At 72.3% G+C, this 55,453-nt stretch carries 51 protein-coding genes and 1 riboswitch (1 of these 52 cut by a window edge); of the genes, 16 read left to right on the plus strand and 35 right to left on the minus strand.

The features are described from left to right. Window positions 1–887: DEAD/DEAH box helicase (locus tag ACZ7G1_RS36970; RefSeq protein WP_470881334.1), on the minus strand; the 887-nt coding region annotated here is incomplete at its 3' end. Window positions 888–1,141: 254 nt separating this feature from the next. Further along, complete coding sequence (locus tag ACZ7G1_RS36975) at window positions 1,142–1,345, minus strand: cold-shock protein (protein WP_470881336.1); 204 nt, start codon at window positions 1,343–1,345, stop codon at window positions 1,142–1,144. Between the two features lie 480 nt (window positions 1,346–1,825). Here ACZ7G1_RS36975 and ACZ7G1_RS36980 point away from each other — a divergent pair, with 480 nt between their 5' ends. After that, window positions 1,826–2,089 (plus strand): hypothetical protein, encoded by a 264-nt coding sequence (locus ACZ7G1_RS36980; RefSeq protein ID WP_470881338.1) that lies wholly within the window; start codon window positions 1,826–1,828, stop codon window positions 2,087–2,089. Window positions 2,090–2,328: 239 nt separating this feature from the next. Here ACZ7G1_RS36980 and ACZ7G1_RS36985 read toward each other — a convergent pair whose 3' ends face one another. After that, a complete protein-coding gene (locus ACZ7G1_RS36985) occupies window positions 2,329–3,657 on the minus strand; it encodes a class I SAM-dependent RNA methyltransferase (protein ID WP_470881340.1) in 1,329 nt (442 codons plus the stop codon). Between the two features lie 60 nt (window positions 3,658–3,717). Beyond that, window positions 3,718–5,769 (minus strand): APC family permease, encoded by a 2,052-nt coding sequence (locus ACZ7G1_RS36990; protein WP_470881342.1) that lies wholly within the window; start codon window positions 5,767–5,769, stop codon window positions 3,718–3,720. Window positions 5,770–6,003: 234 nt separating this feature from the next. Between ACZ7G1_RS36990 and ACZ7G1_RS36995 the strand changes: the two genes are divergently transcribed. Together ACZ7G1_RS36995 and ACZ7G1_RS37000 are read left to right on the plus strand one after the other, a co-directional pair. Beyond that, the gene (locus ACZ7G1_RS36995) at window positions 6,004–6,672 is read left to right on the plus strand and encodes a potassium channel family protein (RefSeq protein WP_041131658.1); all 669 of its coding nucleotides are present in this window, start codon (window positions 6,004–6,006) and stop codon (window positions 6,670–6,672) included. Next, entirely contained in the window at window positions 6,672–7,349 is a 678-nt protein-coding gene (locus tag ACZ7G1_RS37000; protein WP_030321521.1) for a potassium channel family protein, read from the plus strand. The genes ACZ7G1_RS36995 and ACZ7G1_RS37000 overlap by 1 nt, the downstream gene beginning before the upstream one ends. Window positions 7,350–7,412: 63 nt before the next feature. Here ACZ7G1_RS37000 and ACZ7G1_RS37005 read toward each other — a convergent pair whose 3' ends face one another. From ACZ7G1_RS37005 to ACZ7G1_RS37020, 4 genes are all read right to left on the minus strand, one after another. Next, window positions 7,413–8,171 (minus strand): DUF3159 domain-containing protein, encoded by a 759-nt coding sequence (locus tag ACZ7G1_RS37005; protein WP_470881344.1) that lies wholly within the window; start codon window positions 8,169–8,171, stop codon window positions 7,413–7,415. A 3-nt stretch (window positions 8,172–8,174) separates the two neighbouring features. Continuing rightward, window positions 8,175–8,573: an OB-fold nucleic acid binding domain-containing protein gene (locus tag ACZ7G1_RS37010; RefSeq protein ID WP_015036728.1), complete on the minus strand. Its 399-nt coding sequence runs from the start codon at window positions 8,571–8,573 to the stop codon at window positions 8,175–8,177. Between the two features lie 57 nt (window positions 8,574–8,630). Next, window positions 8,631–9,317: a response regulator gene (locus ACZ7G1_RS37015; protein ID WP_384901448.1), complete on the minus strand. Its 687-nt coding sequence runs from the start codon at window positions 9,315–9,317 to the stop codon at window positions 8,631–8,633. 142 nt (window positions 9,318–9,459) lie between these two features. After that, on the minus strand, window positions 9,460–12,006 hold the full coding sequence (locus ACZ7G1_RS37020; RefSeq protein WP_470881346.1) for a DUF4118 domain-containing protein: 2,547 nt from the start codon (window positions 12,004–12,006) through the stop codon (window positions 9,460–9,462). Between the two features lie 175 nt (window positions 12,007–12,181). On the opposite strand from ACZ7G1_RS37020, the gene ACZ7G1_RS37025 reads away from it, so the two are divergent. Beyond that, complete coding sequence (locus ACZ7G1_RS37025) at window positions 12,182–12,586, plus strand: YciI family protein (protein ID WP_470881419.1); 405 nt, start codon at window positions 12,182–12,184, stop codon at window positions 12,584–12,586. A gap of 715 nt (window positions 12,587–13,301) precedes the next feature. Here ACZ7G1_RS37025 and ACZ7G1_RS37030 read toward each other — a convergent pair. The 4 genes from ACZ7G1_RS37030 to ACZ7G1_RS37045 form a co-directional block, all read right to left on the minus strand. Beyond that, window positions 13,302–14,030, minus strand: coding sequence for an ABC transporter ATP-binding protein (locus tag ACZ7G1_RS37030; RefSeq protein WP_470881348.1), 729 nt, complete (start codon window positions 14,028–14,030; stop codon window positions 13,302–13,304). 190 nt (window positions 14,031–14,220) lie between these two features. Further along, window positions 14,221–14,985, minus strand: a complete 765-nt coding sequence (locus ACZ7G1_RS37035) for a DUF3710 domain-containing protein (protein ID WP_470881349.1) — start codon at window positions 14,983–14,985, stop codon at window positions 14,221–14,223. A 1-nt stretch (window position 14,986) separates the two neighbouring features. Beyond that, on the minus strand, window positions 14,987–15,499 hold the full coding sequence (gene dut / locus ACZ7G1_RS37040; RefSeq protein ID WP_366305517.1) for a dUTP diphosphatase: 513 nt from the start codon (window positions 15,497–15,499) through the stop codon (window positions 14,987–14,989). Beyond that, entirely contained in the window at window positions 15,499–16,083 is a 585-nt protein-coding gene (locus ACZ7G1_RS37045; protein WP_470881351.1) for a PaaI family thioesterase, read from the minus strand. Before ACZ7G1_RS37045 ends, dut begins: the two co-directional genes overlap by 1 nt. Before the next feature lie 58 nt (window positions 16,084–16,141). Between ACZ7G1_RS37045 and ACZ7G1_RS37050 the strand changes: the two genes are divergently transcribed. Then, window positions 16,142–16,645: a DUF3093 domain-containing protein gene (locus tag ACZ7G1_RS37050; protein WP_470881353.1), complete on the plus strand. Its 504-nt coding sequence runs from the start codon at window positions 16,142–16,144 to the stop codon at window positions 16,643–16,645. Between the two features lie 73 nt (window positions 16,646–16,718). On the opposite strand, the gene ACZ7G1_RS37055 is transcribed toward ACZ7G1_RS37050, so the two are convergent. The 4 genes from ACZ7G1_RS37055 to ACZ7G1_RS37070 all read right to left on the minus strand — a co-directional run bounded on the left by ACZ7G1_RS37055 (window position 16,719) and on the right by ACZ7G1_RS37070 (window position 20,354). After that, on the minus strand, window positions 16,719–17,753 hold the full coding sequence (locus ACZ7G1_RS37055; RefSeq protein ID WP_470881355.1) for a hypothetical protein: 1,035 nt from the start codon (window positions 17,751–17,753) through the stop codon (window positions 16,719–16,721). A 12-nt stretch (window positions 17,754–17,765) separates the two neighbouring features. Then, window positions 17,766–18,062 (minus strand): DUF4193 domain-containing protein, encoded by a 297-nt coding sequence (locus ACZ7G1_RS37060; protein ID WP_003955561.1) that lies wholly within the window; start codon window positions 18,060–18,062, stop codon window positions 17,766–17,768. A 395-nt stretch (window positions 18,063–18,457) separates the two neighbouring features. Beyond that, the gene (locus ACZ7G1_RS37065) at window positions 18,458–19,696 is read right to left on the minus strand and encodes a sensor histidine kinase (protein WP_470881356.1); all 1,239 of its coding nucleotides are present in this window, start codon (window positions 19,694–19,696) and stop codon (window positions 18,458–18,460) included. A 4-nt stretch (window positions 19,697–19,700) separates the two neighbouring features. Then, the gene (locus ACZ7G1_RS37070; RefSeq protein WP_017237674.1) at window positions 19,701–20,354 is read right to left on the minus strand and encodes a response regulator transcription factor; all 654 of its coding nucleotides are present in this window, start codon (window positions 20,352–20,354) and stop codon (window positions 19,701–19,703) included. A 362-nt stretch (window positions 20,355–20,716) separates the two neighbouring features. Here ACZ7G1_RS37070 and ACZ7G1_RS37075 point away from each other — a divergent pair, with 362 nt between their 5' ends. After that, window positions 20,717–20,890 carry a hypothetical protein gene (locus tag ACZ7G1_RS37075; protein ID WP_017237673.1) on the plus strand — a complete coding sequence of 58 codons (174 nt, stop codon included), beginning with the start codon at window positions 20,717–20,719 and terminating at the stop codon, window positions 20,888–20,890. A 140-nt stretch (window positions 20,891–21,030) separates the two neighbouring features. Here ACZ7G1_RS37075 and ACZ7G1_RS37080 read toward each other — a convergent pair whose 3' ends face one another. Then, window positions 21,031–21,831: an inositol monophosphatase family protein gene (locus ACZ7G1_RS37080; RefSeq protein ID WP_470881358.1), complete on the minus strand. Its 801-nt coding sequence runs from the start codon at window positions 21,829–21,831 to the stop codon at window positions 21,031–21,033. A 9-nt stretch (window positions 21,832–21,840) separates the two neighbouring features. Next, the gene (locus ACZ7G1_RS37085) at window positions 21,841–22,968 is read right to left on the minus strand and encodes a ferrochelatase (RefSeq protein ID WP_470881360.1); all 1,128 of its coding nucleotides are present in this window, start codon (window positions 22,966–22,968) and stop codon (window positions 21,841–21,843) included. Between the two features lie 155 nt (window positions 22,969–23,123). Between ACZ7G1_RS37085 and ACZ7G1_RS37090 the strand changes: the two genes are divergently transcribed. Together ACZ7G1_RS37090 and ACZ7G1_RS37095 are read left to right on the plus strand one after the other, a co-directional pair. Next, window positions 23,124–24,398, plus strand: a complete 1,275-nt coding sequence (locus ACZ7G1_RS37090) for an MFS transporter (protein ID WP_470881362.1) — start codon at window positions 23,124–23,126, stop codon at window positions 24,396–24,398. Continuing rightward, entirely contained in the window at window positions 24,328–25,677 is a 1,350-nt protein-coding gene (locus tag ACZ7G1_RS37095; RefSeq protein WP_470881363.1) for a D-arabinono-1,4-lactone oxidase, read from the plus strand. The genes ACZ7G1_RS37090 and ACZ7G1_RS37095 overlap by 71 nt, the downstream gene beginning before the upstream one ends. Before the next feature lie 3 nt (window positions 25,678–25,680). On the opposite strand, the gene ACZ7G1_RS37100 is transcribed toward ACZ7G1_RS37095, so the two are convergent. Then, window positions 25,681–26,568 carry a hypothetical protein gene (locus ACZ7G1_RS37100; protein WP_470881365.1) on the minus strand — a complete coding sequence of 296 codons (888 nt, stop codon included), beginning with the start codon at window positions 26,566–26,568 and terminating at the stop codon, window positions 25,681–25,683. A 484-nt stretch (window positions 26,569–27,052) separates the two neighbouring features. Between ACZ7G1_RS37100 and sepH the strand changes: the two genes are divergently transcribed. Beyond that, window positions 27,053–28,090 (plus strand): septation protein SepH, encoded by a 1,038-nt coding sequence (sepH, locus tag ACZ7G1_RS37105; RefSeq protein ID WP_470881367.1) that lies wholly within the window; start codon window positions 27,053–27,055, stop codon window positions 28,088–28,090. A 61-nt stretch (window positions 28,091–28,151) separates the two neighbouring features. On the opposite strand, the gene ACZ7G1_RS37110 is transcribed toward sepH, so the two are convergent. Further along, window positions 28,152–28,979: a sulfurtransferase gene (locus tag ACZ7G1_RS37110; protein WP_470881369.1), complete on the minus strand. Its 828-nt coding sequence runs from the start codon at window positions 28,977–28,979 to the stop codon at window positions 28,152–28,154. Window positions 28,980–29,142: 163 nt separating this feature from the next. On the opposite strand from ACZ7G1_RS37110, the gene ACZ7G1_RS37115 reads away from it, so the two are divergent. Next, window positions 29,143–29,916 (plus strand): VOC family protein, encoded by a 774-nt coding sequence (locus tag ACZ7G1_RS37115; RefSeq protein WP_470881371.1) that lies wholly within the window; start codon window positions 29,143–29,145, stop codon window positions 29,914–29,916. A 22-nt stretch (window positions 29,917–29,938) separates the two neighbouring features. Here the strand turns inward: ACZ7G1_RS37115 and ACZ7G1_RS37120 are convergent, their stop codons facing one another. The 4 genes from ACZ7G1_RS37120 to ACZ7G1_RS37135 all read right to left on the minus strand — a co-directional run bounded on the left by ACZ7G1_RS37120 (window position 29,939) and on the right by ACZ7G1_RS37135 (window position 35,695). Next, complete coding sequence (locus ACZ7G1_RS37120; protein ID WP_470881373.1) at window positions 29,939–31,315, minus strand: polysialyltransferase family glycosyltransferase; 1,377 nt, start codon at window positions 31,313–31,315, stop codon at window positions 29,939–29,941. A gap of 3 nt (window positions 31,316–31,318) precedes the next feature. Further along, a complete protein-coding gene (locus ACZ7G1_RS37125; RefSeq protein ID WP_470881374.1) occupies window positions 31,319–32,284 on the minus strand; it encodes a glycosyltransferase family 2 protein in 966 nt (321 codons plus the stop codon). Window positions 32,285–32,343: 59 nt separating this feature from the next. Further along, complete coding sequence (locus ACZ7G1_RS37130) at window positions 32,344–34,923, minus strand: YfhO family protein (protein WP_470881376.1); 2,580 nt, start codon at window positions 34,921–34,923, stop codon at window positions 32,344–32,346. Window positions 34,924–35,077: 154 nt separating this feature from the next. Continuing rightward, the gene (locus tag ACZ7G1_RS37135; RefSeq protein WP_470881378.1) at window positions 35,078–35,695 is read right to left on the minus strand and encodes an isochorismatase family protein; all 618 of its coding nucleotides are present in this window, start codon (window positions 35,693–35,695) and stop codon (window positions 35,078–35,080) included. A 175-nt stretch (window positions 35,696–35,870) separates the two neighbouring features. Here ACZ7G1_RS37135 and ACZ7G1_RS37140 point away from each other — a divergent pair, with 175 nt between their 5' ends. Both ACZ7G1_RS37140 and ACZ7G1_RS37145 read left to right on the plus strand, forming a co-directional pair. Further along, window positions 35,871–36,542 (plus strand): TetR/AcrR family transcriptional regulator, encoded by a 672-nt coding sequence (locus ACZ7G1_RS37140; protein WP_470881380.1) that lies wholly within the window; start codon window positions 35,871–35,873, stop codon window positions 36,540–36,542. A gap of 174 nt (window positions 36,543–36,716) precedes the next feature. After that, the gene (locus tag ACZ7G1_RS37145) at window positions 36,717–37,100 is read left to right on the plus strand and encodes a peptidoglycan-binding domain-containing protein (protein ID WP_470881382.1); all 384 of its coding nucleotides are present in this window, start codon (window positions 36,717–36,719) and stop codon (window positions 37,098–37,100) included. Window positions 37,101–37,157: 57 nt separating this feature from the next. Here ACZ7G1_RS37145 and ACZ7G1_RS37150 read toward each other — a convergent pair whose 3' ends face one another. The 6 genes from ACZ7G1_RS37150 to ACZ7G1_RS37175 form a co-directional block, all read right to left on the minus strand. Next, the gene (locus ACZ7G1_RS37150) at window positions 37,158–37,562 is read right to left on the minus strand and encodes a peptidoglycan-binding domain-containing protein (RefSeq protein WP_470881384.1); all 405 of its coding nucleotides are present in this window, start codon (window positions 37,560–37,562) and stop codon (window positions 37,158–37,160) included. A 145-nt stretch (window positions 37,563–37,707) separates the two neighbouring features. Next, entirely contained in the window at window positions 37,708–38,100 is a 393-nt protein-coding gene (locus ACZ7G1_RS37155; RefSeq protein WP_470881386.1) for a peptidoglycan-binding domain-containing protein, read from the minus strand. A 244-nt stretch (window positions 38,101–38,344) separates the two neighbouring features. Further along, window positions 38,345–38,995 carry a thymidine kinase gene (locus ACZ7G1_RS37160; protein ID WP_470881388.1) on the minus strand — a complete coding sequence of 217 codons (651 nt, stop codon included), beginning with the start codon at window positions 38,993–38,995 and terminating at the stop codon, window positions 38,345–38,347. Between the two features lie 59 nt (window positions 38,996–39,054). After that, the gene (locus ACZ7G1_RS37165; RefSeq protein ID WP_470881390.1) at window positions 39,055–40,260 is read right to left on the minus strand and encodes an alkaline phosphatase family protein; all 1,206 of its coding nucleotides are present in this window, start codon (window positions 40,258–40,260) and stop codon (window positions 39,055–39,057) included. After that, the gene (locus ACZ7G1_RS37170) at window positions 40,260–40,856 is read right to left on the minus strand and encodes a DUF5998 family protein (protein WP_470881391.1); all 597 of its coding nucleotides are present in this window, start codon (window positions 40,854–40,856) and stop codon (window positions 40,260–40,262) included. The genes ACZ7G1_RS37165 and ACZ7G1_RS37170 overlap by 1 nt, the downstream gene beginning before the upstream one ends. Window positions 40,857–40,897: 41 nt before the next feature. Continuing rightward, window positions 40,898–43,999, minus strand: a complete 3,102-nt coding sequence (locus ACZ7G1_RS37175; RefSeq protein WP_470881393.1) for a bifunctional acetate--CoA ligase family protein/GNAT family N-acetyltransferase — start codon at window positions 43,997–43,999, stop codon at window positions 40,898–40,900. A gap of 175 nt (window positions 44,000–44,174) precedes the next feature. Here ACZ7G1_RS37175 and ACZ7G1_RS37180 point away from each other — a divergent pair, with 175 nt between their 5' ends. Continuing rightward, window positions 44,175–44,456 carry an HPr family phosphocarrier protein gene (locus ACZ7G1_RS37180; protein WP_121828411.1) on the plus strand — a complete coding sequence of 94 codons (282 nt, stop codon included), beginning with the start codon at window positions 44,175–44,177 and terminating at the stop codon, window positions 44,454–44,456. Window positions 44,457–44,621: 165 nt separating this feature from the next. Here ACZ7G1_RS37180 and ACZ7G1_RS37185 read toward each other — a convergent pair whose 3' ends face one another. The 4 genes from ACZ7G1_RS37185 to ACZ7G1_RS37200 form a co-directional block, all read right to left on the minus strand. Further along, window positions 44,622–45,305 (minus strand): GntR family transcriptional regulator, encoded by a 684-nt coding sequence (locus tag ACZ7G1_RS37185; protein WP_470881396.1) that lies wholly within the window; start codon window positions 45,303–45,305, stop codon window positions 44,622–44,624. A gap of 205 nt (window positions 45,306–45,510) precedes the next feature. Continuing rightward, entirely contained in the window at window positions 45,511–46,281 is a 771-nt protein-coding gene (locus tag ACZ7G1_RS37190) for a M23 family metallopeptidase (RefSeq protein WP_470881397.1), read from the minus strand. A gap of 12 nt (window positions 46,282–46,293) precedes the next feature. Next, window positions 46,294–46,458: riboswitch (cyclic di-AMP (ydaO/yuaA leader) on the minus strand. A 199-nt stretch (window positions 46,459–46,657) separates the two neighbouring features. Beyond that, on the minus strand, window positions 46,658–48,055 hold the full coding sequence (locus ACZ7G1_RS37195; protein WP_470881399.1) for a M16 family metallopeptidase: 1,398 nt from the start codon (window positions 48,053–48,055) through the stop codon (window positions 46,658–46,660). Next, complete coding sequence (locus tag ACZ7G1_RS37200) at window positions 48,052–49,401, minus strand: M16 family metallopeptidase (RefSeq protein ID WP_470881421.1); 1,350 nt, start codon at window positions 49,399–49,401, stop codon at window positions 48,052–48,054. The genes ACZ7G1_RS37195 and ACZ7G1_RS37200 overlap by 4 nt, the downstream gene beginning before the upstream one ends. Window positions 49,402–49,588: 187 nt before the next feature. Between ACZ7G1_RS37200 and ACZ7G1_RS37205 the strand changes: the two genes are divergently transcribed. Further along, window positions 49,589–52,045, plus strand: a complete 2,457-nt coding sequence (locus ACZ7G1_RS37205; protein WP_470881401.1) for a DNA gyrase/topoisomerase IV subunit A — start codon at window positions 49,589–49,591, stop codon at window positions 52,043–52,045. A gap of 67 nt (window positions 52,046–52,112) precedes the next feature. Here the strand turns inward: ACZ7G1_RS37205 and ACZ7G1_RS37210 are convergent, their stop codons facing one another. Continuing rightward, window positions 52,113–53,162, minus strand: a complete 1,050-nt coding sequence (locus ACZ7G1_RS37210; protein WP_470881403.1) for a CobW family GTP-binding protein — start codon at window positions 53,160–53,162, stop codon at window positions 52,113–52,115. 191 nt (window positions 53,163–53,353) lie between these two features. Here ACZ7G1_RS37210 and ACZ7G1_RS37215 point away from each other — a divergent pair, with 191 nt between their 5' ends. After that, window positions 53,354–55,018, plus strand: a complete 1,665-nt coding sequence (locus ACZ7G1_RS37215; RefSeq protein WP_470881404.1) for a sensor histidine kinase — start codon at window positions 53,354–53,356, stop codon at window positions 55,016–55,018. Further along, a protein-coding gene (locus ACZ7G1_RS37220) for a DUF7342 family protein (RefSeq protein WP_470881406.1) crosses the window boundary here: on the plus strand, window positions 55,015–55,453 show its 5' portion. 251 nt of this gene lie beyond the right edge of the window; 439 of the gene's 690 nt are visible here — the first part of the coding sequence; it begins with the start codon at window positions 55,015–55,017; its stop codon lies off the right edge, out of view. Before ACZ7G1_RS37215 ends, ACZ7G1_RS37220 begins: the two co-directional genes overlap by 4 nt.

The raw sequence follows: 55,453 nt of genomic DNA on the forward strand, positions 1-55,453 counted from the left end.
AGGAGGTGGTGTTCCATCGTGGTGACCGCACCCTGGGAGGGGTCGACGGAGTGGACGACGGGGTCGGTGAGGTAGCGGCGGACCAGGAGGTCGACATTGCGGTCCAGGGTCGCGGAGAACAGCATCCGCTGGCCCTCGGGGCGTACCTGGTCCAGGAGAGCGGTGACCTGCGGCATGAAACCCATGTCGGCCATCTGGTCGGCCTCGTCCAGGACGGTGATGCCGACCTGGTCCAGCCCGCAGTCGCCCCGGTCGATGAGGTCCTTGAGGCGCCCGGGGGTGGCCACGACGACCTCGGCACCACCGCGCAGCGCGTTCGCCTGCCGGCCGATCGGCATTCCGCCGACGACGGTGGCCAGGCGCAGCTTCACGGCGCGGGCGTACGGCGTGAGCGCGTCGGTGACCTGCTGCGCAAGTTCCCGGGTGGGGACCAGGACCAGCGCCAGCGGCTGACGGGGCTCGGCGAGCTGTCCGGCCGTACGGCCGAGGAGGGCCAGGCCGAAGGCGAGGGTCTTGCCCGAGCCGGTCCGGCCGCGGCCCAGGACGTCACGGCCCGCCAGGGAGTTCGGCAGCGTCGCGCCCTGGATGGGGAACGGCACGGACAGACCCTGTGCGGTGAGCGCGGCCAGGAGCTCCGCCGGCATGTCGAGGTCGGCGAACGCCTCGACGGCGGGCAGCGCCGGAGTGATCGTCTTCGGCGGTGCGAACTCTCCCTGCACTGCGGCGGGACGCCGTCCGTAGCCGCCGGAGCGGCTCGGCGCGAACGAACGGCTCGGCGCGGACGAAGCGAAGCGGCTGCTCCGGGGTGAACCTGCGGTGGAGCCGTATGCGCGGCCGCCGTTGCTGCGGGTGCGGGAGGAACGGCTGTTCGTGCGTGTGGGGTTCATTCAGAACCTTCCTTGATACGGCGCGTATCGAGGAATTCCGGCAGCGAATGAAAAGCGTCGGGAATCACTGGCACGGGCCGAATGAAATGTGAACGCAAGCGGCTTGAACCGGGCCGAAATGGCTGTCGACCCGCAAGCGGGCGAGCGAAAGAAGTGAGGGTGGCGCAGGTGCAGGTAAAAGACCTGCGAAATGCGTGCAGCTGGGGCCCGCACCCCGGAGGATGCGGGCCCCAGCTACGTATTACGCGTCAGCGTCAGGCGGAGACGATGTTCTCGGCCGTCGGGCCCTTCTGACCCTGCGCGATGTCGAAGGTGACCTTCTGGCCCTCCTGGAGCTCGCGGAAGCCCTGGGAGGCGATGTTCGAGAAGTGGGCGAACACGTCGGGGCCGCCACCGTCCTGCTCGATGAAGCCGAAGCCCTTTTCCGCGTTGAACCACTTCACGGTGCCAGCAGCCATGTCATTTCTCCTTTGGGCAGTACGACGGAATCCGTACCGTACGGACGCCGTGTCGCCGCGATGATGCCCTGCCCGGAAAATGACCGGAAATACAAAGCGCTTCCGCACGGCACGTGGCCGGCAGGAGGCGCCCGAAGTTTTTGGGTACCAAAACTGCAACTGAGATCGACAGTAGCACGTCGCCGCATCCCGTGTGCGTCGAATATTTCTCCCTGCGCATCGCTGACAAAAACTCTCTCCGCGACGGTCGTTAAATTCTCAGGCCGCGATCACAGGTATTTATGCACTCCGAGTGCAGTGCCTCGGAAGCCGCACTTCGCGTACGGGGGCAGGCGCAGCGTGGCGTCGACGTGCAGCAGCCTGTGCAGCTCCTCCATGCCATAGCGGGAGAAGGTCCTGGCGCATCGCTCGGCCAGCGTGGCACGGACCCGCTGCAGGCATCGAGCGGCACGCCAAAAGCTCATCCACTGTGCAGCCGCCATGGAAGAAACCCGCGTCCAGTACGCCCAGGCGTACCGCGTCCGGCACTTCGAGGCGCAGGAAGCGGCATGGCGTCACGCCGCCCGACTGACCGCATACGTGAGCGCCGTACGCACCCGAGTCGAGGCCAGCCCCGCAGGTCAGGCCAGGACCGAAGCCGAAGCATGGATCGACTGGGCGGCAGCCCGCGTGGAGCGCCTCGACCCCCTGAAACACACCGCCCCGGCTGCTCACATCCCCGAACCACGAGCCGACGACCTCTGACCCTTTCTCGGGCGCTGGGGCCCCTACGGCCCCTGACACCACACACACCGGGCACCCCACCTAGCGCCACGGAACGTCACTACCGAGAAGCGGATGGGGCAGGGGCAGCCGACAGCCAACGCCCCAGCCACCTCAACGTGCCTACGACCACACAGCCGAGAACTCCATTCGGCGGTCGCCATTCATGCGTGACGACCCATCAGAAACCGCTCACAATGCACACTCAACAAACCCGCAGTTCAGCGGCCCTTTTCAGCAGGCTCAAGGATCGCGACGCACTCCACATGATGCGTCATCGGGAAGAGGTCGAAGGCGCGCAGGGTGCGGAGCTTGTAGCCGCGGTCGGTGAAGTAGGAGATGTCGCGGGCGAGGGCGGCGGGGTCGCAGGCGACGTAGGCGATGCGGCGGGCGCCGAGGTTGGCGAGGTGGTGGACGGTCTGCATGCCGGCGCCGGCGCGCGGGGGGTCGAGGACGATGAGGTCGACCTCGGTGATGCCGGTGCGGGGGAGGACGGATTCGACCTTGCCCTGTTCGATGCGGACGCGGGGGAAGCCGGCGAGGTTGTGGCGGGCGTCCTCGACGGCGCGCTTGCCGGACTCGATGCCGAGGACGGCGCCCTGCTCGCCGACGCGGTCGGCGAGGGCGCCGGCGAAGAGGCCGACGCCGCAGTAGAGGTCGAGGGCGGTGTCGCCCTTGCGGGGCAGGAGGCCCTGCATGACGGCCTTCATGAGGGTGTCGGCGGCCTTGGGGTGGACCTGCCAGAAGCCGCCGCCGCCGACGCGGTGGGTGCGCTCGTCGGCGCGCTCGCGGACGAAGGCGCGGCCGTGGACGCGGTGGACGCCGCCGTCCTTCTCGTCGACGCGGAGGACCGAGACCGGCTTGTCGAGCTCGACCAGCGGGAGGCGGGCGCCGGGGCGCGGGGTGAGGATGACCTGGCGGTCGTGGGAGCCGGAGGCGGCGATGGCCTCGACGGAGGCCATGCCCTCCCAGGTGCGCTTCTCGATGCCGAGTTCGGAGACGCCCTCGGCGGCGATCATGCAGTGGTCGATGACCTCGACCTCGTGGGAGCGGTGCTTGCGCAGACCGGCGTGGCCCTCGGCGTCGATGGCGTACTGGACGCGGGTGCGCCACTGCGGGACCTCGCCGGCGGGGAGCTTGTCGCCCTCGGCGGGCATGACGGTGCCGTCCCAGCCGGCCTGCTCGGGGGTGAGGCCGGCGAGGCGCAGCAGCTGCTCGGCGATGACCTCGCCCTTGAGGCGGCGCTGGGCGCCGGGCTTGGCGTGCTGCCAGTCGCAGCCGCCGCACTTGCCGGGGCCGGCGAAGGGGCAGGGGGCCTCGACGCGGTCCTTGGAGGCTTCGAGGATGGTGACGGCGTCGGCTCGCAGGAAGCGAGAGGTCTCCTCGCCCTCGGTGACGCGGGCGACGACCCGCTCGCCGGGCAGCGCGTGCCGGACGAAGAGGACGCGGCCCGCGTCCGTACGGGCGATGCAGTGGCCGCCGTGGGCGACCGGGCCGACCTCTACCTCGTACTCCGCCCCGACCAACGACGAAACAGGGGTGTTCTGCATGGCGGGGAGTCTCCAAGGGGAAGTAACAGTGGGCTGCCGTGTGCACGGCAGCCCACCAGTCTAGTTGTTCTTTGCGGCCGGTTCCTTCTGGCGCTTCTCGACGGGGCCGCGGCGGACCGAGCCGGGCGCGTTCCACTCCTGGCGCTTCCGGGCCCGCTTCTTGGCGGCTTCGGAGGACTGGAGCTGGTACGGGACCGAGGTCACCATGACGCCGGGGGTGAAGAGCAGCCGGCCCTTGAGCCGCAGGGCGCTCTGGTTGTGGAGCAGGTGCTCGTACCAGTGGCCGACGACGTACTCGGGGATGTAGACGGAGACGGCGTCGCGCGGGCTCTCGCGGCGGATGCTCTTCACGTACTCGATCACCGGCCGGGTGATCTCGCGGTACGGGGAGTCGAGGATCTTGAGCGGGACGTTGATGCCGCGCCGCTCCCACTCCTCCTTGAGCGCCTTCGTCTCGGCCGGGTCGACGTTGACGGTCAGCGCTTCCAGCTCGTTGGCGTGCATGAGCTTGGCGTAGGCCAGGGCGCGCAGGGTGGGCTTGTGGAGCTTGGAGACGAGGACGATGGAGCGGACCCGGGAGGGGCGCACGTACTCGTCGGGGCGTTCCTCGGCGGCGGCGATCTCGGCGGCGACGGAGTCGTAGTGCCGGCGGATCGCGGTCATCGTGCCGTAGAAGATCACCATGCCGAGCAGGGCGACCCAGGCGCCGTGGGTGAACTTGGTGGCGAGGACGACGACGAGGACGAGGCCGGTGAAGAAGGCGCCGAAGGCGTTGATCGCGCGGGAGCGGATCATGTGGCGGCGCTTGGCGGGGACGCGCTCGGTCTTCAGGTGCCGGTTCCAGTGCCGGACCATGCCGATCTGGCTGAGGGTGAAGGAGACGAAGACGCCGACGATGTACAGCTGGATCAGCCGGGTCGAGTCGGCTCCGTAGACCCACACGAGGAGGGCGGCGGCGCCGGCGAGGAGCACGATGCCGTTGGAGAAGGCGAGGCGGTCGCCGCGGGTGTGGAGCTGGCGCGGCAGGTAGCGGTCCTGGGCGAGGATCGAGCCGAGGAGCGGGAAGCCGTTGTACGCGGTGTTGGCGGCCAGGAAGAGGACGAGCGCGGTGGCGGCGGCGAGGACGACGAAGAAGAACGTTCCGTCGCCGAAGACGGCGGCCGCGACCTGGGAGATGACCGGGTCCTGGACGTAGCCGGGACCGAGCGGGACGCCGTTGTGCAGGAGGTCCTCGGCGGGCTTCTCGGCCATGCGCACGTCGGTGGCCATGGCGAGGAAGATGATGCCGCAGAACATGGTGACGGCGAGGCCGCCCATGAGCGCGAGGGTGGTGGCGGCGTTCTTCGACTTCGGCTTGCGGAAGGCGGGGACGCCGTTGGAGATGGCCTCGACGCCGGTGAGGGCGGCACAGCCGGAGGAGAACGCGCGCAGCAGCAGGAAGACCAGCGCGAAGCCGGCGAGGCCCTGGTGCTCGGGCTTGATCTCGAAGTCGGCGGTGGGCGCCCGCATGGTGTCGTCGAGGACGATGCCGCGGTACGCGCCCCAGGCGATCATGATGAAGACGCCGGCGACGAAGACGTACGTCGGGATCGCGAAGAGCGAGCCGGACTCCTTCACGCCGCGCAGGTTCATCACGGTGAGCAGCACGATCACGCCGACCGCGCAGGCCACCTTGTGCTCGACGACGAAGGGGATCGCCGAGCCGAGGTTCTCGATGCCCGAGGAGATCGACACCGCGACGGTCAGGACGTAGTCGACGAGCAGGGCGCTCGCGACGGTGAGTCCGGCCTTCGGCCCGAGGTTGGTGTTGGCGACCTCGTAGTCGCCGCCGCCGCTGGGGTACGCGTGCACGTTCTGCCGGTAGGAGGCGACCACCGTGAACATCAGGACGACGACCGCGAGCGCGATCCACGGGCTGAAGTGGTAGGCCGACAGACCGGCGACGGAGAGGACGAGCAGCACCTCGCCGGGTGCGTACGCCACCGAGGACAGCGGGTCGGAGGCGAAGACGGGGAGGGCGATGCGCTTGGAGAGAAGGGTCTCTCCCAGCTTGTCGCTGCGCAGGGCCCGCCCGATCAGGATCCGTTTGGGCACGTCGGTCAGTTTGGACACGGAGAGGATCGTAAGCGTTCGAAAAGAGCCACGCGCAACGGCACCCCCGATCGGCACCGAATCTCCCTGAGTACCACCTCGAATGCGGTCCCGGCCAGCGTTGCCGCATAAGCTCGGACCGGGCAACCCGGCAGGGCGTTGTCCGCCGCTGCCCGGGCCCATCGGGCGAGGAAAGTTGTGAGCAGGGTGTTTTCGCAGGTCAGCAAGGCGATCAGGAGTGCGGGGTAAGGGGACGTGCACATCGTCATCATGGGCTGCGGGCGAGTGGGAGCCGCTCTCGCGCAGACCCTCGAACAGCAGGGGCACACCGTCGCGGTCGTGGACCAGGACCCGACGGCTTTCCGTCGTCTGGGGTCGGGTTTCGGCGGTCGCCGGGTCACGGGCGTGGGCTTCGACCAGGACACGCTGCGTGAGGCCGGCATCGAGGAGGCCGGTGCCTTCGCCGCGGTGAGCAGCGGCGACAACTCGAACATCATCGCCGCGCGGGTCGCGCGCGAGATGTTCGGCATCGAGAACGTGGCGGCGCGCATCTACGACCCGCGCCGTGCCGAGGTCTACCAGCGCCTCGGGATCCCGACGGTCGCGACGGTCCGCTGGACCGCCGACCAGATGCTGCGCCGGCTGCTGCCGTCCGGCGCGGAGCCGCTGTGGCGCGATCCGAGCGGTGGCGTGCAGCTGGCCGAGGTCCACACCTCCCCCGCGTGGATCGGCCACAAGGTGAGCCGGCTCCAGGAGGAGACCGGCGTCCGCGTCGCGTTCCTCACCCGGCTGGGCGAAGCGATTCTGCCGACCTCGCAGACGGTGCTCCAGGAAGGCGATCTGGTGCACGTGATGATGCGTACGGACGAGATCGCGAAGGTCGAGGCGGCCTTCGCCGAGGGTCCCGAGGAGGGCGGTCACTGATGCGTGTCGCTATTGCGGGCGCGGGTGCGGTGGGCCGTTCCATCGCGGGCGAGCTCCTGGAGAACGGGCACGAGGTCCTGCTCATCGACAAGGCGCCGACCGCCATCTCGGTGGAGCGGGTGCCGCAGGCGGAGTGGCTGCTCGCCGACGCCTGCGAGATCACGTCCCTCGACGAGGCGGCGCTCCAGCGCTGCAACGTGGTGATCGCGGCGACCGGTGACGACAAGGTGAACCTGGTCGTCTCGCTGCTCGCGAAGACCGAGTACGGCGTGCCGCGCGTCGTCGCCCGGGTGAACAACCCGAAGAACGAGTGGCTCTTCAACGAGGCCTGGGGCGTGGACGTGGCCGTGTCGACGCCGCGCCTCATGTCGGCCCTGGTCGAGGAGGCGGTGAGCGTCGGCGACCTGGTCCGGCTGCTCCGCTTCAGCCACGGCGACGCGAACCTGGTCGAGCTGACCCTTCCGCCGGAGTCGGCCGTCGCCGGCACCGCGGTCGGGGACGTGGCCTGGCCGCAGGACACCTCGCTGGTGACGATCATCCGCGGTTCGCGGGTGCTGACGCCGAGCGCCGAGGAGACCCTGGAGGCCGGTGACGAGCTGCTGTTCGTGGCCGCCCAGGCGCGCGAGGAGCAGCTGGAGGACCTGCTGCAGGTCCGCCGGGAGCCCACCGAGTCCTGATCGGACGTGGTACGCGGAAGGGCCCGGGACTCTGGAGTCCCGGGCCCTTCGGCGTACCGTCTCTCAGACCTCGGTGTGGTGGCTCGGGGGCTGCGCGGCGGCGGCCGCCTTGCGCTCCTTCTCGGCGCGCTCCTCGGCCTCCATCTCGGCGAAGACGTCGATCGGCGCCGGCGCCTTCGCGAGGAACACCCAGGTGAGGTAGACCGCGAGCAGGAACGGCGGGATCTTCAGGGCGATGAGGACCCAGCCGAACTTGGTGGTGTCGGCCCACCAGTACATCGGGAAGAGGATCGCGCACTTGCCGAGCAGGATGAGGCCCCAGGCCCAGCTGGCCTTCGTGTAGGCCTTCTTGCGGCCGGGGTTGCGGGTCCGCCAGGAGAGGTTCTCCTTGAAGACCGGGCCGAGGATCAGGCCGATCAGGGGGACGCCGGCGAGGGCGGTGATGATGTACGCGAGGGCGAGGCCCAGCGTGTACAGCATGCCCGGCAGGTAGAAGTCCTTGGCGTTGCCCGTCATCATCGCGAAGACGACGCCGAAGGCGACGCCGAAGACGCCGCTGAAGGCGTGCTTGACGGTGTCGCGGCGGATCAGCCGGACGGCGACCAGGACCAGCGAGACGGCGAGCGCGGCGATCGCCGAGACGTGCAGGTTCTTGTTGATCGTGAAGATCGTGACGAACAGCAGACCGGGCACGACCGTCTCGACCATGCCGCGGACCCCGCCGAAGGCCTCGAAGAGCGCGGCCTCGGTCACGGCCTTGTCGGCCTGGGTGTCCTGGTCCGGGGTCGGCTGGGCCGCGGTCGGCTTGTCGGGGGACGTCACCGGCTACTCCTGTCCGAGCGGTCGGAGCTCGTATTTGGGGTTGAAGAGGACCCGCCGGCCGTGGCTCATCGAGATCCGGCCGGAGGCGATCAGCTTGCGGCCCGGCTCGATGCCCACGATGGAGCGGCGGCCGAGCCACACGACGTCGAGTGGTGCCGTGCCGTCGAAGAGTTCGGCCTCGAGCGCGGGTACACCGGCCCGGGGACGCAGTGTGACCGTGCGCAAGGTACCAGTCACCTTGACTATCTGGCGGTCGGAGCAGTCGGAGATACGCGTGCACCCCGACGCCTCGGCGTCCTCCTGGAGCTCCTCGGACTCCAGGTCCTCGGGAGAGGAGGAGAGCCGGTCGAGCATCCGGCGGAACCGGCCGGCCGGCTTCTCTGTACGCGGTGCAGCACTCATACAGAAAGCGTACCGGCCACCGCTGTCACGGAGTCCGGCCCCGGACGGCCCGCCCCATCAGCGTTCGAAGCGGTATCCCATGCCCGGTTCGGTGACGAAGTGGCGCGGGTGCGAGGGGTCGGCCTCCAGCTTGCGGCGCAGCTGCGCCATGTACACGCGGAGGTAGTTGGTCTCGGTGCCGTAGGACGGTCCCCAGACCTCCTGGAGCAGCTGCTTCTGGCTGACCAGACGGCCGCTGTTGCGGACGAGGACTTCGAGGAGGTGCCACTCGGTGGGGGTGAGCCGGACGTCCCGCCCGTCGCGGTGGACCTTCTTCGCCGCCAGGTCGACGGTGAAGCCCTCGGCCTCGACCACGACGACCCCGTCCTCGGCGCCGCCGACCGGCTCGGCTCTGCGGACGGCGGCGCGGAGCCGGGCGAGCAGCTCGTCCATGCCGAAGGGCTTGGTGACGTAGTCGTCGGCGCCCGCGTCGAGCGCCTCGACCTTCTCGTCGGATGTCTGCCGGGCGGAGAGGACCAGGATCGGGACCCGCGTCCAGCCGCGCAGGCCCTTGATGACCTCGACGCCGTCCATGTCGGGCAGGCCGAGGTCGAGGACGACGACGTCGGGGTGGCGTTCGGCGGCGAGCCTGAGGGCGGTGGCGCCGTCGGGCGCGGCGTCGACCTCGTACTTCCGTGCCTTGAGGTTGATCACCAGCGCACGGACGATCTGCGGCTCGTCGTCGACCACGAGGACCCGGGTCATGGAGGGGGCCTACCTTCTGCTGAAAGCGGTGTACGGGAACGGTACGGGCACGGGCCCGGCAGCGGTACGGAGTGGACACGGGCGCCCGGGCGGAGCGGGGACGCGCGCGTACGGCGACGGGCGCGGGTCCTGGCGGGGCGCGTCAGGTCACGGCGTGCGCCGGGAGGTCCGCCGGCGGGGCCTCCGGGCCGCCGGGCGCGGCCCGGAGGGTGAGGACCATGGTCAGGCCGCCGCCCGGGGTGTCCTCGGCGCCGAGCGTCCCGCCCATGGACTCCACGAAGCCGCGGGCCACCGCGAGCCCGAGGCCGACGCCGGCGCCGCGCGGGGCGTCGCCGAAGCGCTGGAAGGGCTCGAAGATGCCGTCCTTCGCCACGTCGGGGACGCCGGGCCCGCGGTCGACGACCCGCAGTTCGACCCGGTCCCCCAGGGCGCTGGCGGAGACGGCGACGGGCATGCCCTCGGGGCTGTACTTCACGGCGTTCTCCACGATGTTGGCGACGGCCCGCTCCAGGAGGCCCTTGTCGACGTCGACCATCGGCAGCGACTCGGGGATGTCGAGCTCGGCGCTGCCGTCCGGGACCCCGCCGAGGGCCATCGGGACGACCTCGTCGAGGTCGACGCTCCGGATCAGGGGCGTGACGGTGCCGGTCTGCAGGCGGGACATGTCGAGGAGGTTGCCGACGAGGTGGTCGAGGCGGTCGGCGCCGGCCTCGATCCCTTCCAGGAGTTCCGCCCGGTCCTCCTCGGACCACTCGACGTCGTCGGAGCGGAGCGAGGAGACGGAGGCCTTGATGCTCGCGAGGGGGGTCCGCAGGTCGTGGCTGACGGCGGCGAGCAGGGAGGTACGGATCTTGTTGCCCTCGGCGAGCTTGCGGGCCTCCTCCGCCTCGCCCACCAGACGCTGCCGGTCCAGGACGACGGCGGCCTGGGCGGCGAAGGCGCCGAGCACCCGCCGGTCCTCCGCGGGCAGCACCCGACCGGTGAGGGCGAGGGCCAGGTGGTCGCCGACCGGCATGTCGACGTCGGCCTCCTCCGGCCGGGCCACCGGGTGCGGGCCGACGCTCGCCGCCCGGGTCCACGGCTCGAGGTCGTCGGCGCGTTCCAGGAGGGCCACCGACTCCATGGAGAAGGTCTCGCGGACCCGTTCGAGGAGGGCCTCCAGGCTCGTCTCGCCGCGCAGCACACTGCCGGCCAGATAGGAGAGCACCTCGGACTCGGCGCGCAGCCTGGCGGCCTGGTGGGTACGGCGGGCGGCGAGGTCGACCACCGAGGCGACCGCCATGGCGACGCCGAGGAAGACGGCTATGGCGACGATGTTCTTGGGGTCGGCGATGGTCAGCCGGTGGATCGGCGGGGTGAAGAACCAGTTGAGCAGGAAGGAGCCGGCCGCCGCCGAGGCGAGCGCCGGGACGAAGCCGCCGAGGAGGGCCGCGGCGACCGTCAGGGCGAGGAAGAGCAGCATGTCGTTGGCGAGCCCGAGGTCCGCGTCGACATGGGTGAGGAGCAGGGCGAGGGCGGCGGGGCCGCCGACGCCGACGAGCCAGCCGCCGAGGATGCGGGAGCGGCCGAGCCTGGCCCCGCGCGCGACCGGCAGGCCCCGCCCCTTGGCGACCTCGCCGTGGGTCACGATGTGGACGTCGAGGTCGGGCCCGGAGTCCCTGGCCACGGTCTGGCCGACGCCGGGGCCGAGCACGTACTGCCAGGAGCGTCGGCGGCTGGAGCCGAGGACGATCTGGGTGGCGTTGACCCCGCGGGCGAACTCCAGGAGCGCGGAGGGGATGTCGTCGCCGATGACGTGGTGGAACGTTCCGCCGAGGTCCTCGACGAGGGTTCGCTGGACGGCGAGCTCCTTCGGCGAGGCCGCGGTGAGTCCGTCGCTGCGCGCTATGTACACGGCGAGGACCTCGCCGCCCGCGCCCTTCTCGGCGAGCCGGGTCGCCCGCCGTATCAGCGTGCCGCCCTCGGGTCCGCCGGTCAGACCGACGACGATCCGCTCCCTGGCCTGCCAGGTGGAGCGGATGTTGTGCTCGCCCCGGTACTGCTGGAGGTACTCGTCGACCCGGTCGGCCGTCCACAGCAGGGCCAGCTCGCGCAGAGCGGTGAGGTTGCCGGGGCGGAAGTAGTTGGAGAGGGCCGCGTCGACCTTGTCCGGCGTGTAGACGTTGCCGTGGGCCATCCGGCGCCGCAGGGCCTCCGGGCTCATGTCGACCAGCTCGATCTGATCCGCCCGCCGCACGATCTCGTCGGGGACGGTCTCCCGCTGCCGCACCCCGGTGATCGACTCGACGACGTCGCCCAGCGACTCCAGATGCTGGATGTTCACGGTCGACACGACGTCGATGCCCGCCGCCAGGAGCTCGGCGACGTCCTGCCACCGCTTGGGGTTACGGGACCCGGGCACGTTCGTATGGGCGAGCTCGTCCACCAGCGCGACGGTGGGCCGGCGGGCCAGGACCGCGTCGACGTCCATCTCGGTGAAGGTCGCCCCCCGGTAGTCCAGGGAGCGGCGCGGTACCTGCTCAAGGCCGTGCAGCATCACTTCCGTGCGCGGCCGCCCGTGGTGCTCCACGAACGCCACCACACAGTCGGTGCCGCGCTCCACCCGCCGGTGCCCCTCCGAGAGCATCGCGTAGGTCTTGCCGACGCCCGGCGCAGCGCCGAGGTAGATCCGAAGCTTGCCGCGTCCCATGGCTCGACCATACGTCCAGCCAATCGGACATTCCGCACACCGAGAGAGCCCCCCGTGCGGTATTGACGTGATTCTGATGTCGAGAGCGCCGAGTCGGCTCCGACCTCACCGTGACAGAGGGCCCGGGCACCGCCCGGGACATGCCGCACGACCGAGGAGCACCCCCGTGAAGTACATGCTGCTGATGCAGTTCAACGCGCACAGCCTCGACGCCCCCTCCATCGGGGAATGGCAGCCCGAGGAGATCCGCGCCCACATCGCCTTCATGCAGACCACGAACGCGAAGCTCGCGGCGGCGGGCGAGCTCGTCGACGCCCAAGGCCTCGCCATGCCCGACACGGCCCGCATCGTCCGCGCCGCCGCCGACGGCTCCCCCCTCGTCACCGACGGCCCCTTCGCCGAAACCAAGGAATTCCTCGCCGGCTGGTGGATCGTCGACGTCCCCACCCTCGACCGCGCCCTCTCCATCGCCGCCCACATCTCCACCGCCCCCGGCCCCTCCCACACCCCCCTCAACATGCCCATCGAAGTCCGCGAAGTCATGTCCACACCCCCGACCGACCTGACCACCAACTCCTGACCCCTGCCGCCGCCCCCACCCTGCCCAGACCCGCCGCCCCGGCCCGTCCCCCGCGGGCCCGGGCCGGCGGGGGACGGGCCGTCCCTGCGGCGGCGCGGCGCGGCGCGGGCGCGCGCGGCACGGTTCAGCGCGGGCGCGCGCTCGGCGCCGCCCGGCCCGGCGCATTCGGCTCGGTCCCACGCTCGGGGCCGCTCGGCACGCGAGCCGGACTCCGCCCGGCCCTTGGCTGCCCGGCCCTGGGCTGCCCGGCCTGGGCTCAAGCCCGTCACGGGCGCGGCGCGGTTCGGTTCGGTTCGGGACCAAGGACCTGGCAAGGCCCGGCTCGGACCCGGGCTCGGCGCCCGCCCTGCAGGACCCGGCACGGGAGCCGGGCTCAGGCCCGGCACGAACTCAGGCCCGACACGGGCTCAGGCGCAGCCCCGCCGCGGCCAGCACGGCCAGCCCCGCCCGGCCCGTGCGGCGCGGCCGGGCGCGGCCACACGGCCCCAGCGCCGTTCGGTTCGTTTCGGGTCCCCCCGAGCCCCGGCGAAGCCCAGCACGTTCAGCTCAGACCCGGGCTCGGCGCCGCCCGGCTGGGCCGCCCGGCCCGGCACGAGCACAAGCCCAGCACAGGCTCAGGCGCAGCCAGGCCGGGCCGGCCCGGCTCGCCCGCCCCGGCCCCCTGCGCGCAGCCACGCGCCCGCCGCGCACTCGGCCGAAAAGCCGGCCGCTCCGGTCAGTGTTCGATGATCTCGCCGTCGCTGAGTTCGAGGACGCGGTCGGCGAGGACGAGGAGTTGGGGGTCGTGGGTGGCGACGAGGGCGGTGCAGCCCTCGCTGCGGACGACGGCGCGGAGGAGTTGCATGACGGCGAGGCCGGTCTCGGCGTCGAGCTGGCCGGTCGGCTCGTCGGCTATGAGGAGGGCGGGCTTGTTGGCGAGGGCGCGGGCGATGGCGACGCGCTGCTGCTGGCCGCCGGAGAGCTCGCCGGGGCGCTGCTCGGCGTGGTCGGCGAGCCCGACGAGGCCGAGGAGGAGGGCGACCCGCTCTTCGCGCTCCTTGGGGTCGGCCTTGCGCAGCCGCATGGGGACGCCGACGTTCTCGGCGGCGGAGAGGATCGGGAGGAGCCCGAAGGACTGGAAGATGAAGCCGATCCGGTCGCGGCGCAGCTCCAGGAGCCCGTTTTCGCCGAGCGTGGAGAGGTCGGTGCCGTCGATGACGATCCGGCCGCCGTCGGCGCTGTCGAGGCCGCCCACGAGGTTGAGCAGGGTGGTCTTGCCGGAGCCCGAGCGGCCCTTGAGCGCGACGAGCTCGCCGCGCGGGATGTCGAAGGAGACTCCGCGCAGGGCGTGGACGGCCGCCTCTCCGGTGCCGTACGAACGGCGCAGGTCCTCGACGCGGACCATCGGCTGCCCGGCCGGGTCCTCGGCCACCGCCGTCGCGGACCGCGTGCTGCTCTCACTCACGTGCGTTCCCCCTCCTCGAACAGGTGCGCCCGCCAGTATGGTCCGCCCCCAGGTCCCACGGCCAGAGCCGGAAGCCGTACCTGTGGAAAACCGTGCGCACGCCGAACGGCCGGTGGGCCGTCGCCCGTACGGAGACGTACGGGAGACGGCCCACCGGCCGAAACGAGGAACGAGAACCCTGGCCGGGGCCTCAGCGGATCTCGGAGATCTCCGGGCCGCGCTGGAGCTGGCCCATGCCGCCGGAGAAGCGGGAGTTCTCCTGCTCCTCCTGCTGCACGCCGTCCGGCACCATCTGCGCGTCGTTCGGCAGCTTGAGCACGATCGGGTCGCGGGGGGCCATCGGGCCTTCGCCGCGGACGACGACGGTGTCCCGGACGATCTGCTCCAGGAGCCCGGCCGCCTCGGGCTGGACCGCGCCCTGCCCGGAGATCACTCCGCGCAGGAACCAGCGGGGGCCGTCGACACCCACGAAGCGGACCAGCTGGACCCCGCGGTTGCCGTCCGGCAGCTGTACGGGGACCTGGGCCCGCAGCTCCCAGCCCAGCGGGCCCTCGACCTCGTCGATGACCCCGCCCTGCTGGACGATGCCCGTGGCGATCTCGTCGCGGACCTCGCCCCAGATGCCCTCGTTCTTGGGGGCGGCGAAGGCCTGCAGCTGTACGGCGCTGTCGCGCAGCACGACGGTGGCGGCGACGATCGCGTCACCGGCCACCTCCACACGCAGCTCCATGCCCTCGACTCCGGGCACGAAGACGCCGCCGAGGTCCACCCGGCCCTCGTCGGGCTTGGCCACCTCGGAGATGTCCCAGGGCCCGTCGGGCCGGGGCGCCGGCGGAAGGTTCACACGGCGCGGGGCCGCGCCGTCCGCGTCCTCGCCGTCCACCGCGTCGACGACCTGCTCGGCCTCGCCCGCCGCGTCCTCGGCGGCACCGCTCTTCTTGCGACGTCCGAACACGTCACTGTCCTTCCCGGTCGGATACGACCGAAGCGTATCGATTCCCACCCGTAGTGCCGTCCACGGCGGCATGCCCGCCGGTGGACCCGAAGCCCCCCTCGGCCCGCGCCGAGCCGGGAAGTTCCGCCACCTCGTGGAAGCGCACCTTCTCGACCTGTTGGACGACAAGTTGGGCGATCCTGTCAAAGCGCTCGAACCGCACGGTCTCGCGCGGGTCGAGGTTGACCACGATCACCTTGATCTCTCCACGGTACCCGGCATCCACCGTCCCCGGGGCATTCACCAGTGCCACTCCGCAGCGGGCCGCGAGACCGGAGCGCGGGTGCACGAAGGCCGCGTACCCGTCCGGCAGGGCGATGGAGACCCCGGTGGGCAGCACGGCGCGCTCCCCGGGGGCGAGCTCGGCGGCCTCGGTGGTCACCAGGTCGGCCCCGGCGTCGCCGGGATGCCCGTAGGCCGGGATCGGCACCTCGGGGTCCACGCGGCGGATCAGTACGTCGACAGGGTTGCGCATCAGGGGTTCACCTCGAAGGCGCGGGCGCGCCGGACCTGGTCGGGGTCGGACATGGCGGCCTGGATCTCCTCCGGGCGGCCGTTGTCGATGAAGTGGTCGACCTTGACCTCGATGAAGAGGGCGTCGGCGCGGACGGCGACGGGCCCCTCGGGCCCGCCGATCCGGCCGACGGCGGTCGAGAAGATCTTGCGGCCGTGGACGGCGGTGACCGCGGCCTCCAGGTGGAGCACGGTGCCGACCGGCACGGGCCGGACGAAGTCGGTCTCCAGGCGTCCGGTCACGGCGATGACCCGCAGCAGCCAGTTCAGGGAGCCGAGGGTCTCGTCGAGCGCGGTGGCGAGCACGCCGCCGTGCGCGAGGCCGGGAGCGCCCTGGTGGTCGGGGGTCACCGTGAACTCGGCGGTGACGGTCACGCCCTCGCCCGCCCGGGCCTCCAGGTGGAGGCCGTGGGGCTGCCCGCCGCCGCACCCGAAGCAGTGCTCGTAGTGCGAGCCGAGCAGCTCGCCGGGGGCCGGCGCGTCGGGGTGGCGTACCGGCGGTATGGCGTCGGCCGGCGGGGTGAGGGCGGCAGATGTTGCAGTCACAGGCGCAGACCTTACCCGCGCGGATGGGCGCGGGTCGCGCCGTGCCAAGCTTGGACGCATGCAGCCTTCCGCACCGTCCCCGGCCCCCTCCCCCGCGCCCTCCGCCGGCCCGCGCTTCGACGAGCGGCTGACGGCGCCCCGTTCCTGGTGGGCGATCGTGGGTCTGCTCGGCCTCTCCGGCGCCCTGATCATGTTCCCGCTGGGTACGGTCCCGATGCTGGGCGGTCTGATCGTGGTGGCGGTCCTGGCCGGCGCCGCGGTGTCCTCGTACGGCTCGGCCCGGATCCGGGTGGTGGCCGGTTCGCTGGTGGCGGGGGACGCGCGGATTCCGGTCTCGGCGCTCGGCACGCCCGAGGCGCTCGACGCGGAGGAGGCGCGGGCCTGGCGGTCGCACAAGGCCGATCCGCGCGCGTTCATGCTGATGCGCAGCTATGTGCCCGGCGCGGTACGGGTCGAGGTGACGGACCCGGCGGACCCGACCCCGTACGTGTACCTGTCGACGCGCGAGCCGGAGGCGCTGGTGGCCGCGCTCGAGGCCGAGCGGGCCGGCGCCGAGCGCTGAGGCCCGGCGCACGAACTCCGTCCCAGGGGCCCTTCGGGGCCCCTGAGCTTTTCCGCGGCCGGGCGGGACGCTGCTAGAAGCCCAGTTCCTTCGGGTTCTCCGGCTGTTCCAGCGGGGGCAGCTCCCGGAGCGCGTCCCAGGGGATCTGGCGGGCGCGCAGGTCCTTGCGGATGTGCTGGGCGAGCTTCTTGGTGTCGCGGCGGTTCATGACCGCGCCGACGGCGGCGCCGACCATGAAGGGCATCAGGTTCGGCAGGTTGCGCACCATGCGTTTCATGATCTGCTGGCGGAGTTCGCGCTTGAGCTGCCCGCCGAGGGCCGCGTTGACCGTGGTGGGTCTGGTGGGGTCGATGCCCCGTTCCTCGGCCCAGGAGGTCAGATAGGCCGCCGAGCGCTGGGTGAGCCGGCCGGGGGGCCTGAGCCCGTACACCTCGTGGAGTTCGGCGATGAGCTTGAGTTCCACGGCGGCGACGCCGGTGATCTCGGCCGCCAGTTCGGCGGGCATGGCCGGGGGGACCGGCAGCATGGCGGCGGCTCCGACGCCCGCGCCGACGGTCGAGCTCGCGTTCGCCGCGCCCGCGACGAGTTTGTCCGCGAGCTCCTCGGGGCCGAGCCCGGGGAAGTGTCTGCGGAGGGTCGCCAGGTCGCGGACGGGAATCCGCGGGGCGAGGTCGATCAGCCGGTCGGCCAGGTAGCCGACGCCGGCCTTGGCGCTGTCGCCACCGCGCCGCACGCCCTGCGCGACGCCGCGCCGGACGGCGTCGATGCGCGCCGAGTCGATTTTGATCTTGTCGAGTTGAGCTCGCGCGGGGTTGGCGAGCCGTTTGACGGCGCCGAGGCGCCCGTCCTGCCGCGCCACCTCGTGCCCGTCGAGCCGTCCCTCGTCCCGCTCCGCCGGCAGGGCCGCCGGGTCGGGCCCGGTGACCGCTTCGAGCGAGGCCGGGAGGCCTCGCCCGTCGTCACGTGCGCCGGGGGAGGGCAGGGGGGCGGCGTGCTCGGCTTCAGGGGCCCACTGGGCGCCCTCCGCCGGGCTTGCGCCGCCCTTGTGCGTCCGAGGGCTCCCGGGGAGCCTCAGACGCCGCTTCCGGGACGGTGTGTCGCCTGCCACGGCCGGGCGACCTCAGTCGCAGTCGCGGCAGATCGGCTGACCGTTCTTCTCCCGGGCCAGCTGGCTGCGGTGGTGCACGAGGAAGCAGCTCATGCAGGTGAACTCGTCGGCCTGCTTGGGCAGGACCCGGACGGCCAGCTCCTCGTTCGAGAGGTCGGCGCCGGGAAGCTCCAGGCCTTCGGCGGCCTCGAACTCGTCGACGTCGACGGTCGAGGTCGACTTGTCGTTCCGGCGGGCCTTCAGTTCCTCAAGGCTGTCCGAGTCGACGTCGTCGTCGGTCTTGCGTGGGGTGTCGTAATCCGTTGCCATGTCGCTCTCCCCCTCTGGGTGGTTGCGGTGTCTCCAGCGCACGTAACGCGTGAGAGGTCGGACTTGTGCCCGACCTGAGGCGGAGATTTTGCCTCACATCAAGGTCTGTTACTCAATCGACACCCGTCGCACGCTCTCGCGAGTGATCGGCTTCGGGTGGCGAACCGGACCGTACACGGTCCTCCGGGCGCCCTACACAGGCGCCACCCCGTGTACTTCCCGTCATTCCGGGCCTCGGAAACCCGGACTTTTCCGGGTTTTCCGAGGGATTTCCCGGTCACGGAGAGTGGAGGGCCGGATACCCTCCCCTGTGATCGATCACACATGAGCGTCTCAGGATGAGGGCCACGAAATTCCGCGCAAAGCGAACGGAACCGGTCGGCTCGTGCAGTCTGTCAGATCGGCAGAGTGACGCGCATCACGAGCCCGCCGCCCTCGCGGGGCTCCGCGATGATACGGCCGCCGTGGGCGCGGGCCACGGAACGGACGATCGACAGGCCGAGACCGACGCCCTTGTCGCTGCCGGTGCGCTCCTGGCGGAGTCTCCGGAACGGCTCGAAGAGGTTGTCGATCTCGTACGCGGGAACGACCGGCCCCGTGTTCGAGATGACCAGGACCGCCTGACCGTGCTCGGTGGTCGTACGGACGTCCACCCAGCCGTCCTCCGGCACGTTGTACCGGACGGCGTTCTGGATCAGGTTCAGCGCGATCCGTTCGAGCAGGACGCCGTTGCCCTGGACGACCGCGGGATCGAGCTCGCGCCGGATCTCCACGCCCTTGGCCGCGGCCTCCGCGTGCGTCTGGTCGATCGCCCGGGACGCGACCTCGGCGAGGTCCACCGGCTTGCGCTCGATGATCTGGTTGTCGCTCCGGGCGAGCAGCAGCAGGCCCTCGACGAGCTGCTCGCTGCGCTCGTTGGTGGCGAGCAGGGTCTTGCCCAGCTGCTGGAGGGCCACCGGCGCCTCGGGGTCCGAGACGTGGATCTCCAGCAGGGTGCGGTTGATCGCGAGCGGGGTCCGCAGCTCGTGCGAGGCGTTCGCGACGAACCGCTGCTGGGCGGTGAAGGCGCGCTCCAGGCGCTCCAGCATCTCGTCGAAGGTGTCGGCGAGCTCCTTGAGCTCGTCGTCGGGGCCGTCCAGCTCGATCCGCCGGGCCAGGTCGGAACCGGCCACCTGGCGGGCGGTGCGGGTGATCCGGCCGAGCGGAGAGAGCACCCGTCCCGCCATGGCGTAGCCGAAGGCGAAGGCGATGATGCTCAGGCCGAGCAGGGCGAAGAGCGAGCGGCGCAGGAGGTCGTCCAGGGCCAGGTCGCTCTGGTGGCGCAGACAGACCGAGACGGCGTCGTTGAACTGCTCGCCGGTGCCCGTGTTGGGCAGCTGGCACCAGGACGTGGTCGGCTGGACCTCGCCCTTGACGATCTTGAACGGCAGCTGGGCCGCGGCGTCGCCGAGGGCCTGCGCCGTGAAGAGGTAGATGATCGACAGCAGCAGGATGCCCGCGATGAGGAACATCCCGCCGTAGAGCAGCGTGAGCCGTATCCGGATGGTCGGGCGCAGCAGCGGCCTGACCGGGTCCCGGGGGTCCCAGGTCGGTTTCGGGGGCGCCTGTGGGTGGGGCGCTGGTGTGGTGGCCATCGGGTCAGATCCGGTACCCGGAGCCGGGCACGGTGACGATGACCGGCGGCTCGCCCAGCTTGCGGCGCAGGGTCATGACGGTGACGCGCACGACGTTGGTGAACGGGTCGGTGTTCTCGTCCCAGGCCTTCTCCAGGAGCTGCTCGGCGGAGACGACGGCGCCCTCGCTGCGCATGAGGACCTCGAGGACGGCGAACTCCTTCGGCGCCAGCTGGACCTCCTTGCCCTCGCGGAAGACCTCGCGGCGGTTCGGGTCGAGCTTGATGCCGGCGCGCTCCAGGACGGGCGGGAGCGGCACGGTGGTGCGCCGGCCGAGGGCCCGCACGCGCGCGGTGAGCTCGGTGAAGGCGAAGGGCTTGGGCAGGTAGTCGTCCGCGCCGAGCTCCAGGCCCTCCACGCGGTCGCTGACGTCGCCGGAGGCCGTGAGCATCAGGACGCGGGTGGGCATGCCGAGCTCGACGATCTTGCGGCAGACGTCGTCGCCGTGGACGAGCGGGAGGTCCCGGTCGAGCACGACGACGTCGTAGTCGTTGACTCCGACACGCTCCAGGGCGGCGGCGCCGTCGTACACGACGTCGACGGCCATGGCCTCCCGGCGCAGTCCGGTGGCCACCGCATCGGCGAGCAGCTGCTCGTCCTCGACGACGAGTACGCGCACGTCGTTCTTCCTTCCCGTCGAGCCGCTGTCCGGGGTGGGGACCGGCTAGATCTGAGCACTGACTGTGCGTGTCCATCCTGCCCCGTTCGCGCGTAAACCGGCTGTAAGACGGCGGTGCGGGGCCGGGGGGCGGGCGGGTGGTGAGCGGGGGCGCGCGGCGGGGCGCGAAGAATTCACCTGATTCACGGGCCAGTTGAGGTTTCTGTGAGGAAAGGGCTGGGGAGGACGTCTGCACACCCCGTGATCACGCCCTGTATGTGGCGCGCCACCTGACGCTCGCTGTCCCCCAGAGGTCGCAGTGTGTGATCCACCCACCCTCGGCACACCCCCGTGCCGCCGGACCCACGACGAGGGGGCGCACGATGGACGCTTTCACCGCAGGCCTGCTGCACCGCATCAGGACCACGCAGACCGACCTCACGCGAGCTCGTGAGACGGGCGACGACTACCTGGCGGATGTCGAGCAGGCGGAGCTGGACGACCTGCACCGCCTGGCCGCCGAGCACGGCGTGGAGGTCGCCGCGCCGGGCGTCTGACCCGTCTCCACCCGACCGACCCGCACCGACGCCGTACCCACACCCGGGTACGCGCGAGGGCCCCGGCGCCGCTCCCGGCTCCGGGGCCCTCGTGCGTCCGCCGGGAGGCTTCCCGGCGGTCCCGCTGGTCGTGCGTCCCGCTAGTCGTGCCAGGCGCCCAGCTCCTCCAGGAGCTCCTGGAGGGGCGTGAAGAGCCCTGGAGAGGCCGCCAGGGCCAGTTCGCCGGACTCGGGCTCTCCGGGACGGCCGCCGGTCAGCGCGCCCGCCTCGCGGGCGATGAGGGCGCCGGCGGCGAGGTCCCAGGGGTTGAGCCCGCGCTCGTAGTACGCGTCGAGGCGTCCGGCGGCGACGTCGCAGAGGTCGATCGCGGCGGAGCCGCCCCGGCGGATGTCGCGGACCATCGGGATCACCCGCTGGGCGACGTCCGCCTGGTGGGCGCGGCGGGCCTGGACGTAGCCGAAGCCGGTGCCGAGGAGTGCCTGGTCGAGCGGGGGCGAGGGGCGCACGGCGAGCCGCCGGTCCCCCGCGTACGCGCCGCCGCCGATGACCGCGCGGTAGGTCTCGCCGCGCATCGGCGCGTCGACGACGCCGACGACGGTCTCGCCGTCCCGTTCGGCGGCGATCGAGACGGCCCAGGTGGGCAGGCCGTACAGGTAGTTCACGGTGCCGTCGAGGGGGTCGATGACCCAGCGGATCCCGCTGACGCCGGGGCTCGACGCGCCCTCCTCGCCGAGGAAGCCGTCCTGGGGGCGGTGCTCGGCGAGGAAGCCGGTGATGAGCTTCTCGGCGGCGATGTCCATCTCGGTGACGACGTCGATGGGGCTCGACTTGGTCTTCGCCACGGCGAGGTCGTCCGGGCGCCCGTCGCGCAGCAGGGCGCCGGCCCGCCGCGCGGCCTCCAGGGCGAGGTCGAGCAGTTCGGTGAGCAGGGGGTCGGTCACGCTGGCTCCTTAGGCGTACGGACTGTCGGCACCGGCCGCCGCCGGCCGCTCGGCCCTGGCGGGGCAGCAGCCGATCGGGCACAGGTCGTGGGAGGGCCCGAGGGCGCCCAGGGCGCACCGCTCCGCGCGCGTGCCCCGCTCGTTGGCGGCCCGCTCGAGGACGAGCTCGCGGACGGCGGCGGCGAAGCGGGGGTCGGCGCCGACGGTGGCGGAGCGCCGGACGGGCAGGCCGAGCTCGGCCGCCTTGGCGGTGGCCTCCGTGTCGAGGTCGTAGAGGACCTCCATGTGGTCGGAGACGAAGCCGATGGGGACCATGACGGCGGCGGGGACGCCGGCGCCGTGGAGTTCCTCCAGGTGGTCGCAGATGTCGGGTTCGAGCCACGGGATGTGGGGGGCGCCGCTGCGGGACTGGTAGACGAGCTTCCAGGGGTGGTCGTGGCCGGTGCGCTCGCGGACGGCGTCGGCGATCACGCGGGCCACGTCGAGGTGCTGTCTGACGTAGGCGCCGCCGTCGCCGTGCCCGGTGACCGGTCCCGAGCTGTCGGCGGCGGAGTCGGGGATGGAGTGGGTGGTGAAGGCGAGGTGGGCGCCGTCCCGCACGGCGGGGTCGAGCTCGGCGAGGGAGGCGAGGACGCCCTCGATCATGGGCTCGACGAAGCCGGGGTGGTTGAAGTAGTGCCTGAGCTTGTCGACCCGGGGCAGCGGGAGGCCCTCGGCCTCCAGCGTGGCGAGGGCGTCGGCGAGGTTCTCGCGGTACTGGCGGCAGCCGGAGTAGGAGGCGTACGCGCTGGTGGTGAGGACGGCGATGTGGCGCCTGCCGTCGGTGACCATCTCGCGGAGGGTGTCGGTGAGGTAGGGCGCCCAGTTCCGGTTTCCCCAGTAGACCGGGAGGCCGAGGCCGGCCTCCGCGAAGTCCGTCCGCAGCGCGTCGAGGAGCGCGCGGTTCTGGTCGTTGATCGGGGAGACGCCGCCGAAGAGGAAGTAGTGCTGCCCCACTTCCTTGAGCCGTTCCTTCGGGATGCCGCGGCCGCGCGTCACGTTCTCCAGGAACGGGACCACGTCGTCCGGACCCTCGGGGCCGCCGAAGGAGAGCAGCAGCAGGGCGTCGTACGGGGCGGGATCGTGCTGATCGGACATGGCACCGATCCTCCCACCCGCGCCCCGCCCGGCAGGGCGCGGCCTGTCCGTGACGGTGCGGTCCGGCGGGCTTGTCCGAAAAAAGGGGGATGACCAATCAAGTTCAAAGCCGTAGGCTTTAGTAGTTAATTACACGTGTTGACCAAGGACTCCTCTTGCCCAGTCCCTACCGCGCGATCTTCGAGGCCCCCGGCACCGCATCGTTCTCCGTCGCCGGCTTCTTCGGCCGGATGCCGCTGTCCATGATGGGCATCGGCATCGTGACCATGATTTCGCAGGTCACCGGCAGGTACGGGCTCGCCGGCGCGCTGTCCGCGACGCTCGCGATGTCCGCCGCCTTCCTCGGCCCCCTGGTCTCCCGGCTCGTCGACCGGCACGGGCAGCGCAAGGTGCTGCGGCCGGTGACCCTGATCTCGCTCGCCGCCGGTGCGGGGCTCCTCCTCTGCGTGCAGCAGAAGGCGCCGGACTGGACCTACTTCGTCTTCACGGCCGTGATCGGCTGTGTGCCGAGCCTCGGCGCGATGACCCGGGCCCGCTGGGCCGAGATCTACCGGGGCGACGGGCGGCGCCTGCACACGGCGTACTCCTGGGAGTCGATCGTCGACGAGGTGTGCTTCATCTTCGGCCCGATCATCTCGATCGGCCTGTCGACGATCTGGTTCCCCGAGGCGGGGCCGCTGTTCGCCGGGGTGTTCCTGACCATCGGCGTCTTCTGGCTGACCGCCCAGCGCGCCACCGAGCCCGTGCCGCACCCGCGTGAGGCCGGCGAGAAGAGCGCCTCCGCGCTCCGCTCCCCCGGTCTCCAGGTGCTGACCCTCGCCTTCGTCGCCACCGGCGCCATCTTCGGCTCGGTGGACGTCGTGACCGTGGCCTTCGCCGAGGAGCAGGGCCACAAGGCCGGCGCGAGCCTGGTCCTCGCCGTCTACGCCCTGGGCTCCTGTCTGGCGGGCGCGGTCTTCGGACTGCTGCACCTCAAGGGCGAACCGTCCCGCCGCTGGCTGCTGGGCGTCTGCGCGATGGCCGTGAGTATGATCCCCCTCCTACTGGCCGGGAACTTGCCGTTGCTGGCCGTGGCGCTCTTTGTCGCGGGCCTGTCCATCGCACCGACGATGGTGACCACGATGGCCCTCGTCGAAGCGCACGTACCGCGCACCAAGCTGACCGAGGGCATGACCTGGACGGGTACCGGCCTCGCGATCGGCGTGGCGCTCGGCTCTTCGGCCGCCGGCTGGGTGGTCGACGCGTCGGGGGCCGAGGCGGGGTACGTGGTGCCCGTCGTCTCGGGTGCGCTCGCGGTCGCGGTGGGTCTCCTCGGACACCGCCGGCTGAGGAGGCCGGTTCCGAACCGGGAGGGGCAGCGTGAGCGGGACGACAGCAGCGGGGACAGCGGGGCCGGGCAGCGCCAGGACGGCGGCCAGCCCGTGGCGTAACTGGGCGGGGAACGTCACCTCCCGTCCGGTGCGGGAGGTGAGCCCGGCCTCGGCCGAGGAGCTCGCCGAGGCCGTGCGGCGGGCCGCCGCGGACGGGCTGCGGGTGAAGACGGTCGGCACCGGCCACTCCTTCACCTCGATCGCGGCCACCGACGGCGTGCTCATCCGCCCGGGGCTGCTGACCGGCATCCGGCGGATCGACCGCGAGGCGATGACCGTGACGGTCGAGTCGGGCACCCCGCTCAAGCGGCTCAACGTGGCGCTGGCCCGGGAGGGCCTGTCGCTCACGAACATGGGCGACATCATGGAGCAGACCGTCGCCGGGGCCACCTCCACGGGCACCCACGGCACGGGCCGCGAGTCGGCCTCGATCGCCCACCAGATCCGCGAGCTCGAGCTGGTGACGGCCTCGGGCGAACTGCTCGTCTGTTCGGAGAAGGAGAACCCTGACGTCTTCGCGGCCGCCCGGATCGGGCTCGGCGCGCTCGGCGTGGTCACCGCCATCACCTTCGCGGTGGAGCCGGTCTTCCTGCTCACCGCGCGCGAGGAGCCGATGACCTTCGACCGGGTCACCGCGGAGTTCGACGCGCTGCACGCGGAGAACGAGCACTTCGAGTTCTACTGGTTCCCCCACACGGACAACTGCAACACCAAGCGCAACAACCGCAGCGCGGGCCCCGCCGCCCCTCCCGGGCGGATCAGCGGCTGGGTCGAGGACGAGCTGCTGTCCAACGGGCTCTTCCAGCTCGCCTGCTCGGTCGGCCGCGCGGTCCCGCCGGTGATCCCCTCGATCGCCAAGATCTCCAGCCGCGCCCTGTCGGCCCGTACGTACACCGACATCCCGTACAAGGTCTTCACCTCGCCGCGCCGGGTCCGCTTCCTGGAGATGGAGTACGCGCTCCCGCGTGAGGCGGCGGTCGCCGCGCTGCGCGAGCTGAAGGCGATGGTCGAGCGCTCGCCGCTGAAGGTGAGCTTCCCGGTGGAGGTCCGTACGGCCCCGGCGGACGACATCACGCTCTCCACGGCCTCGGGCCGGGAGACCGCGTACATCGCCGTCCACCTCTACAAGGGCACGCCCCACCAGGCGTACTTCACCGCGGTGGAGCGCATCATGACGGCGCACGGGGGCCGCCCCCACTGGGGCAAGGTGCACACCCGTGACACCGCCTACTTCTCCGAGGTCTACCCGCGCTTCGCCGAGTTCACGGCGCTGCGCGACCGGCTCGACCCGGACCGGGTCTTCGCCAACGACTACCTGCGCCGGGTCCTGGGCGACTGACCGTCACCCGGTGCCCGTGCCGCCGCCGGCCGGTGCCGGGGCGTCCGCCTGACCGGCGCCGCTCGTCGGCTCCTGGGTCGGGGCGGGCGGCGTCGGAGCCGTCGTGGGGCCCGTCGGCGTCGGGGCGGGCGTCTCGCCGCCGATGGTGCCGGACGGGGTCGGCTCGGCCGAGGGGGTCCCTGTCCCGTCGCCGGTCCCCGTCCCCGGGGAGTCCTGGTCGCCCGGGGTCGCCGTGGAGCCCGTCGTGGGCGTTCCGCCGCCCTCCGGCCGCAGGCCGCCGCCGGAGGAGCCGGACGGCGCGGGCGCGGGCTCCTTTTCCGAATCCGGGGCCCGGTGGCCCGCGTCCTTCCCGCGCACGGCGGAACCGAAGGTGGTCGTCCCCTTCGTGCCGCTGAAGTCCTCGCCCGAGACCAGCTCGTAGGCGGTGATGCCGCCCATGGTGACGCCGAAGACCAGGGCGGCGGCGATCACCGGGCGCTTCCACCCACGCACGCGCGTGCCGTGGGTGGTCGCGTCGCCGAACTCCTCGTCGTACGGAAAGGATCCGGGCGCGGCCGTGCCGAGCATCAGGGTGTGGTCGTCCCGCGGCCCGGCGAGGACCGGGACCTGACGGCCCTTCGGCTTGGCGGCCGCGGTCACGTCGCGGACCTGCTCGCCGGTGCGCTTGAAGAGCTGCTGGAAGAGCGGGCCGCCGCAGGTGGCGATGACACTGATCACGCCGGCGCCGAGGATCGTGCCGTACACGCCGAGGGTGGAGGCGAGTTTGGCGGCGATGACCGCGGCCAGGGCGCTGCCCGAGACCTGGGCGACGCTCAGATCGATCTTTCTCCTGCCGCCCTGCTTCTCCTCCTCCTTCGGTTCATCCGTGTCGGTGTCCGGCCTGTGACGCATCTCCAACCCCTGACGGCTCATCCGTTCGCCTTGCACCCAGAAGGGACAAATGGGCGAAGCGAATAGTTCCGTTTCTGCTGTTTCTGTGAACAGCGACACGTACGGGGGAAGATCACGGAGACTCAACTCCCGTACCGCCCGAGAAGTTGGGCGGCGCGCCGGTCCACCCAGGTGGCCCGAATGGAGTACATTGACGAACCCTGGGTCCGGACACCTTCGGGTGCCCGGAATCAAGGGGCGGGGGCCTTCAGTGGCACTCGAACCGGTGACGCCACGGCACCACACGGAAACCGGCTGCACAGAGTGACCGCCAGTCACTCCGGGTAGCCATCAGGTCACCGTGTCATAACGGCGTTCCAGGGTCCATGCCCGACACGCCGGGCAACTCGGCAAGGTAGTGGCAGGCTGCACCCGGGCAGGCCACACTCGACTAGCGGAAGCAGCGACGCACGTGACGTCGGCAGGCACCACCCGGGAGGTCCCCATGCCCGAACTGCGTGTCGTGGCCGTCTCCAACGACGGCACACGACTGGTGCTGAAGGCTGCTGACAGCACGGAGTACACACTTCCGATCGACGAGCGGCTCCGCGCCGCCGTGCGCAACGACCGTGCGCGCCTCGGGCAGATCGAGATCGAGGTGGAGAGCCACCTCCGCCCCCGTGACATCCAGGCGCGGATACGAGCCGGTGCCTCCGCCGAGGAGGTCGCCCAGCTCGCCGGCATCCCCGTCGACCGCGTCCGCCGCTTCGAGGGCCCCGTGCTCGCCGAGCGCGCCTTCATGGCCGAGCGGGCCCGCAAGACCCCGGTCCGCAGGCCCGGCGAGAACACCGGACCGCAGCTCGGCGAGGCCGTGCAGGAGCGGCTGCTGCTGCGCGGCGCCGACAAGGACACCGTGCAGTGGGACTCGTGGCGGCGCGACGACGGCACCTGGGAGGTGCTGCTCGTCTACCGCGTCGCGGGCGAGGTCCACACGGCCAGCTGGACGTACGACCCGCCCCGGCGGCTCGTCCAGGCCGTCGACGACGAGGCACGGGCCCTGATCGGCGAGACGGACGACACGATCGCCGCGCCGGAGCCGAGCTTCCCGTTCGTGCCCCGGATCGCCCGGCTGCCCCGGGACAGGCCGCTCGACCGCGCCCTCGACCGCCAGATCGACCGGTCGGACCGCCAGCTGGAGCGGCCGTCCGCGTCCGCCGAGCCGGAGGAGGAGCGGGACTCGCTGACCAGCCTCCTGGAGGCCGTGCCCAGCTTCCGCGGCGACCTGGTCGTGCCCGAGCCTCCGGACACGGAGCCTTCTGAGGAGGCCGAGGCGGAGGAGCCGCCGGCCCCGGCCGCCTCGGCGGGTGCGGGTTCCGCGTACGCCGACGTCCTGATGCCCCGCGCCGTCTCCGGCCACCGGGACCGGCTCACCGGCACCACCGACCGCCAGGCCGAGGCGGACGGCGTCCGGCCCGGCCGCCGTGCGGCCGTCCCCAGTTGGGACGAGATCGTCTTCGGCACCCGGCGCAAGAAGCAGGAGTGACCTCCCAGGTCGCACGGAGAGGGCCCGCACCGTACGTCGGCGCGGGCCCTTCCCGTACGCGCTACCGCGGGTCCGGGCCGGTGGCCACCGGGCGGGCGGGGTCGGAGGACCACTCCGACCAGGAACCGGCGTAGAGGGCGGCGGGGATGCCCGCGATCTCCAGGGCGAGGACCTCGTGGGCGCCGGAGACGCCGGAGCCGCAGTAGACGGCCACCGGGGTGCCGTCGGTCGCGCCCAGGGCGGTGAAGCGGTCGCGCAGGGCCTCGGCGGCGAGGAAGCGGCCTTCGGCGTCGACGTTCTCGGTCGTCGGGGCCGAGACCGCGCCCGGGATGTGCCCGCCGACCCGGTCGATCGGCTCCACGTCGCCGCGGTAGCGCTCGGCCGCGCGGGCGTCCAGGAGCAGTCCCGCGTCGGCCAGGGCGGCCGCCTCGTCGGCGTCGAGCAGCCCGAGCGCGCCGGGCTCGGGGCGGAAGTCGCCCGGCTCGGGTGCGGGGACCTTCTCCGTGAGCTCCCCGGTCCAGGCCGCCAGGCCGCCGTCGAGCACCCGCACGTCCTGGTGGCCCGCCCAGCGGAGCAGCCACCAGGCGCGGGCCGCGCCCCAGCCGAGGCCGCCGTCGTACACCACGACCGGCCGTCCGGCCGAGACGCCCGCCCGGCGCATCGCGGCGCCGAAGGCCTCCGGGTCGGGCAGCGGGTGGCGGCCGCCGCTCCCGGGCGGGCCCGCGAGCTCCGCGTCCAGGTCGACGTAGACCGCTTCGGGCAGGTGACCGGCCTCGTAGGCGGGGCGTCCGGGCGGGCCGCCGAGCGTCCAGCGGACGTCCAGGAGGACCGGCGGCCGGGCCCCGGCCGACTCGCTCAGCAGTTCGCTTGCGGAGATGATGGGCTTCATGGGAGCCATCCTCGCGCAGCCGCTCGGCCGCCGGGGACGATCCGGGTGTCCTCCCCCGCCGGACCGCGCCACGCACGGCGCGGCCGGGGCGCGGTACGGCCCCCTCGGTGTCACCATCGGACCGGGGGCACGGCCACGACGATGGTCCGAGGAGAGAGTGACGATGACCGAGGCGACTCGGCGCAGATCCGGCACCCCCTGCTGGGTGAGCCTGATGGTGCACGGGCTTGACGCCACCCAGGAGTTCTACAACGCGCTCTTCGACTGGGAGTTCGTGCCCGGTCCGCAGCAGCTCGGCCCGTACGTGCGCGCGTTGCTCGGCGGCAAGGAGGTGGCGGGCATCGGCCAGCTGCCGCCCGACCGGAACCTGCGGATCGCGTGGACGCCCTATCTGGCGACGGACGACGCCGACGAGACCGCGGAGAGCATCCGCTGCTGCGGGGGCACCGTCGCGGTCGGTCCGCTGGACGCGGGCGAGGCGGGACGGCTGGTGATCTGCTCCGACCCGGTCGGCGCGGTCTTCGGCGTCTGGCAGGCGGAGGCGCACCACGGGACGGCGGCGGCCGGGCCGCCGGGGACCCCGGTCTGGAACGAACTGCTCACCTACGAGACCTCGGCGGTCGGCAAGTTCTACCGGACCGTCTTCGGTTTCGAGGTGGAGCCGGTCGTCTCCGCCGACCACGACTACGCGACGCTCCTGGTGGACGAGGCCCCGGTGGCGTCCCTGCACGGCCTCGGCAACGCGCTGCCGAGGGACCGCGGACCGCACTGGATGACGTACTTCGAGGTCGCCGACACGGACGCCGCCGCCCGGTTCGTCGTGGAGCTCGGCGGCCGGGTGCTGCGCCCGCCGCGCGAGGGCACGGCGGGGCGGCTCGCGGTGGTGGCGGACCCGGAGGGTGCGGTGTTCACGCTGGTCAGGTCCGCCCAGGATTGATGCCGGGCCGGTCCCGTACGGCTCAGCCGCGCAGGGTCCGGGCGAGGCCTCTGCGCAGCCGGGAGCCGGCGGTGCGGGTCGGGGCGGGTCCGCCGCCGGGCAGGCCGAGCTGGGTGAGCCGTTCCGCGGTGAAGTGGTGGGCGGTGCCGGCGTCGGCGTGGTGCTCGGCGAGGAAGCGGGTGGCCTCGGCGCGGAGCCCCGGGTGGATCTTGTGGCGCATGCAGTAGCCGACGGCCCGGACGAGGGGCGTGAGGGAGTCGGGGGCCGGGCCGGGGACGGCGGGCTCCTCGCCGCGCTCCAGGTCGGCGACGAGGTGGTCGACGACGGTGAGCGGGATGCGGTTGCTGTTCTCGTAGGGCGTGAGCCGGGCGAGGACCTCGGCCGTGCCCACGCGCGCGATGGGGATGCCGTAGTAGACGGCGGCGGTGAGCATGGCCGTGGAGAAGCAGCCGACGACCAGGGAGGGCCGGCACCGCTCGTAGAAGGTCTCGGCGAGCAGCGGCCCGTCGAGGACGGTCAGCCGGACGCCGGAGCGTTCCGCTTCCTCGTGGAGGGCCTGGGAGTAGCGGGCGGGCGCGGTCGGGTGCGGTTTGAAGACGACCGAGCGGTGTCCGGCGGCCGCGGCCCCCCGCAGCATCCGTACGTGCAGGTCCTCTTCCTCCTCCGCGGTGAGCAGGGAGAGGGCGGCGAGGTACTGGCCGAGCAGCAGGGCGGTGGCCCCGGCGGCGGCCGTGTCGGCGATGCCCGGGTCGTCGGCGGCGTCCTCGGCGATCTCGGCGAGGACCGCGCGGAAGGCGGTGTCGGGGACCAGCTCGGGTTCGACGTCGTACTCGCTCAGGAGCAGGGGCCGGAGGCCGGGCACCAGGTCGAGGTGGAGGACGCGCCGGATCCGGCAGGCGATGGACTGGGCGAGGTCGGAGCGGGTGGGGCCGTAGCTCATCAGGCCGTCGGCGTACACGTGCAGGTCGCTCTCGGGGAACGCGCCGGCGAGTGCCTTGGCCGGGTTGACCTGGATGGACTCGACGATCAGCTCGACCGGGCCGGTGCCGAGGTCCCAGGCGGTGCGCAGCACGCGCTGCCAGAGCGGGGCCTCCTCGGGGCGGGGTGCCCAGCCGGCGGGGTGGTACGGGTGGATCGTCTCGTTCCAGTCGAGGGTGCCGTCGAAGCGGGCGGCGATCCGGCCGTAGCCGGTCATGGTCTCCAGGCGCAGCGCGGTCTCGGGGATCTCGGCGTTGTGCGAGAGCAGCAGGAGCCTGCGGGCGTCCTCGCGGGGGCCGAAGAGTCCGGCGTCCAGGGCGGCGGCGAGCGTGGCGGCGCCGTACAGGGTGGACACCTGGAAGAGCTGGACCCGGCGGCCGTCGGCGGGCGCTTCGGGGCCGGATGCCTTGTCGGGGGCCATGGTTCAGGCGGTCCTTCCGGTGTCGCGCAGGCTCCGGAGGAGGGTGCTGCGCGGGGTGTCCATGGTGGCCAGGGTCTCTTCGAGGACCTGCTGCGGCATGCGGTGCAGCGCGTCGCGGACGTCGGCGCGCAGCCGGGTGCCGACGGCCGGTTCGTAGGTGTCGGCCTTGCCCATGTGGAAGGCGATCATGGCGCAGTAGGTGCGGACCGCCTTGGGCAGGAAGCGGTCGGCCTCGGCGTCCCGGGAGACCTCGTCGAGCAGCAGGTCGTACGAGGGGATGAAGTCCAGCTGGCGGTTGTCGGTGATCTGGGTGAGCGAGGTGGTGACGCCGCGCCGGTAGAAGACGCCGTGCAGGGAAAGCGCGGCGAAGGTGCGGGCCTTGAGGTGGAGCCGCCAGATCCAGAGGCGGTCCTCGGCCGTTCTGAGGGAGGTCTCGAATCGCGATGCGCCGTTCTCGAAGAGACGTCCGCTGTAAATTCCGAAGGGGACGAACGGATAATCCACCATCGTCACCATGCTGGCCGGCGAGATTCCGTCCCTGGGGTCCATCACCGTGTCCCGGCGTTTGGCCGGCGCATAGCGGATCTGGCGTTTCCGTCCTTCCGAGAGGACGTGGTCGGTGCGGGCGAAATCGCAGTCCAGGCGTGAGATGCCGGCCACGGCTGCGCTCAGGTGGCCGGGCGCGTACCAGTCGTCCCCGTCGAGGAAGGTGAGGTAGTCGCCCCGCGCCGCGTCGATCCCGGTGTTGCGGGCCTGGGCGACGCCCTGGTTCGTCTCGTGCCGGATGACGGTGGCGTTGGGGAGGCGGTCGCGCCAGCGGTCGAGGATTTCCGGGGTGTCGTCCGTCGAGCAGTCGTCGATCAGCAGGAACTCGAATTCCGGGTCCGCGTTGTTCGCGAGACTGCGCAGGGTGTCGGGCGCGTAGGGCCCGACATTGTGGAACGGTACGACGACGGAAAGTTTCGGCACTCGGAATCCCCACACTGATGCGAACGGCAAAACGCGTGAACACGGCTACGGCGGGCAGGTTAGCCGTCGGCTTTCCCGGGCGAACGATCCGAACGTGCACTGCGGGTGAACTCTTGCCGTCTCCCGCGGATACCCGTCACGGCCAGGGCGAGCAGTGCCGCCACGCCGACGGCGCCGCCGAGCCGGAGCCCCGGCGGGCGGAAGGAGCAGCGGACCGTGGTCGCCCGCCCGTCGAGGGGGACGGCGACCAGACCCTCGTACGCGCGCGCGGGGCGGAGGCCGGCGTCCCCGGCGGCGCAGCTCCAGCCGGTGACGCGGGGCGCGGCGAGGACGGCGAGGCCCGTACTGCCGGGGGGCAGCTCGGCGGAGACGGTGTGTCCGGTGGCACGCACGCGCGTGGCGCCGGTTTCGGTGAGCTGCCGTACGGCGGAGTCGAGGCGGGCGCGGACCAGGCAGCCGACGGGTTGCCGGGGCAGCCGGAGGCGGGCCTCGGGGCCGAGTTCGATCCGGACCTCGCCGGAGCCCGGCACGGTCCCGAGCGGCCGCATGGGGGCGCGGACGGACGGCGGCTTGCCCTCGAACTCCACCGGCGCCGCACCCGCGAGGGTCGCCGTGCCCCGGTAGTCGGGGGCCCAGAACCAGACCTGGGAGCCGGCCGGGCAGCGTGCGGTGACGGTGTGTCCGGTACGGCGCGGGGCGGGCGGCAGCTCGTACACCTCGGCGCCGAGCAGGCGTTCCTGGCGGGCGAAGGCGGAGTCCCCGGGGTGCGTGGCGGGCCGCACCGGCGGTCGGACGGTGACCAGGGGCGGTACGGGGGTGGTGGTGGCGGTGACGGTGGCCCGGGGCAGGGCGTCCTGGCGTACCGGCTCCGTGGGCGTCGAGCGGATCCGGGTGCCGATGGAGAAGATCGCGTCCGTGACGGGGTTGTCGAGGCTGACCGGGTGCCGGCCCTTGGCGTAGTGACCGAAGCCCAGGCCGTCGAGGGTCCGGGAGGTCACGCCCGAGGTGAGGCTGCTGTAGTAGTCGGCGCCCTGCCCGCCGACGAGCAGGACGTCGTTGCCGCCGGGGACCTCGCCGGGGTCCGTACGGTACCGGGGCCAGGCATCCGCGCGCGCCGCCTCGCGGGCCACGTCCTGGTGCCAGGGGCCGATCCGGGGCGCCCAGGAGACCTCGCTCCGCTGCTGCTCCTCGATCCGCTTCCCGGTGACGAGGGCCTCGCCGGCCTGGGCGGCGAGGAGCAGGACGACGGCCAGGACGGGGAGCACGCGCGCGTGGGCCCGGCGGTCGCCGGCCAGGGCGAGCGGGACGGCGGCGAGCGCCAGGACCGCGGCCGCGCCGAAGGCGGGGAAGGTCCACCGGTCGATGTCGACGCTCCCCCGGGCCGCCCAGGCCAGCGCCCCGAGCAGGGCGCCTCCCGCCAGGAGCGCGAGCGGCCTGGGCGCCCCGCGGGCGGCCGAGAACCAGGCCGCGATGAGCAACAGGCCGCACAGGACGAAGGTCTGACGGTAGGGGATGCCGTTGGGCGAGGCACCGGCGTGCCAGAGCAGATGGGTGGGCTCCCACTGGAGGGAGAGCGTCACCAGGACGATCGCGGCGGTCCACCCGGCCCTTACGCGCGGGGCGACGGCCCGGTTGAACGGCAGCGTCAGGGCCAGGGCGAGGGCAGGCGTGCCGATGAAGAGCGCGGGGCTGGCCACGCTCGCCGTCGCGGGCAGGAAGCGGGCGAGGACGTCCGCCCAGGCGGCGGGGGCGAACGTCGTCTCGGGCGTGGGGTCGGCGACCTTCGTGGCGACGAAGACGACCGCCACCAGCGGCGCCGCGAGCCCGATCCCGATGAGCACGCTCCGGGCGGCCCGCAGCGCCCCGGCGACGCGCTGCCGGGCGCCGGCGGTCTCCTCCGCGGTGAACAGCCGGACGGCGAGGACGACGGCCGCGCCGAGGGTCGCCATGTACGCCGTGTAGAAGTTCGCGATCCAGGCGAGGGCGACGACGAGGGGGCCGAGGACGGGCCGGCGGCCGGTGCGGGCCCATTCGCCGACCAGGCAGAGCAGCGGGAAGGCGACGAGCCCGTCGAGCCACATCGGGACGGTGGCGCCGTAGTTGAAGGTCCAGCCGGAGAGCGCGTAGGCGGTGCCGAGCACGGCGGCGACGGGCCAGGGGCCGGGGCGCAGCCGCAGGAGCAGCAGCGCCATGGCCGCGCCGGCCGCGGTGATCTTGGCGGCGGTGACGACGTAGAGGGCGAGCTCGATCCGGTCGGCCGGGAAGGCCACGACGAGGAGGTCGAAGGGGCTGCTCAGGTAGGTGCCGATGTCGCCGAGGAAGTTCGCCCCGAAGCCGGAGTTCCAGTTCAGGAAGGCGTCCCCGTGCGTCTCACCGCGGAGGAAAGAGCGCCAGTAGGCGTGGTACGGCAGGTACTGCTGGCCCAGGTCGACGACGTTCCTGGTCACCGGCCCGAAGGGGTAGCTGCGGGAGAGCCGTCCGGCGAGGCAGAGGAGGACGGCGGTGAGCAGGGCGGCGGCGAGGGGGGCGGCGGCGGTCGGGGCCGGGCGGCCTCGTCGCGGGCCGCCCGCCCGGTCGCCCGTCCCGTCCCCGTCCCCGACCTTGTCCTCGTCGAGCACGGTTTCGGCGGCGGGGGGCACACGTCCTCCAGGGGGCGCACGGAGCGGGGGCCCGGAGGGTGGAGTCGTCACGGGCCGACCGCCATTACCGCCGAGGCGGGCGACCCGTAACCGATCACCAGGCGGGCTCCCGGCACACCTCGGGTGAACTCCCGGTGCCGTACCGCCTGCCGGGTCAGCCGACGGGCGTCAGGGCGACGAGCTCATCGACCGTGCGGGCCACCGTGCCGAAGAGGTCGGTGACCGTGGTGAGGGCGGCGGCCTGGAGGGCGTCCGAGGACAGGACGGTGCCGTCGGGGGACGCGAGGGGGCGGGTGGCGGTGGCCTCGGCGACCACGGTGGGGCGGTAGCCGAGGTTGAAGGCGCCCTGCGCGGTGAAGAGGACGCACATGTGCGTCATGAAGCCGGCGATGACGAGGTCGCCGGTGACGCCGAGGCCCTGGAGGGTCTCCTGGAGGTCCGTGCCGTGGAAGGCGTTGGGGACCTGCTTGACGACCACCTTCTCGCCCTCGACCGGGGCGACTTCCGCGCTGATCGCGCCGATCTCGGCCCGGATGTCGTACGGGGTGCCCTCGCCGCCGTCGTTCACGACGTGCACGACGGGCGCGCCGGCGGCGCGGGCGGCGGCGAGCAGCCTGGCACCCGCGGCGAGGGCCTCCTCGGCCCCGTCGAGCGCCATGACGCCTTCGCGGTAGGTGTTCTGGAAGTCGATCATGATCAGGGCGGACTCGGCCAGGCGCGGGAGCTCCTGGGGCAGGCCGATCACATCGCGCAGGGTGGTGGAGGCGGTCATGGCGGGTTCCTCTCGGGTCGGGAACGTACGGGGGCGCCGGTTCGGGAGCTCACGGGGCCCGGGCGTTATTCACGCTAACACACTTCGTAATCATCGATAACAGCGCTCCGCACCGACGCCCCCTGACCTCGAGAACGCCCAGGTCCGCACTGTTAGCGCTGTTATCGTGGGAGCCATGTCGACGGCACGAGAGCGCATCCTGGAAGCCACCGGGGAACTGCTCGCCACCAAGGACGCGCTGTCCATCTCGACCCGCGCCATCTGCGACCGGGCCAAGGTCGGCATGCCCGAGATCTACCGCCAGTTCGGCGACAAGCAGGGGCTGCTCACGGCCGCGGCCGACATCGGCTTCGAACGCTTCCTCGCCGACAAGCGCCGCAACCCGCTCACCGACGACCCGGTGGCCGACCTCCACACCGCCTGGGACAGCCACGTCGGGTTCGCCCTGCGCAACCCGCACCTCTACCGGCTGATGTTCACGCCGACGGGCGACGCCAAGCCGCAGGCCATCCACGAGGCCCGGGCGATCCTGCTCAAGGCCGTGGAGCGCTGCCGCGACGCCGGGCGGCTGCGGACCGCCCCCGAGCTGGCCGGCCAGACGATCCTCTCCGCCAACGTGGGCGTGTGCATGATGGCGCTGTCCTTCCCCGAGCTCTTCGGGGACCCCGCCATCTCGGATTCGGTGCGGGACGCCGTGATCGGCAAGCTCACCGGCGACGAGCGGGAGGACACCCGGATCGGCCCCGCGACCGTCCTCGCCCAGGCCCTCGTCGGCACCCTCACGGGAACCGCCCCCGTCGACGGCCCGGCCCTCGACCGCCTGACCGAGGCGCTGCGGACCGGGTGACCCGGCCGGGAGACACCCTCCGCATTACACGGACAAGCAATTAAATAGATTCACAGCAGCGCCCTGGATTCCGCCCGATCACTCTGTAAGATAAATTTGATCAAGCGGGCGGGGGGCAACGCTTGAGATAATTCCCCCCCTGCTTCGACGTACCGCCACACAAGGGGGATCAGCATGCGCATGCCGCGCATTTCCACGGGAATTAAAAGTGGCCTGATCGCGGTTTCCGCGGTCGCCCTGACCTCGCTGGGCAGCACTCCGGCCAGCGCCGCCATCGGCGCACCCATGATCGGCTACGGCAATGCGGGCTTCGCGGTGAAGTGCGTTCAGGCCGGCATCAACGAGTGGCACAGGGGCAAGAACATGAGCCATCTCGATATTGCGGTCGACGGAATATTCGGGTCGGCCACACTGCGTGAAGTGAAGCATTTCCAGCAGTATTACAACTACGACGTCGACGGGGTTGTCGGGCCCAAGACCGGAAACGGCCTCTACTGGACGATGATCGACCACCTCCAGATCTCCGGCTGCTACAACGTGGTTCCCACCGTCGAGTAATGACGTGATCGGCCGGACAGGCAAAGGCCTGTCCGGCCGATCAAGGTCGGGCAGGCCTCAGCCCTCCGCGGCCGGAATGAGGTAGCCCCAGGTCTTCACGCCGACGATGCCGTCGGGGCCACCGGTCTGCGACGGATACGTCGACTGGAAGCGCAGCACGGCGGCTTCGGTCTTGGGGCCGAAGTCGCCGTCGATGAAGGTGGGGGCGTCCGAGGCGTTGACGAAGGCCGTGCGGACCAGCGCCCACTGGAGTGCCCTGACGCAGTCGCCCCTCGAACCCCGGGCGAGATCGACGGCCGGGACCTGCCAGCCGTTGGAGGCCCAGCGCGTGCCGACCTGGGTGTTGCAGGCCGCCAGATAGCCGGCCTCGGCCGAGGCCTGGGGCGCGGCGAGCCCCGCGGCCATGAGGAGCGTCGCGCCGAGGACGCCCATGCGTGTCGCCATGCGCCTGACAGGCTTCATGTCGAGATTCCTTCCCGGTGGGTGGTGAACGCCGCCGATGAGGCAAGCTCGGCCCCGTGCCCGACAGGCACGCGCGGCGGCGTGTGCGATGTCCTCCTGATCCTGACGGTCCGTCCCCTTCGCCGGGGAGACCGTCGGGCGGCTGTCAGCCCGTCAGGAGCTTCTCCCAGGTCCTCTGACCCACGATGCCGTCGGCGACGAGCCCGTGGTTGCTCTGGAACCTGCGGATGGCCGAGTCGGTGCGGGCGCCGAAGGCACCGTCGACGAAGTTGCCGCCACTCTGCTCCCACGCCGTCAGGCCGAAGCGCGAGACGAGCTCCTGAAGCCCGGCGACACACTCTCCGGAATCGCCCAGGGAGTAGTCGTACCGCGGAATGACGTACCCGTTCGGGGAGATACGCGTGCCGTACGTGTCCTTGCAGATCTTGTAGGAGGAGTCGTCCGCGTGGGCGGCCGGCGCGGAGACGAGCAGGGCGCCGGCCGAGACCGCCGCGAGCAGCAGAGCGGAGACACCCTTCGCGGGGCGGTGCATGCGCATGTCGGTGAACCTTTCGCTGGTGACAGCGCAACCCTGCCGCACGGCGCACGGCACTCTCCGCCGTCCCGCCGTCCCGGGACGCGGGAGACGGACCGTTCCCAGCTACGGCCGGGTCCGCACCGCTCGTCCCAGGGACGTCCCGCCGTGGGGACGGGGCGATCCGTGGCGCGTAGCCCCCACTTGGCGCCCGCCGCTCGTCACCCGCCGCTCACCGCACGGGAGCCGGGAGCCCGGAAGGCGTCGGTCAGCTCTGGTTGACCGGCAGGACGTCCGGGGACAGCGCGCCCGCGCGGGCGGCGGCCGAGGTCATGCGGCGCCGGTGGTGGCGGCGGCAGAGCACCTCGTAACCGACCTCTTCCGACGGCTGGTTCACATCGCCGACGACGACCTGCTCGCCCTCGACGACCATCTCGCCGCCCACCGTGCGGGCGTTGTGCGTGGCTCGCGCGCCGCACCAGCACAGCGCCTCGACCTGGAGCTGCTCGATCCGGTCCGCCAGCTCGATCAGCCGCTGCGAGCCGGGGAAGAGCTTGGTCCGGAAGTCCGTCGTGATGCCGAAGGCGAAGACGTCCATGCCGAGGTCGTCGACGATCCGGGCGAGCTGGTCGATCTGCTCGGGCGCGAGGAACTGCGCCTCGTCCACGATCACGTAGTCCGCCTTGCCGCCCTGCGAGAGCAGGCCCACCAGGTAGGCGTAGAGGTCCATGCCCTCCCCCGCCTCGACCGCCTCCGTCACCAGGCCGAGGCGCGAGGAGAGCTTGCCCTCGCCCGCCCTGTCGTCACGGGTGAAGATCACGCCCTGGAGCCCGCGGGCCGACCGGTTGTGCCCGATCTGGAGGGCCAGGGTGCTCTTCCCGCAATCCATCGTTCCGGAGAAGAAGACCAGCTCGGGCATGACGGGTCGGGGACCTTTCGGGGCGTGGGGAGAGGAGGGACGGGGTGGGGGCGGACGGGTCAGGAACGCACTTCGAGCAGCGGGACCAGCTGTTCCGCCGGGGTCATCGACCCGTGCATGCCGGCCATCGCGGACTCGTGGGGCTCGTTGACGGAAGCGGTGATCGCGACGTCGTCGTGGGCCGCGACGACGACATCGCCGATCCGGCCGTACACCCGCTCGTCGACCTCGTCGCCGAACCAGCCCAGGGAGATGGCCTCGTCACGGCTCGCCACCCAGAACTGCTCGCCCACGACCTCGCGCCAGCAGGTGAGGACGTCCGCCTCGGCACCCGGCACCGCGTAGACGTGCCGGGCACGCCCCTCGCCGCCGAGCAGGGCGACGCCGGCACGCAGCTCCCAGTCCTCGTCGAAGTCGATGCGGTGCTCTTCGTCGAACGGGATGTCGACCATGCCGTGATCGGCGGTGACGTACAGGGCCGAGCGCGGCGGCAGCTGCTCGGCGAGCCGCTGGACCAGCCGGTCCACGAACATCAGCTGGCCGCGCCAGGCGTCGGAGTCGATGCCGAAGCGGTGTCCGGCGCCGTCGAGTTCGCTGTAGTACGTGTAGACCAGCGAGCGGTCGCCCGCCGCGAGCTGCTCGGCGGCGAAGTCCATCCGCTCCTCGCCGGAGAGCCGCCCGTGAAACGTTCCGCCGCTGAGCGCGACCTTGGTGAGCGGGGTCTGCTCGAAGATCGGGGACGACACCTGCGCGGTGTGGACCCCGGCCTCGTGCGCCAGCCCGAAGACCGTGGGGTACGGCTGCCACACGTGCGGCGAGGTCCACGGCTTCCAGCGCAGCTGGTTCATCAGCTCGCCGGTCTCCGGGTTGCGCACCGTGTAACCGGGCAGGCCGTGGGTGCCGGGGTAGCGCCCGGTGCCGACGGAGGCCAGCGAGGTCGCCGTCGTGGCGGGGAAGCCCGCCGTGATCGGGCGGCCCGTGCCGCCGCGCGAGGAGCCGAGGAGCGAGGTCAGATAGGGAGCCTCGTCCGGGTGGGCCTTGATCTGCTCCCAGCCCAGCCCGTCGATCAGGAAGACGCAGTTCCGGTCGGCCGGGGCGAGCTCCGCGATCCGCGGGTCGAAGCCGGGCACGCCCTGCCCCGCCACCAGCGTCGGCAGCAGGTCGCCCAGCGAACCGGAGGTGTACTCGGGCACCGGCGCGCTCGCCGGCGCGAGCGGAACCGGGTCGTCGGGCCAGCCGTGGGTCATCGCGGCGGGCTGCGCCATCAGCGGGCGGGCGCGGCGGTCGCCGCGATGGCTTCGGAGAGCGCCTGCGCGAACGCGAGCGTCTGCCGGACGGTGTCCGGGCCGTCCCCGGCCTCGCTCACCCGCAGGCTGAGGTCGTCGGCGGTGGCGTTGCCCGTGTAGCCGTGGTCGGCGTCACAGTTGGAGTCGCCGCAGGCGGCGGGCTCCAGGTCGATGCGCGACACGGCGCCCCAGCCGATGGTGAGGACGACCTCGCGGGGCAGCGTGCCCGGCGTGTACGCCTCGGGGTTGGCCACCATGCGGCTCACGACGACCGAGGAGATCCGGTCCAGCTTCACGGACTCGGTCGAGGTCGTGGCGTACGGGGTCGGCGAGCTCGTGTCGGCGGCCTGCTCGTCGGTGTGGCTGACGATGAAGCGGTGCGGCGTCAGGACGAGGACCGTGACGTGACGCCGGACCTCGTTCGCGTCGAAGGTGGTCTCCTGGTGGACCACGTACGACCCGACGGCCTCACCGCCGACGGCGGCCTCCACCGCCTCGGCCACGAGGGCCGGGTAGTAGCCGCTGCGCTCGATCGCCGCGCGCAGCCCCTGGGTCGTCGTACCGCTCTTTGCCATGGACTCCATCCTACGGGGCCTCGGGCCCCCTCCGGCCCCCGTCAGTAGCTCGGCAGGCTGCGGGGGCCGAGGTCGGTACGGGGCGGGGGCGGGGCCAGCCGGACGGTGGCGCCGAGGACGGAGAGCCCGCGGGGTGCCACGACCACCGGCTCCAGCGACACGGCGACCACCTCGGGGTGGTCGTCGACGAGCCGCGAGACGCGGAGCAGCAGCTCCTCCAGGGCGGGGGTGTCGACGGGGGCGGAGCCGCGCCAGCCGAAGAGCAGCGGCGCGGTGCGCAGTGAGCGGACGAGTTCGGAGACGTCCCGGTCGGTGGCCGGCACCAGCCGGTGGGCCGTGTCGCCGAGCAGCTCGGAGGCCGCGCCGGAGAGGCCGAAGGAGAGGACGGCGCCGACGGCCGGGTCGATGGCGGAGCGGACGACGGTGTCGACGCCCCGGGGCACCATCGCCTGGACGACCGGAAGCAGCTCCTCCGGCTTGCCGAGCACCTCGGTCAGTTCGGCGTACGCCGTGCGGAGCTGCTCCTCGGTCGCCAGGTCGAGCCGGACGCCGCCGAGGTCGGGGCGGTGCCGGAGGTGCGGCGCGGTCGTCTTCAGGGCGACGGGGTAGCCGAGCCGGGCGGCGGCCGCGACGGCGGCGTCGGGGGTGGGCGCGGGCAGGGTCGGCAGTACGGCGATCCCGTACCGGGCCAGCAGTTCACCGGCCTCGTCGGTGCCGAGGGTCACACCCCTGGCCTCCGCGTCCTCGCCCTCCCGTGCGCCGAGCGCGCGCTCGATGAGCGCCGCCGCCCCGGCCTCGTCGATGTCCTCGTACTCGGGCACCCGCCCCGGCTCCGCCGCCTGCCGCCGCCACTGCCCGTACCGCACGGCCTCCGCCAACGCCCGCACGGCCCGCTCGGCGGCGGGGTAGGCGGGGATGGTGGCGGGGGACGGGGTCGGGGTGGGGACCGGGGCCGGGTCCGGGTCCGGGGCCGGGGCCGGGGCCGGGTTCGGGTTCGGGTGCGGGTTCGGGTTCGGGTGCGTAGTGGGTGCCTGTGATTGTGCCTCTGCCGTGCCCGGGGCCGTCGGCGCGGAGGTGCCCGGGGCCGTAGGCGCGGGCATGCCCGGGGTCGGCGGCGCGGACGTGCCCGGAGCCGGCGGCGTGGACGTGCCCGAGGTCGTCGGGGCGCCCGGGGTCGTCGGCGCGGTCTCGTCGGTGCGGCGGGGGGCCGGGCGGCCCGGTGCGGTCGGGCGGGTGCTGGTGGCGACGGCGAGGGCCTCGGCGAGGCCGCCCATCTCGACGTGGACGACGACGACGGGCTTGGTGGGCGCGGGGGCGGAGGCGACGGCCTCGCGGAGGGCGGCCGCGAGGACCTCGCCGTCGCCGAACTCGGTGGCGCCGTTCTCCCCGACCCAGGGGATCGCGGTGACGACGACCGCGTCGGAGGTCTCGTCCGCGAGCGCCGCCGCCAGCGCGTCCCGGAAGTCGGCCGGTTCCGCCTCCGTCGTGAGGTCGAGCGGGCGCAGCGGGCGCAGCCCCTCCGTCAGGCAGGCGTCGTACGTGAGGAGGCCGAGCGACTCGGAGTTGCCGAGGATCGCGACGCGGGGTCCGGCGGGCAGCGGCTGGGCGGCGAGGAGCAGTCCGGCGTCGACGAGTTCGGTGATGGTGTCGACGCGGATCACCCCGGCCTGCCGGAGCAGCGCGGAGACCGTGGCGTGCGGGATGCGGGTGACGGGCACCCGGTGGCCGGGCGGGGCGCTGCCGCTATGCCGGGCGCCCTTGACGACGACGACCGGTTTGACGGCGGCGGTGCGGCGGGCGAGCCGGGTGAACTTGCGGGGGTTGCCGATCGACTCCAGGTAGAGGAGGACGACGTCGGTGCCGGGGTCGTCGTACCAGTGCTGGAGGAAGTCGTTGCCGGAGACGTCGGCGCGGTTGCCGGCCGAGATGAAGGAGGAGAGGCCCGCGCCGTGCCGGTGGAGGCCGGCGAGCAGGGCGATCCCGATGGCGCCGGACTGGGCGAAGAGCCCGATGCGGCCGGCGCCGGGCATCTGCGGGGCGAGCGATGCGTTGAGCCGCACGTCGCCGGCGGTGTTGATGATCCCGAAGGCGTTGGGTCCGATGATCCGCATGCCGTACGAGCGGGCCTGCCGTACGAGTTCCCGCTGCCGGTCGCGGCCGGCGGGCCCGCTCTCGGCGTATCCGGCGGAGAGCACGACGAGGCCGCGGACGCCGTGTTCGCCGCAGTCCGCGACGACCTCCGGCACCCGCTCGGCGGGGACGGCGACGATCGCCAGGTCGACCGGCTCCCCGATGGCGCCGACCGAGGAGTGGGCGGGGACGCCGTCGAGCTGCCCGGTCTCGTCGGTGAGGGCCGCGTTCACCGCGTACACCCGCCCGGTGAAGCCGGCCCCGATCAGGTTGCGCAGGACGGTGCGGCCGACGCCGCCCGGTGTGCGTCCGGCGCCGATGACGGCGACGGAGCGGGGGGTGAGGAGCCGCTGCACGGAGCGCGCCTCGGCTCGCTGTTCCCGGGCGCGCTGGACGGCGAGGGAGCGGTCGGTGGGTTCGAGGTCGAGGTGAAGCCGTACGGAGCCGTCCTCGAAGCTGCGCTTCTGGGTGTAGCCGGCGTCCGTGAAGACCTTGATCATCTTGTTGTTGGCGGGGAGCACCTCGGCGGCGAAGCGCCGGATGTCCCGCTCGCGCGCCACGGCCGCGATGTGTTCGAGGAGGGCGGAGGCGACGCCTCTCCCCTGGTGGGCGTCCTGGACGAGGAAGGCGACCTCGGCCTCGTCGGCCGGCGCGGAGGCGGGCATGCCCTGGGCGTTGATGCGGTCGTAGCGCACGGTGGCGATGAACTCGCCGCCCACCGTCGCCGCGAGTCCGACCCGGTCCACGAAGTCGTGGTGGGTAAAGCGGTGGACGTCCTTGGCGGAGAGGCGCGGGTAGGGCGCGAAGAAGCGGTAGTACTTCGACTCATCCGAGACCTGCTCGTAGAAGCTGACCAGACGGTCGGCGTCGTCGGCGGTGATGGGCCTGATGCGCGCGGTGCCGCCGTCGCGGAGGACCACGTCCGCTTCCCAGTGGTCGGGGTAGGGGTGCTCCTGCGGGGCCGGCGGGGCCGGTCGTCCCCCCGCTTCCGACTGCTCCGACGCGCTCTGCATGGGGTCAGCCTACGGCCGCGACACGACCCTGGCACCGCTCGCGCGGCGGGTGCGCGCCGTGCAAGGTAGGGAGGGCCGAAAGGCGGTCCGATCCGGGCCGAAGGTCGGCGCGAGCACCACGCAGCACATGAGAGACTGGTCTAGACAACCCGCTTGAGACTTGAAGGGCAACACCATGGCTGAGCGCCGCGTCAACGTCGGCTGGGCCGAGGGCCTGCACGCCCGCCCCGCGTCCATCTTCGTCCGTGCCGCCACGGCTTCCGGCGTGCCGGTGACGATCGCCAAGTCCGACGGCACCCCCGTGAACGCCGCGTCCATGCTCGCGGTGCTCGGCCTGGGCGCCCAGGGCGGCGAGGAGATCGTCCTCGCTTCGGACGCCGACGGCGCCGAGGCCGCGCTCGACCGTCTCGCGAAGCTGGTCGCCGAGGGCCTGGACGAGCTCCCCGAGACCGTCTGATCCGGTCCCCCTCGCACGACTTATGGCCGTGGCCGCCGGAATTCCGGTGACCACGGCCATTCGTATGCGGGCGGTCGATCACGGGGCCCGATTCATCGAAATCAAGCTTTTAGGGCAGCACGAATATCGCGACTGAATGCCTGTCCTTTTTATACGGCGGCCACGTTAATTCCGGGCACTCGCCGTGTTGACTGCATGTTGCGAAACCCTCACACGGCCCCGCTCCGGCTTTTTGAGCCGGTGCAGCGACAATGAGCGTTCCGCGTGCAGGACCGTCAGCGCCCTGGCCCGTTCGGCGTCGCCGCGCGCCACCGCGTCCACGATGGCGCCGTGCTCGGCCCAGGCCTCCACCGGCTGGGCGGGCTGGTCCACGGCGTACATCCAGGCGATCTTGTGCCGCAGCTGGGTGAGCAGCGCCGTCAGCGGCGGGCTGCCCGAGGCCTGCGCGAGCGTCTCGTGGAACCAGCCGCCGAGCGAGCGCAGATCCTCGCCCTGGCCGCGCCTGGCCCGCTCCTGCCCCAGCCTGACCAGGCCGCGCAGCACCTTGAGGTGGGCGTCGGTGCGCCGCTGCGCGGCCCGCGCGGCGCCCAGGGGTTCCAGCAGCGACCGCATGTCGAGGAGGTCGGCGGCCTCCTGCTCGGTGGGCTCGGCGACGTGCGCGCCCGCGTGCCGGCGGGTGACGACGAAGCCCTCGGACTCCAGGGTGCGCAGGGCTTCGCGGACCGGGACGCGGGAGACCCCGTACCGGCGTGCGAGCTGTTCCTCGGTCAGCCGGCCGCCCCGCTCGTAGACGCCGTTGACGATGTCGTCCCGGATCGCCGTGCATACCGAATGCGCGGGAATGCGCATGTCCGACCTCCGCCTTGGTCCGCGCGAGACAATTCGAGCGGCGCCTGTTCTGCGCCTGATCATCGACTCTATTGCAGCACGCCGGGATTTCCGATGCCCCGGGGGAATCCATGGCGGTATTCGACCGTGTGACGGCCGACGAAAAGCCCCGGCTCAGTACGAGCCGGGGCTTTTGCGACGCGGTGCGGAACCGGGCCGGACGGGGTCAGAGGTTGACGCCGCGGGCGCGGAGGTAGGCGATCGGGTTGATGTCGGAGCCGTACTCGGCGGTCGTGCGCGCCTCGAAGTGGAGGTGCGGACCGGTGGAGTTGCCGGTCGAGCCGGAGATGCCGATCTGCTGGCCGGGCTCGACGGTCTGGCCGACGTGGACGCCGATGGAGGAGAGGTGCCCGTACTGGGTGTACGTGCCGTCGTTCATCCGGATCACGATGTTGTTGCCGTACGCGCCGCCCCAGCCGGCCTCGACGACGGTGCCGGAGCCGACGGAGACGACCCGGCTGCCGTAGGCGGCGTGGAAGTCGACGCCGGAGTGGCTGCCGGAGGACCAGAGCGAGCCGCCGGTCTTGTAGCCGGTGGAGACGTACGAGCCGGCGACGGGGAGCTGGAAGGAAGCCAGACGGCGACGCTCGGCCTCGCGGGCGGCGCGCTCGCGCTCCTGGCGGATCTCCTTGGCGCGGGCCTCGGCCTTGCGCTTCGCCTCGGCCTTGGCCTTCGCGAGGGCGACGGCCTCGACGGCCTCCTGCTCCTGGGCGGCGGCCTGGGCGTTGATCCGGTCCACGAGGGAGGTCTCGGTGATCACCTGGGTGAGGCCGGTGTCCTCGGCGGAGCGGTTGTCCGTGTCGGCGGCGAGCGCCGGGGAGGCGAGGGTTCCGATGACCCCGGTGGTGGCGAGGGTCGCGACGCCGGCGATGCCCACGCTGCGGCGCGCCATCCGGCTCGGACCACGATGCTTCCCGGTGGCACGGGTGAACGCCATGTAGTGGCTGATCCTTTCCTTCCTTCTCGCCTACCGGGTTAGCTGACGGGTTCGGAGCAGGAAGGTCTCCTACGGACCCCTCCGTGCGGCACGAAGGCGTCCGATTCACCCCAGGGACTGATGTGGGTCCCCGGCTCCCCAGGCTCGCGCCTGACGGGGACTCGGCGATGACTGTCCGATGCCGCGGATGCGGCGGGTGCAACTGGCGAACAGCCGCACCGACGCTATGCGGATCGTCTTTCAATCACCAACCAGACACGCTTTTTGTAAGACATGCCACAGGGCAAATGATCATTCTTCTCATCAATACGGACATACGGGAGGACCCCGGCGAATCTGCTGCCGGGGCCCTCCCGTTGTCACGCCGGAGCCGGAATCAGCCCGTCACGACGGTCACTTCACCGATGCCGAGCGCCCGCACCGGCTCCGCGATCTGCGCCGCGTCGCCGACGAGCACGGTCACCAGCCGGTCCACCGGGAAGGCGCTGACCACGGCGGCGGTCGCCTCGACGGTGCCGGTCTCGGCCAGGCGCGCGTACAACTGGGCCTGGAAATCGTCCGGGAGGTGCTGCTCGACCTGGTCGGCGAGCGTCCCGGCGACGGAGGCCGCCGTCTCGTACTTGAGCGGTGCCACCCCCACCAGGTTCTGCACGGCCGTCTCGCGCTCCGCGTCCGTGAGGCCTTCGGCGGCGAGGGTGCGCAGCACCTTCCACAGGTCGTCGAGTGCCGGACCGGTGTTGGGTGTGTCGATGGAGCCGCTGATGGCCAGCATCGAGGCGCCGTTCCCCTCGGCGTCCGAGCGGAGCACCTGACCGAAGGCCCGCACGCCGTACGTGTAGCCCTTCTCCTCGCGCAGGACCCGGTCCAGACGCGAGGTCAGGGTGCCGCCCAGGCAGTACGTGCCGAGGACCTGGGCCGGCCAGACGCGGTCGTGCCGGTCCGGGCCGACCCGGCCGATGAGCAGCTGGGTCTGGACGGCGCCCGGGCGGTCCACGATGACGACCCGTCCGGTGTCGTCGGCGGTGATCGGCGGCATCGGGAGCGGCTCGGCCGGCTCGCCCGTCCAGGCGCCCAGCGTCTCCGCCAGGACCTTGTCGAGGTCCACGCCGGTCAGGTCGCCGACCACCACGGCCGTGGCCGTGGCCGGCCGGACGTGCGCCTCGTAGAAGGCGCGGACGGCCGCGGCGTCGATCGCCGCGACGGTCTCCTCGGTGCCCTGGCGCGGCCGGGACATCCGGGACTCGGCGGGGAACAGCTCCTTGGAGAGCTGCTTCGCGGCGCGGCGGCCCGGGTTGGCCGTCTCGTGCGGGATCTCGTCGAGCCGGTTGCGCACCAGGCGCTCGACCTCGGTCTCCAGGAACGCCGGAGCGATCAGGGCCTCGGAGAGCAGCCCGAGCGCCTTCGGCAGCCGGGAGACGGGGACCTCGAGGGAGACCCGCACGCCCGGGTGGTCGGCGTGCGCGTCGAGCGTGGCACCGCAGCGCTCGAGCTCGGCCGCGAACTCCTCGGCGCTGCGCCGGTCCGTACCCTCCGAGAGCGCGCGGGCCATGATGGTGGCGACGCCGTCGAGACCGGCGGGCTCCGCGTCCAGCGGGGCGGGCAGGAAGATCTCCACGGCCACCACCTGCTGACCGGGGCGGTGACTGGTCAGCAGCGTCAGGCCGTTGTCCAGCTTCCCGCGGTCCGGGGCCGGGAAGGCCCAGGGCCTGGCGACGCCCGGCGCCGGCTGCGGGTGGAAGTCCATGCTCGTCAAAGACACGGCAGCGTCGGTCACTGGTCCGCTCCCTCTTCCTCGTCATCGCCGTCGTCTTCGCCCTGCTCGGCCGCCAGCGGCTCGTAGACCAGCACCGCGCGGTTGTCGGGGCGCAGCTTGGCCTTCGCGACCGCCTGCACCTCCTCGGCGGTGACGTCCAGGACCCGGTCGACGGCGGTGAGGGCGAGCTGCGGGTCGCCGAACAGCACGGCGAACCGGCACAGTTCGTCGGCGCGGCCCGCGACGGTGCCGAGCCGGTCGAGCCACTCGCGCTCCAACTGGGCCTGCGCGCGCTCCATCTCCTCGGGCGTGGGGCCCTCGGCGGCGAAGCGGGCGAGCTCCTCGTCGACGGCGGCCTCGATCTCGGGGACCTCGACGCCACCGGAGGTCTTCACGTCCAGCCAGCCCAGCGAGGGCGCGCCGGCGAGCCGCAGCAGGCCGAAGCCGGCGGCGACGGCCGTGCGGTCGCGGCGGACCAGCCGGTTGTGCAGCCGGGAGGACTCGCCGCCACCGAGCACCGTCAGGGCCAGGTCGGCGGCGTCGCACTCGCGCGTGCCGTCGTGCGGCAGCCGGTAGGCGGCCATCAGCGCGCGGGCCGGGACCTCCTCCTCGACGACCTCGCGCAGCTGCTCCCCGATGACCTCGGGCAGCGAGCCGTCACGCGGCGGCCGCTTGCCGTCGTGCTGCGGGATGGAACCGAAGTACTTCTCGATCCACGCCAGGGTCTGCGCCGGGTCGATGTCGCCGACGACCGACAGCACCGCGTTGTTCGGCGCGTAGTACGTGCGGAAGAAGTTCCGCGCGTCCTCCAGCGTCGCCGCGTCCAGGTCGGCCATCGAACCGATCGGCGTGTGGTGGTAGGGGTGGCCCTCCGGGTACGCGAGGGCGGTGAGCTTCTCGAAGGCGGTGCCGTACGGCACGTTGTCGTAGCGCTGGCGGCGCTCGTTCTTGACGACGTCCCGCTGGTTCTCCATGGACTCGTCGTCCAGGGCCGCGAGCAGCGAGCCCATGCGGTCGGCCTCCAGCCAGAGCGCGAGCTCCAGCTGGTGCGTGGGCATGGTCTCGAAGTAGTTGGTGCGCTCGAAGCTCGTCGTGCCGTTGAGCGAGCCGCCGGCGCCCTGCACCAGCTCGAAGTGGCCGTTCCCGTGGACCTGCTTCGAGCCCTGGAACATCAGGTGCTCGAAGAGGTGGGCGAGGCCCGTGCGCCCCTCGACCTCGTGGCGCGAACCGACGTCGTACCAGAGGCAGACCGCGGCGACCGGGGTCAGGTGGTCCTCCGAGAGCACCACGCGCAGGCCGTTCGCCAACCGGTGCTCGGTCGCTGTCAGGCCGCCGGAGCCGGCCTCGGCCGTGGCCGTGTGACCCATGGGCATGTACGTCCCTTCGATCGCGATGTGAAAAAGTCCTGCCACTGTATGCAAGCGCGCCGACACCTCGCGAAGTTCCCGCCGGGTCCCGATGTCCCTCTTCCGGGTCGAGGTCGGCGTTGTCGGTGGCACGGTCCACAATGGTCCGCGTCAGATCAACCTTGTTGGTGAAGGAGCCGCAGCCGCGATGGCCCGCCGCAGCACGAAGACACCGCCGCCGGACGACGCGTTCGAGGAGCGAATCCTCGACATCGACGTCGTCGACGAGATGCAGGGCTCCTTCCTCGAGTACGCGTACTCGGTGATCTACTCGCGCGCGCTCCCCGACGCCCGCGACGGCATGAAGCCCGTCCAGCGCCGCATCGTCTACCAGATGGGCGAGATGGGCCTCCGCCCCGACCGGGGGTTCGTCAAGTGCGCCCGCGTCGTCGGCGAGGTGATGGGCAAGCTGCACCCGCACGGCGACGCGTCGATCTACGACGCCATGGTCCGCATGGCACAGCCCTTCTCCATGCGGCTGCCCCTCGTCGACGGCCACGGCAACTTCGGCTCCCTGGGCAACGACGACCCGCCGGCCGCCATGCGGTACACCGAGTCGCGGATGGCCCCGGCCGCCCTGCTCATGACCGAGTCCATCGACGAGGACACGGTCGACTTCTCGCCCAACTACGACGGCCAGGAGCAGGAGCCGGTCGCGCTCCCCGCCGCGTACCCGAACCTGCTGGTGAACGGCGCCTCGGGCATCGCGGTCGGCATGGCGACCAACATGCCGCCGCACAACCTCGGCGAGGTGATCGCGGCCGCCCGGCACCTGATCCGGCACCCGAGCGCCGACCTCGAGACGCTCATGCGGTTCGTCCCCGGCCCCGACCTGCCCACCGGCGGCCGGATCGTCGGCCTCTCCGGCATCAAGGACGCCTACGAGTCGGGCCGCGGCTCCTTCAAGATCCGCGCCACCGCCACCGTGGAGACGGTGACCGCCCGCCGCAAGGGCATCATCGTCACCGAGCTGCCGTTCACGGTCGGCCCCGAGAAGGTCATCTCCAAGATCAAGGACCTGGTCGGCTCCAAGAAGCTCCAGGGCATCGCCGACGTCAAGGACCTCACCGACCGCAGCCACGGCCTGCGGCTCGTCATCGAGATCAAGAACGGCTTCGTGCCCGAGGCGGTCCTCGAACAGCTCTACAAGCTGACGCCGATGGAGGAGTCCTTCGGCATCAACAACGTGGCGCTGGTCGACGGACAGCCCCTCACCCTCGGCCTCAAGGAGCTCCTCGAGGTCTACCTCGACCACCGCTTCGAGGTCGTCCGCCGCCGCTCCGAGTTCCGCCGCACCAAGAAGCGCGACCGGCTCCACCTCGTCCTCGGCCTGCTCATCGCCCTGCTCGACATCGACGAGGTCATCCGCCTCATCCGCGAGAGCGAGAACTCCGCACAGGCCAAGGAGCGCCTGATGGAGCGCTTCTCGCTGAGCGAGGTCCAGACGCAGTACATCCTGGACACCCCGCTGCGCCGCCTCACCAAGTTCGACCGCCTGGAGCTGGAGACCGAGCGCGACCGGCTCAACGGCGAGATCGACGAACTGACCGGCATCCTCGAATCGGACGCGGAGCTGCGCAAGCTCGTCTCCGCGGAGCTGGCCGCCGTCGCCAAGAAGTTCGCCACCGACCGGCGGACCGTCCTGCTCGAATCCGCCGGCGCGCCCGTCGCCGCCGTCTCCCTCGAGGTCGCCGACGACCCCTGCCGGGTCCTGCTCTCATCCACCGGCCTCCTCGCCCGTACGGCGACGGCCGAGCTGCCCCCGGTCGACCCGGAGGCCGCGCGCGTCAAGCACGACGTCGTCGTCTCCGCAGTGGCCGCCACCCAGCGCGGTGACGTCGGAGCGGTGACCTCGGCCGGCCGGCTGCTCCGCGTCGCGGTGATCGACCTGCCGCAGCTCCCCGACACGGCGAGCGCCCCGAACCTGGCGGGCGGCGCGCCGCTCTCCGAGTTCCTCACCCTGGAGGCCGACGAGACGGTGGTCTGCCTGACCACCCTCGACGAGTCCTCGCCGGGCCTCGCCCTCGGCACGGTCCAGGGCGTGGTGAAGCGCGTGGTCCCGGACTACCCGGCGAACAAGGACGAGCTGGAGGTCATCACCCTCAAGGACGGTGACCGGATCGTCGGCGCGACCGAACTGCGCACCGGCGAGGAGGACCTGGTCTTCATCACCTCCGACGCCCAGCTGCTCCGCTACCAGGCCTCGCAGGTAAGGCCCCAGGGCCGCCCGGCGGGCGGCATGGCGGGCATCAAGCTGACCCCGGGCGCCGAGGTGCTCTCGTTCACGGCGGTCGATCCGGCGGCGGAGGCCGTCGTCTTCACCGTCGCGGGCTCCACGGGCACCCTCGACTCGGCGGGTACGTCGGCGAAGCTGACCCCCTTCGACCAGTACCCCCGCAAGGGCCGCGCCACCGGCGGCGTCCGCTGCCAGCGCTTCCTCAAGGGCGAGGACATCCTGACCTTCGCCTGGGCCGGCGCCACCCCGGCCCGCGCCGCGCAGAAGAACGGCGCCCCGGTGCCGCTGCCGGAGCCCGACCCCCGCCGCGACGGCTCCGGCACCCCGCTGCCCCAGCCAGTCGACGTGGTGGCCGGCCCGGCGAGCTGACCGGACGGGATCTTCCTGAGGAGCCGGACGGGGCCAGGGGGTGTCTTGCTGATTGGCAAGACACCCCCTACGCCTCGTCCGGCTCCTCCTCCGTCTGCGGGACGTACCGCAGGACGCCCCACATGGCGTGTTCGTCGGGGGCGTCCTGCGGGCCGTTCAGCTCGCAGGAGGCGAGTTCCTTGCGCAGGCCCGCGGCGTCGATGCCGGAGCCGATCAGGACGAGCTGGGTGAGCCGCTCCTCGCCCTCGGGCCACGGCTCGGGGTAGAAGCGCAGGAAGCGGCCGACCGCGTGCACCGTGTAGCGGTTGACCGGGTCGGCGGCGCCGAAGTCGACGAAGCCCTTGATCCGGTAGAGACCCTCGGGCCGGGCGTCCAGGAACGCCATGAGCCGGCGCGGGTCAAGCGGGGTCGCTGCCGCGAGCGAGACGGTCTCGTACGCGGCGTGCGGGTGGGCGTGCGGGTCGTCCTCGCCGTACAGGATGTCCTCGATGGACATCTGCCCCTCGATCTCCCCCTCGGGGACCACCCGGTCGAAGAGCAGCTCCGGGTCGACCCGCCCGTGCCGGGCGTCGACCACCACGGCCTTGCCCGCGAGGCCGCGCACCGTGTCGTGGACGGACCGCAGCTCCTCCTCGGTGACCCGGTCGGCCTTGTTCACCACGACGAGGTCGGCGATCGGCAGGTGCCGGTCGGTCTCGGGGTGCCGCTCCCGGGTGGCGGAGAACTCGGCCGCGTCGACGACCTGGACGAGCCCGCCGTAGACGATCCGCTCGTTCTCGCTGGCGAGCACCATCCGGACCAGTTCCTGCGGCTCCGCGAGGCCGCTCGCCTCGATGACGATCACGTCGAGCCGCGACGAGGGCCGGGCCAGGACCTCCAGGTACTCGTCGAGCTCGCTCGCGTCCACGGCGCAGCAGAGGCACCCGTTGCCCAGCGAGACGGTGGAGCCGACCTGCCCGGCGACGGTCATCGCGTCGATGCCGATGTCCCCGAAGTCGTTGACCATGACGCCGATACGGGTGCCCCGGGCGCTGCGCAGCACATGGTTCAGGAGCGTGGTCTTCCCGGCCCCGAGAAACCCGGCGAGTACGACGACGGGGATCTGCTGCGTGGTCAAGGGACGTGCCTCCGGTCTTTCTCCGTACCCCACGGCCGTGGGAAAACCCCAGGATAGGCAGCACGGGCCCGCGGGCCACGGCGCCGGCATCCGATCCCGGCCTCCCGTTTCCGGCCGCGGGGCGTGCCCGGCCCCGCGTCGCCCTTGCCGCCATTTCCGGTCGCGGGGCGTGTCGCCGTACCGTTTCCGCCATGAGCCCCGCACAGACCAGCCCCGCGCGCCCACCGGCGCGCCGCCGGCGGTTCGGCTGGCCGCAGCGGGTGTTCTCGCAGGTCCTGCTGATGCAGCTGGCCATCGCGACCGGTGTGACGATCCTCGCCACGGGGCTCTTCCTGGCTCCGCTCAGCGCGCAGCTGGACGACCAGGCCATGCGACAGGCCCTGGCCATCGCCGACACCACCGCGTCGCCGCGGCTCGCCGCCGACCTCACCGGAACGCGGCCGTCCGCGCGGGGCCCGGTGCAGACGGAGGCCGAGCGGATCCGCGCCGCGACCGGCGCCGAGTACGTCGTGGTCATGGACACCCGCGGCATCCGCTGGTCGCACACCGACCCCGCCCAGATCGGCAGGCTCGTCTCCACCGACCCGAGCAGCGTCCTCGCCGGGCACGAGGTGATGGAGATCGACAACGGCACCCTCGGCCGCTCGGCGCGCGGCAAGGTGCCGCTGCGGAACGCGGACGGCCGGATCGTCGGCGCCGTGTCCGTGGGCATCGAGTACGACAGCGTCCGGGACCGGCTCCTCGCGGCCATTCCCGGCCTCCTCGCCTACGCGGGCGGCGCCCTGGCCGCCGGGGCGCTCGCCGCCTACCTGATCTCCCGGCGCCTCCAGCGGCAGACCCACGACCTGGCCTTCTCCGACATCTCCGCGCTGCTCGCCGAACGCGAGGCCATGCTGCACGGCATCCGCGAAGGCGTCGTCGCCCTGGACCGCAACGGCTCCGTACGCCTGATGAACGACGAGGCGCAGCGGCTCCTCGGCCTCGGCCCCGACGCGGCGGGCCGGCCGCTCGACGAGGTCCTCGGCACCGGCCGTACGGCGGACGTCCTCGCGGGCCGGGTCACCGGCGACGACCTGGTCACCGTCCGGGGACACCGGGTGCTGATCGCCAACCGGATGCCCACGGACGACGGCGGCGCCGTGGCGACCCTGCGCGACCGCACCGAACTGGAGCACCTCGGCCGCGAGCTGGACTCGACGCGCGGCCTGATCGACGCCCTGCGCGCCCAGGACCACGAGCACGCCAACCGGCTGCACACCCTCCTGGGCCTCCTGGAGCTGGAGATGCACGACGAGGCGGTCGAGTTCGTCACCGAGGTCGTCGGCGTCCACCGGGCCACCGCCGAGCAGGTCACGGAGAAGATCCACGACCCGCTCCTCGCCGCGCTCCTCGTCGGCAAGGCCACCGTCGCCGCCGAACGCGGTGTCTCCCTGCGCCTCGCCCCCGACTCGCTGCTGCCCGACCGTCTCGTCGACCCCCGCGAGCTGGTCACCGTCGTCGGCAACCTCGTCGACAACGCCCTGGACGCCGTCGCGGGCACCCCCGGCGCCCGGGTCGGGCTCTCCTTCCACGCCGAGGGCCGTACGGTCGTGCTGCGGGTCTCGGACAGCGGCCCCGGGGTCCCCGAGGAGCGCCGCGAGCTGATCTTCACGGAGGGCTGGACGACGAAGGCCCTCCCCTCGCACGGCAAGCGGGGTCTGGGGCTCGCCCTCGTCCGCCGCCTCGCCGAGCGCCGTGGCGGCACCGCGCGGGTCGCCGCGGGCCCCGACGGAGGCGCCGAGTTCACCGTCGTCCTGCCGGACGCGCTCACCGTGCCCGTACCGTTCGCGCCGGAGAGCGCCGAGGAGGCGCGATGATCGACGTGCTCGTGGTGGACGACGACGTACGGGTCGCCCGGATCAACGCCGCCTACGTCGCCAAGACGGCCGGTTTCCGTGTGGTCGCCACCGCCCACTCGACCGCGGAGGCGCTCGCCGCCCTGGACGAGCAGCCGGTGGACCTGATCCTCCTGGACCACTACCTGCCCGACGAGAACGGTCTCGCGGCCGTACGGGAGCTCCGCGCGCGCGGCCACCAGTGCGACGTGATCATGGTGACGGCCGCCCGGGACGTGGCGACCGTCCAGGCGGCGATGCGCCACGGCGCCCTCCAGTACCTGGTGAAGCCGTTCAACTTCGCGGGACTGCGCGCCAAGCTGGAGGCGTACGCCGCCCTCCGCCGCACCCTGGAGAGCGGGGGCGAGGCCGAACAGGCCGAGGTCGACCGGATCTTCGGCGTCCTGGCCGCCGGCT

The organism is Streptomyces sp. NPDC037273, assembly GCF_055603625.1.

Excerpts from the sequence above, each read along its gene's own strand:
- ACZ7G1_RS36975 (WP_470881336.1), bottom strand. The coding sequence starts at position 1,345 with ATGGCTGCTGGCACCGTGAAGTGGTTCAACGCGGAAAAGGGCTTCGGC.
- ACZ7G1_RS36980 (WP_470881338.1), top strand. The coding sequence starts at position 1,826 with ATGGAAGAAACCCGCGTCCAGTACGCCCAGGCGTACCGCGTCCGGCAC.
- ACZ7G1_RS36985 (WP_470881340.1), bottom strand. The coding sequence starts at position 3,657 with ATGCAGAACACCCCTGTTTCGTCGTTGGTCGGGGCGGAGTACGAGGTA.
- ACZ7G1_RS37000 (WP_030321521.1), top strand. The coding sequence starts at position 6,672 with ATGCGTGTCGCTATTGCGGGCGCGGGTGCGGTGGGCCGTTCCATCGCG.
- ACZ7G1_RS37010 (WP_015036728.1), bottom strand. The coding sequence starts at position 8,573 with ATGAGTGCTGCACCGCGTACAGAGAAGCCGGCCGGCCGGTTCCGCCGG.
- ACZ7G1_RS37015 (WP_384901448.1), bottom strand. The coding sequence starts at position 9,317 with ATGACCCGGGTCCTCGTGGTCGACGACGAGCCGCAGATCGTCCGTGCG.
- ACZ7G1_RS37020 (WP_470881346.1), bottom strand. The coding sequence starts at position 12,006 with ATGGGACGCGGCAAGCTTCGGATCTACCTCGGCGCTGCGCCGGGCGTC.
- ACZ7G1_RS37025 (WP_470881419.1), top strand. The coding sequence starts at position 12,182 with ATGCTGCTGATGCAGTTCAACGCGCACAGCCTCGACGCCCCCTCCATC.
- dut (WP_366305517.1), bottom strand. The coding sequence starts at position 15,499 with ATGCGCAACCCTGTCGACGTACTGATCCGCCGCGTGGACCCCGAGGTG.
- ACZ7G1_RS37050 (WP_470881353.1), top strand. The coding sequence starts at position 16,142 with ATGCAGCCTTCCGCACCGTCCCCGGCCCCCTCCCCCGCGCCCTCCGCC.
- ACZ7G1_RS37060 (WP_003955561.1), bottom strand. The coding sequence starts at position 18,062 with ATGGCAACGGATTACGACACCCCACGCAAGACCGACGACGACGTCGAC.
- ACZ7G1_RS37065 (WP_470881356.1), bottom strand. The coding sequence starts at position 19,696 with ATGGCCACCACACCAGCGCCCCACCCACAGGCGCCCCCGAAACCGACC.
- ACZ7G1_RS37075 (WP_017237673.1), top strand. The coding sequence starts at position 20,717 with ATGGACGCTTTCACCGCAGGCCTGCTGCACCGCATCAGGACCACGCAG.
- ACZ7G1_RS37085 (WP_470881360.1), bottom strand. The coding sequence starts at position 22,968 with ATGTCCGATCAGCACGATCCCGCCCCGTACGACGCCCTGCTGCTGCTC.
- ACZ7G1_RS37100 (WP_470881365.1), bottom strand. The coding sequence starts at position 26,568 with ATGCGTCACAGGCCGGACACCGACACGGATGAACCGAAGGAGGAGGAG.
- sepH (WP_470881367.1), top strand. The coding sequence starts at position 27,053 with ATGCCCGAACTGCGTGTCGTGGCCGTCTCCAACGACGGCACACGACTG.
- ACZ7G1_RS37110 (WP_470881369.1), bottom strand. The coding sequence starts at position 28,979 with ATGAAGCCCATCATCTCCGCAAGCGAACTGCTGAGCGAGTCGGCCGGG.
- ACZ7G1_RS37115 (WP_470881371.1), top strand. The coding sequence starts at position 29,143 with ATGACCGAGGCGACTCGGCGCAGATCCGGCACCCCCTGCTGGGTGAGC.
- ACZ7G1_RS37120 (WP_470881373.1), bottom strand. The coding sequence starts at position 31,315 with ATGGCCCCCGACAAGGCATCCGGCCCCGAAGCGCCCGCCGACGGCCGC.
- ACZ7G1_RS37135 (WP_470881378.1), bottom strand. The coding sequence starts at position 35,695 with ATGACCGCCTCCACCACCCTGCGCGATGTGATCGGCCTGCCCCAGGAG.
- ACZ7G1_RS37140 (WP_470881380.1), top strand. The coding sequence starts at position 35,871 with ATGTCGACGGCACGAGAGCGCATCCTGGAAGCCACCGGGGAACTGCTC.
- ACZ7G1_RS37145 (WP_470881382.1), top strand. The coding sequence starts at position 36,717 with ATGCGCATGCCGCGCATTTCCACGGGAATTAAAAGTGGCCTGATCGCG.
- ACZ7G1_RS37150 (WP_470881384.1), bottom strand. The coding sequence starts at position 37,562 with ATGAAGCCTGTCAGGCGCATGGCGACACGCATGGGCGTCCTCGGCGCG.
- ACZ7G1_RS37155 (WP_470881386.1), bottom strand. The coding sequence starts at position 38,100 with ATGCGCATGCACCGCCCCGCGAAGGGTGTCTCCGCTCTGCTGCTCGCG.
- ACZ7G1_RS37160 (WP_470881388.1), bottom strand. The coding sequence starts at position 38,995 with ATGCCCGAGCTGGTCTTCTTCTCCGGAACGATGGATTGCGGGAAGAGC.
- ACZ7G1_RS37165 (WP_470881390.1), bottom strand. The coding sequence starts at position 40,260 with ATGGCGCAGCCCGCCGCGATGACCCACGGCTGGCCCGACGACCCGGTT.
- ACZ7G1_RS37170 (WP_470881391.1), bottom strand. The coding sequence starts at position 40,856 with ATGGCAAAGAGCGGTACGACGACCCAGGGGCTGCGCGCGGCGATCGAG.
- ACZ7G1_RS37175 (WP_470881393.1), bottom strand. The coding sequence starts at position 43,999 with ATGCAGAGCGCGTCGGAGCAGTCGGAAGCGGGGGGACGACCGGCCCCG.
- ACZ7G1_RS37180 (WP_121828411.1), top strand. The coding sequence starts at position 44,175 with ATGGCTGAGCGCCGCGTCAACGTCGGCTGGGCCGAGGGCCTGCACGCC.
- ACZ7G1_RS37185 (WP_470881396.1), bottom strand. The coding sequence starts at position 45,305 with ATGCGCATTCCCGCGCATTCGGTATGCACGGCGATCCGGGACGACATC.
- ACZ7G1_RS37190 (WP_470881397.1), bottom strand. The coding sequence starts at position 46,281 with ATGGCGTTCACCCGTGCCACCGGGAAGCATCGTGGTCCGAGCCGGATG.
- ACZ7G1_RS37200 (WP_470881421.1), bottom strand. The coding sequence starts at position 49,401 with ATGGGTCACACGGCCACGGCCGAGGCCGGCTCCGGCGGCCTGACAGCG.
- ACZ7G1_RS37205 (WP_470881401.1), top strand. The coding sequence starts at position 49,589 with ATGGCCCGCCGCAGCACGAAGACACCGCCGCCGGACGACGCGTTCGAG.
- ACZ7G1_RS37215 (WP_470881404.1), top strand. The coding sequence starts at position 53,354 with ATGAGCCCCGCACAGACCAGCCCCGCGCGCCCACCGGCGCGCCGCCGG.